The 57,671-nt window shown below is 41.1% G+C and carries 46 protein-coding genes, 5 tRNA genes and 1 pseudogene (2 of these 52 running past the window's edge); 19 read left to right on the forward strand and 33 right to left on the reverse strand.

The annotated features are described in order from the left end of the window. The 6 genes from IV50_RS06390 to yycF form a co-directional block, all read right to left on the reverse strand. A protein-coding gene (locus IV50_RS06390) for a S1C family serine protease (RefSeq protein WP_057746768.1) crosses the window boundary here: on the reverse strand, positions 1 to 342 show its beginning. It extends 846 nt beyond the left edge of the window; only the first 342 of its 1,188 coding nucleotides appear in the window; the start codon lies at positions 340 to 342; its stop codon lies beyond the left edge, outside the window. 56 nt (positions 343 to 398) lie between these two features. Continuing rightward, positions 399 to 1,199, reverse strand: a complete 801-nt coding sequence (locus tag IV50_RS06395) for an MBL fold metallo-hydrolase (protein WP_057746772.1) — start codon at positions 1,197 to 1,199, stop codon at positions 399 to 401. A 28-nt stretch (positions 1,200 to 1,227) separates the two neighbouring features. After that, a complete protein-coding gene (yycI, locus tag IV50_RS06400; RefSeq protein WP_057746775.1) occupies positions 1,228 to 2,076 on the reverse strand; it encodes a two-component system regulatory protein YycI in 849 nt (282 codons plus the stop codon). Next, a complete protein-coding gene (yycH, locus tag IV50_RS06405) occupies positions 2,073 to 3,407 on the reverse strand; it encodes a two-component system activity regulator YycH (protein WP_057746778.1) in 1,335 nt (444 codons plus the stop codon). The genes yycI and yycH overlap by 4 nt, the downstream gene beginning before the upstream one ends. Next, a complete protein-coding gene (walK, locus tag IV50_RS06410; RefSeq protein WP_057746781.1) occupies positions 3,400 to 5,277 on the reverse strand; it encodes a cell wall metabolism sensor histidine kinase WalK in 1,878 nt (625 codons plus the stop codon). The genes yycH and walK overlap by 8 nt, the downstream gene beginning before the upstream one ends. 82 nt (positions 5,278 to 5,359) lie before the next feature. Next, a complete protein-coding gene (gene yycF, locus IV50_RS06415; protein WP_057746785.1) occupies positions 5,360 to 6,070 on the reverse strand; it encodes a response regulator YycF in 711 nt (236 codons plus the stop codon). Positions 6,071 to 6,311: 241 nt separating this feature from the next. Here yycF and IV50_RS06420 point away from each other — a divergent pair. From IV50_RS06420 to IV50_RS06435, 4 genes are all read left to right on the forward strand, one after another. Continuing rightward, positions 6,312 to 6,384 (forward strand) — tRNA-Lys (locus tag IV50_RS06420). Between the two features lie 142 nt (positions 6,385 to 6,526). Continuing rightward, a tRNA-Lys gene (locus IV50_RS06425) sits at positions 6,527 to 6,599 on the forward strand. A 142-nt stretch (positions 6,600 to 6,741) separates the two neighbouring features. Continuing rightward, positions 6,742 to 6,814: transfer RNA gene (locus tag IV50_RS06430), tRNA-Lys, on the forward strand. 142 nt (positions 6,815 to 6,956) lie between these two features. Next, a tRNA-Lys gene (locus IV50_RS06435) sits at positions 6,957 to 7,029 on the forward strand. 108 nt (positions 7,030 to 7,137) lie between these two features. Here IV50_RS06435 and rpsR read toward each other — a convergent pair. The 6 genes from rpsR to purR form a co-directional block, all read right to left on the reverse strand. Continuing rightward, positions 7,138 to 7,383: a 30S ribosomal protein S18 gene (gene rpsR / locus IV50_RS06440; RefSeq protein ID WP_057746787.1), complete on the reverse strand. Its 246-nt coding sequence runs from the start codon at positions 7,381 to 7,383 to the stop codon at positions 7,138 to 7,140. A 49-nt stretch (positions 7,384 to 7,432) separates the two neighbouring features. After that, positions 7,433 to 8,005 carry a single-stranded DNA-binding protein gene (ssb, locus tag IV50_RS06445; RefSeq protein ID WP_057746790.1) on the reverse strand — a complete coding sequence of 191 codons (573 nt, stop codon included), beginning with the start codon at positions 8,003 to 8,005 and terminating at the stop codon, positions 7,433 to 7,435. Positions 8,006 to 8,073: 68 nt separating this feature from the next. Next, complete coding sequence (gene rpsF, locus IV50_RS06450) at positions 8,074 to 8,370, reverse strand: 30S ribosomal protein S6 (RefSeq protein WP_057746793.1); 297 nt, start codon at positions 8,368 to 8,370, stop codon at positions 8,074 to 8,076. 164 nt (positions 8,371 to 8,534) lie between these two features. After that, positions 8,535 to 9,521, reverse strand: coding sequence for a ribose-phosphate diphosphokinase (locus IV50_RS06455; protein ID WP_057746796.1), 987 nt, complete (start codon positions 9,519 to 9,521; stop codon positions 8,535 to 8,537). Between the two features lie 144 nt (positions 9,522 to 9,665). Further along, a complete protein-coding gene (glmU, locus tag IV50_RS06460; protein ID WP_057746799.1) occupies positions 9,666 to 11,054 on the reverse strand; it encodes a bifunctional UDP-N-acetylglucosamine diphosphorylase/glucosamine-1-phosphate N-acetyltransferase GlmU in 1,389 nt (462 codons plus the stop codon). 35 nt (positions 11,055 to 11,089) lie between these two features. After that, the gene (gene purR / locus IV50_RS06465) at positions 11,090 to 11,926 is read right to left on the reverse strand and encodes a pur operon repressor (protein WP_057746802.1); all 837 of its coding nucleotides are present in this window, start codon (positions 11,924 to 11,926) and stop codon (positions 11,090 to 11,092) included. Between the two features lie 211 nt (positions 11,927 to 12,137). On the opposite strand from purR, the gene glpK reads away from it, so the two are divergent. The 4 genes from glpK to rpiA all read left to right on the forward strand — a co-directional run bounded on the left by glpK (position 12,138) and on the right by rpiA (position 16,625). Next, positions 12,138 to 13,643, forward strand: a complete 1,506-nt coding sequence (gene glpK / locus IV50_RS06470) for a glycerol kinase GlpK (protein ID WP_057746805.1) — start codon at positions 12,138 to 12,140, stop codon at positions 13,641 to 13,643. A 165-nt stretch (positions 13,644 to 13,808) separates the two neighbouring features. After that, complete coding sequence (gene zwf, locus IV50_RS06475) at positions 13,809 to 15,275, forward strand: glucose-6-phosphate dehydrogenase (RefSeq protein ID WP_057746807.1); 1,467 nt, start codon at positions 13,809 to 13,811, stop codon at positions 15,273 to 15,275. A gap of 72 nt (positions 15,276 to 15,347) precedes the next feature. Then, positions 15,348 to 15,824: an 8-oxo-dGTP diphosphatase gene (locus tag IV50_RS06480; protein WP_057746810.1), complete on the forward strand. Its 477-nt coding sequence runs from the start codon at positions 15,348 to 15,350 to the stop codon at positions 15,822 to 15,824. 123 nt (positions 15,825 to 15,947) lie between these two features. Next, on the forward strand, positions 15,948 to 16,625 hold the full coding sequence (rpiA, locus tag IV50_RS06485; RefSeq protein WP_057746813.1) for a ribose-5-phosphate isomerase RpiA: 678 nt from the start codon (positions 15,948 to 15,950) through the stop codon (positions 16,623 to 16,625). Between the two features lie 74 nt (positions 16,626 to 16,699). Here rpiA and IV50_RS06490 read toward each other — a convergent pair. Both IV50_RS06490 and adhP read right to left on the reverse strand, forming a co-directional pair. After that, positions 16,700 to 17,611 (reverse strand): annotated as a pseudogene (locus IV50_RS06490) (GRP family sugar transporter). Positions 17,612 to 17,816: 205 nt separating this feature from the next. After that, positions 17,817 to 18,866, reverse strand: a complete 1,050-nt coding sequence (gene adhP, locus IV50_RS06495; RefSeq protein ID WP_057746816.1) for an alcohol dehydrogenase AdhP — start codon at positions 18,864 to 18,866, stop codon at positions 17,817 to 17,819. A gap of 166 nt (positions 18,867 to 19,032) precedes the next feature. Between adhP and IV50_RS06500 the strand changes: the two genes are divergently transcribed. Beyond that, positions 19,033 to 19,545, forward strand: coding sequence for a hypothetical protein (locus tag IV50_RS06500; protein ID WP_057746819.1), 513 nt, complete (start codon positions 19,033 to 19,035; stop codon positions 19,543 to 19,545). A 178-nt stretch (positions 19,546 to 19,723) separates the two neighbouring features. Further along, complete coding sequence (locus IV50_RS06505; protein ID WP_057746823.1) at positions 19,724 to 20,596, forward strand: hypothetical protein; 873 nt, start codon at positions 19,724 to 19,726, stop codon at positions 20,594 to 20,596. Between the two features lie 36 nt (positions 20,597 to 20,632). Here IV50_RS06505 and IV50_RS06510 read toward each other — a convergent pair whose 3' ends face one another. Genes IV50_RS06510 through IV50_RS06520 form a run of 3 tightly spaced genes read right to left on the reverse strand, consistent with a single transcriptional unit; the run spans position 20,633 to position 28,949 of the window. After that, positions 20,633 to 21,595, reverse strand: coding sequence for an NAD(P)-dependent oxidoreductase (locus IV50_RS06510; RefSeq protein WP_057746826.1), 963 nt, complete (start codon positions 21,593 to 21,595; stop codon positions 20,633 to 20,635). A gap of 20 nt (positions 21,596 to 21,615) precedes the next feature. Beyond that, a complete protein-coding gene (gene addA, locus IV50_RS06515) occupies positions 21,616 to 25,404 on the reverse strand; it encodes a helicase-exonuclease AddAB subunit AddA (protein ID WP_057746829.1) in 3,789 nt (1,262 codons plus the stop codon). After that, positions 25,404 to 28,949 (reverse strand): PD-(D/E)XK nuclease family protein, encoded by a 3,546-nt coding sequence (locus IV50_RS06520; RefSeq protein ID WP_057746832.1) that lies wholly within the window; start codon positions 28,947 to 28,949, stop codon positions 25,404 to 25,406. Before IV50_RS06520 ends, addA begins: the two co-directional genes overlap by 1 nt. A 247-nt stretch (positions 28,950 to 29,196) precedes the next feature. Between IV50_RS06520 and IV50_RS06525 the strand changes: the two genes are divergently transcribed. Further along, positions 29,197 to 30,054, forward strand: coding sequence for an agmatine deiminase family protein (locus IV50_RS06525; protein ID WP_057746835.1), 858 nt, complete (start codon positions 29,197 to 29,199; stop codon positions 30,052 to 30,054). 38 nt (positions 30,055 to 30,092) lie between these two features. On the opposite strand, the gene IV50_RS06530 is transcribed toward IV50_RS06525, so the two are convergent. The 5 genes from IV50_RS06530 to IV50_RS08000 all read right to left on the reverse strand — a co-directional run bounded on the left by IV50_RS06530 (position 30,093) and on the right by IV50_RS08000 (position 34,263). Then, a complete protein-coding gene (locus IV50_RS06530; protein WP_057746838.1) occupies positions 30,093 to 31,424 on the reverse strand; it encodes an APC family permease in 1,332 nt (443 codons plus the stop codon). Positions 31,425 to 31,664: 240 nt separating this feature from the next. Continuing rightward, positions 31,665 to 32,804 carry a trans-sulfuration enzyme family protein gene (locus tag IV50_RS06535; protein ID WP_057746840.1) on the reverse strand — a complete coding sequence of 380 codons (1,140 nt, stop codon included), beginning with the start codon at positions 32,802 to 32,804 and terminating at the stop codon, positions 31,665 to 31,667. A gap of 59 nt (positions 32,805 to 32,863) precedes the next feature. Beyond that, positions 32,864 to 33,241, reverse strand: a complete 378-nt coding sequence (locus tag IV50_RS06540; protein WP_057746842.1) for a PH domain-containing protein — start codon at positions 33,239 to 33,241, stop codon at positions 32,864 to 32,866. 93 nt (positions 33,242 to 33,334) lie between these two features. Further along, on the reverse strand, positions 33,335 to 33,991 hold the full coding sequence (locus tag IV50_RS06545; protein ID WP_236697705.1) for an alpha/beta hydrolase: 657 nt from the start codon (positions 33,989 to 33,991) through the stop codon (positions 33,335 to 33,337). Continuing rightward, a complete protein-coding gene (locus tag IV50_RS08000) occupies positions 33,970 to 34,263 on the reverse strand; it encodes an alpha/beta hydrolase family protein (RefSeq protein WP_236697706.1) in 294 nt (97 codons plus the stop codon). Before IV50_RS08000 ends, IV50_RS06545 begins: the two co-directional genes overlap by 22 nt. 144 nt (positions 34,264 to 34,407) lie before the next feature. On the opposite strand from IV50_RS08000, the gene IV50_RS06550 reads away from it, so the two are divergent. Next, positions 34,408 to 34,923: a TetR/AcrR family transcriptional regulator gene (locus tag IV50_RS06550; protein ID WP_057746845.1), complete on the forward strand. Its 516-nt coding sequence runs from the start codon at positions 34,408 to 34,410 to the stop codon at positions 34,921 to 34,923. 42 nt (positions 34,924 to 34,965) lie between these two features. Here IV50_RS06550 and arcA read toward each other — a convergent pair whose 3' ends face one another. From arcA to IV50_RS06565, 3 genes are all read right to left on the reverse strand, one after another. Continuing rightward, the gene (arcA, locus tag IV50_RS06555) at positions 34,966 to 36,207 is read right to left on the reverse strand and encodes an arginine deiminase (protein ID WP_057746848.1); all 1,242 of its coding nucleotides are present in this window, start codon (positions 36,205 to 36,207) and stop codon (positions 34,966 to 34,968) included. 310 nt (positions 36,208 to 36,517) lie between these two features. Continuing rightward, positions 36,518 to 38,839: a collagen binding domain-containing protein gene (locus tag IV50_RS06560; RefSeq protein ID WP_057746851.1), complete on the reverse strand. Its 2,322-nt coding sequence runs from the start codon at positions 38,837 to 38,839 to the stop codon at positions 36,518 to 36,520. Next, positions 38,824 to 39,399: an Ig-like domain-containing protein gene (locus IV50_RS06565; RefSeq protein ID WP_057746854.1), complete on the reverse strand. Its 576-nt coding sequence runs from the start codon at positions 39,397 to 39,399 to the stop codon at positions 38,824 to 38,826. Before IV50_RS06565 ends, IV50_RS06560 begins: the two co-directional genes overlap by 16 nt. A 193-nt stretch (positions 39,400 to 39,592) precedes the next feature. On the opposite strand from IV50_RS06565, the gene IV50_RS06570 reads away from it, so the two are divergent. Together IV50_RS06570 and IV50_RS06575 are read left to right on the forward strand one after the other, a co-directional pair. Next, complete coding sequence (locus tag IV50_RS06570) at positions 39,593 to 40,075, forward strand: dihydrofolate reductase family protein (RefSeq protein WP_057746857.1); 483 nt, start codon at positions 39,593 to 39,595, stop codon at positions 40,073 to 40,075. A gap of 55 nt (positions 40,076 to 40,130) precedes the next feature. Further along, complete coding sequence (locus IV50_RS06575; protein ID WP_057746858.1) at positions 40,131 to 40,451, forward strand: DUF7671 family protein; 321 nt, start codon at positions 40,131 to 40,133, stop codon at positions 40,449 to 40,451. Positions 40,452 to 40,546: 95 nt separating this feature from the next. Here IV50_RS06575 and IV50_RS07940 read toward each other — a convergent pair whose 3' ends face one another. From IV50_RS07940 to leuS, 5 genes are all read right to left on the reverse strand, one after another. Then, positions 40,547 to 40,684: a hypothetical protein gene (locus IV50_RS07940; RefSeq protein ID WP_169790321.1), complete on the reverse strand. Its 138-nt coding sequence runs from the start codon at positions 40,682 to 40,684 to the stop codon at positions 40,547 to 40,549. Between the two features lie 260 nt (positions 40,685 to 40,944). After that, entirely contained in the window at positions 40,945 to 43,311 is a 2,367-nt protein-coding gene (locus tag IV50_RS06580) for an oligosaccharide flippase family protein (RefSeq protein ID WP_057746860.1), read from the reverse strand. Between the two features lie 32 nt (positions 43,312 to 43,343). Next, a tRNA-Arg gene (locus IV50_RS06585) sits at positions 43,344 to 43,416 on the reverse strand. A gap of 102 nt (positions 43,417 to 43,518) precedes the next feature. Next, entirely contained in the window at positions 43,519 to 44,148 is a 630-nt protein-coding gene (locus tag IV50_RS06590; RefSeq protein WP_057746862.1) for an LURP-one-related family protein, read from the reverse strand. 81 nt (positions 44,149 to 44,229) lie between these two features. Next, a complete protein-coding gene (leuS, locus tag IV50_RS06595; protein WP_057746864.1) occupies positions 44,230 to 46,647 on the reverse strand; it encodes a leucine--tRNA ligase in 2,418 nt (805 codons plus the stop codon). A 174-nt stretch (positions 46,648 to 46,821) separates the two neighbouring features. Between leuS and IV50_RS06600 the strand changes: the two genes are divergently transcribed. From IV50_RS06600 to IV50_RS06610, 3 genes are all read left to right on the forward strand, one after another. Then, a complete protein-coding gene (locus IV50_RS06600; protein ID WP_057746866.1) occupies positions 46,822 to 47,334 on the forward strand; it encodes a hypothetical protein in 513 nt (170 codons plus the stop codon). A gap of 14 nt (positions 47,335 to 47,348) precedes the next feature. After that, the gene (gene arsC / locus IV50_RS06605) at positions 47,349 to 47,762 is read left to right on the forward strand and encodes an arsenate reductase (thioredoxin) (RefSeq protein WP_057746868.1); all 414 of its coding nucleotides are present in this window, start codon (positions 47,349 to 47,351) and stop codon (positions 47,760 to 47,762) included. A gap of 193 nt (positions 47,763 to 47,955) precedes the next feature. Beyond that, positions 47,956 to 48,927, forward strand: a complete 972-nt coding sequence (locus tag IV50_RS06610) for a hypothetical protein (RefSeq protein WP_057746870.1) — start codon at positions 47,956 to 47,958, stop codon at positions 48,925 to 48,927. 835 nt (positions 48,928 to 49,762) lie between these two features. On the opposite strand, the gene IV50_RS06620 is transcribed toward IV50_RS06610, so the two are convergent. Further along, positions 49,763 to 50,713, reverse strand: a complete 951-nt coding sequence (locus IV50_RS06620; RefSeq protein ID WP_057746873.1) for an HNH endonuclease — start codon at positions 50,711 to 50,713, stop codon at positions 49,763 to 49,765. Positions 50,714 to 50,717: 4 nt separating this feature from the next. Further along, entirely contained in the window at positions 50,718 to 52,334 is a 1,617-nt protein-coding gene (locus IV50_RS06625) for an AAA family ATPase (RefSeq protein ID WP_057746875.1), read from the reverse strand. Positions 52,335 to 52,487: 153 nt separating this feature from the next. Between IV50_RS06625 and IV50_RS06630 the strand changes: the two genes are divergently transcribed. Further along, on the forward strand, positions 52,488 to 55,142 hold the full coding sequence (locus tag IV50_RS06630) for an SEC10/PgrA surface exclusion domain-containing protein (protein ID WP_057746876.1): 2,655 nt from the start codon (positions 52,488 to 52,490) through the stop codon (positions 55,140 to 55,142). Between the two features lie 46 nt (positions 55,143 to 55,188). Here the strand turns inward: IV50_RS06630 and IV50_RS06635 are convergent, their stop codons facing one another. Beyond that, on the reverse strand, positions 55,189 to 56,391 hold the full coding sequence (locus IV50_RS06635; protein WP_057746878.1) for a hypothetical protein: 1,203 nt from the start codon (positions 56,389 to 56,391) through the stop codon (positions 55,189 to 55,191). 277 nt (positions 56,392 to 56,668) lie between these two features. Between IV50_RS06635 and IV50_RS06640 the strand changes: the two genes are divergently transcribed. Further along, a protein-coding gene (locus IV50_RS06640) for a CinA family nicotinamide mononucleotide deamidase-related protein (protein ID WP_057746880.1) crosses the window boundary here: on the forward strand, positions 56,669 to 57,671 show its 5' portion. The gene runs 221 nt beyond the window's last position; 1,003 of the gene's 1,224 nt are visible here — the first part of the coding sequence; its start codon is at positions 56,669 to 56,671; its stop codon lies off the right edge, out of view.

Consider the following 57,671-nt stretch of genomic DNA (forward strand, 5'->3'; position numbering starts at 1 on the left):
CTTCTTGTAAATAACCCCAGAACCTTCAGAGGCCGTCTTATCACTACTTTTACCACTATCATCATCAGCAACCCCAAATAGATCACTCACTGAACGTCCTTGGGATTGAATATTCAACACCGAAACAACAGCGCCAGACACTTTATTGAATGCTTTGGTGGCTGAGGCTTCTCCTTTTACTTTTGAATCCTCAACTTTCACATTACTCGTTTGCTGCACTTGTTGATTATTATTCGCAAAGAACGCAACGGTTCCAGCTGAAATCCCACCACCAACTAATCCAGCTACAAGCGCAGTAATTAGAACCTTCTTACTTCCAGTTGTATGTCGATTTTTAACCATGGTTTTCTCCTTCTCATCTTGATAGGCATATTATAGCAGGCTAACTTTGATAAAAATTAAATACTCTGTAACTTTGTTGCGGTTAGCGGATTAGTATCATGTAAGAAAAAATCATGATCCACACCCAAATCATGCGCTTGTAACACATCACTAACCGTTAAATGTGCCAACGCTTTCTCATTATTCTCAGGACTCAAGTGACCTAAATAGACATTTTTGGTTTTTTCACCAATCACATCAGCAATCGCTAACCCGCCATCTTCATTGGATAGGTGACCTTTATCACCTAAAATGCGTTGCTTCAATGGCCAAGCATAGCTTCCCATGCGCAACATATCATAGTCATGATTTGCCTCCATCAAAATCGTGTCAGCATTTGCTAGCATGCTACGACTACGGTCGTTCATATATCCCGTATCCGTTAACATGGCAAATGTTTTATTGTCATGATGAAAAGCATAAAATTGTGGATCCACTGCATCATGTGATACAGCAAAACTTTCAACGTCCAAATCTCCCATTAATTTAGTTTGATTGGGTTCAAAGACATGAATTTGATCCGGTTTGACTTTACCTATTTTACCAGCCATCGCAGTCCATGTTTGTTCATTTGCGTAAACATCCATACCGTATTTACGCGCCAAAACACCCACACCTGCAATATGATCTGAATGTTCGTGCGTCACAAAAATGGCATCAACATCCGCAAGCGAACGATTAATTTGTCCCATTAAATCAGCAATCTTTTTTCCTGATAAACCGGCGTCCACTAACACTTTGTGTTCCGGCGTCTCAATATAGGTGGTATTACCTGAACTACTTGAGGCGAGCATAGAAACTTTGAAATCACTTGCCATAATGCCTCTCTTTTCTATCTGTCATTTTTTAATGGATTAACGTTCCATTAATCGCATTAATTGAAATAATACTTGTATCGCCTGCATTATCCTTAATCACAATCGACCAAACTGGACTAAATATCGTATCGCCACGCACTACAGTCATTAAACGATAACTCAATCGGCAAGCCATAATCCGGCTATTATTTGGAATTGCATTATATTGATAAGCATTCACGACTGCGTCTTGTTCCGTGATCAATGTTGAAATGTCCCGCAATTTTTCAACATTTGAAATATGCGTTTGCGTGTAGTTCTTAACATTGAAATCACGGTCTAAATTCACTTGGATGCGTCCGCGTTGTGTTGAAAACAGCGGCGTACCACTCAGCGACTCCGCTTTTTGACTAAAAACGATTGTATAACCGTTCGACGACTTATTCTCACTCTCAGAACTAGTCGTTCGACCACCCGTTCCATATTGCGTCAAAAAGGCATCGTAGAGATAATCCTGACCACTCACAACTTGCTTGCTATCAGCCAGCATCTTTTGTGCATTATGAATAGCATCCTGCCGCGACTTACCCAAATTCATGGTTGTCTTAGGCGTCATAACTAAAGAATTTCCCGATTGATTAATATCACAACGCCCAGATAATTTCTTTCGCACAATTCCACTATTTTTATCGTCATCTCCAGATAAATAGGCGCCCGAAACGGGTCTGTTATTTAATTTACCGTATTCAATGCCATCCATCTTCATTTCCTGTTGTACACTACGATTCGAACCAGGATTTGTTAGTGGTTGGCTAACCTCAAACCATTGAAACAACAGTACTGCATCTAAAATCAAAAATGTATACAAAAATGCCCATAAAAGCTTTCTTAGGTTCATGATGGTTCACCTGCTTCCACCGTCGTTCCCTGCTTATTGATAGGTTCCCAATTCCCGTTAACCTTCATAAACCATTTTGGAACTAGTCGGACAAACTCAGAGTTCGAATCAACAACCCAATCATAGCCAACTCGGAGCTCCTCAATATCATCTGTTGGCACCCCGGTTGCTTTAGCTTGTTGCAACGCCACTGTTTCCTTTGGTAACGTGACATTGACATCATTATGCCGTGGCAGTGGCACTTGAATGGAATATTTTGAAAACTTAACTTGTGTTTGTTCATCACCCTTAAAATCAACTTCGATGCTACTTGAGCGATTAGCATTAAAAATAGGCAATCCATCTGAGTACAAGCGATAATTAATCTTTTGAGCGTTCTGACTTTGTTCAAAATAATACAGATTTTCCGGAACAGAAGTGCGTGTCGTCAACCAAGCATAACCACTTTTAAAGCGATTATTCATCGTATTAACCTTTTGTTTATCACTAAAGGCATTCAACGTGAGTTCTCCGGTTTTCTCATCCGAAATTAACTGATAGTCCGACCCTTCACTGTAAACTGTTTCTGATCCACGCTTCGTCACTTTCGGTGCAGAACCATTTTGACTAAATGCTTTTTTAGTGATATCGCTCACCTTATTTTCATCCAATAAGAAACTTCGTTCTTTCAAATTCACATCTGAATTCACTAACACTTGAAATTGCTTATTTTTCCAAAAAAGATTCACATTAATCTTGTTATTGCCCCAATTAACTTTAATCGGCTTCACGTCCGCTGCAATCTGAGACTCATAAATTTGATGCCGTTTATCATCAGCAAAAAGAATCTCACCTTTTGCGTTTAGTGGAATTAGGATTCGATTAATATGCGCTTTAGAAGTTAGTCCAGTCTTACTTTCAAAATCACGATCAACAATATCTCCAGTGACAACATCAGGATAAGCTAACATGACGTAATTTGGTTGCTTAAGCTTTTTAAGGTAGTCCTTTTCAGAGTAAACTTTGCGTCGCGCTTCATAGAGTGGCCACGCATAGACTTTTTCCGAAATTTCATTCGTTGAACCCCGGTAATTCACAATCAGCTTTTGATCATCTTTTGTATTTAAAATAACTTTATCAGTATCATACAAGGCTTGGATTGGCTTATTGCCAACTAGTGTTTTAGCACTATCTTGTTTGTCCTGAAGACTATCAACCCGGCCCGGATTACTAACGTTATACCATAAGCTTAATGACAATATAATACTAATAATAATCAGCGCCGTCACAACAAAGCCAAGTCCAAAGCGGTGAAAGAAAACTTTAAAACGTAACCATTCTTTTCTAATCATCCCACACATCCTCATCATCTAATTCGTATGGTTCATATGGAAGGGCAATGAAGAAGGTTGATCCTTGTCCTTCTACCGATTCAACCCAAATGCGGCCGTCAAAACGCTCCACAATTTCCTTAGAAATCGCAAGTCCCAAACCGGAACCACCTTGTGCTCTTGAACGCGCCTTATCCACACGGAAGAAACGATCAAAGACGTGGTTTACATCAGCGGCTGGAATTCCCAAACCTTGATCGGAAATACTCAAAACCACCTCTGTTTGCTTATCATCCAGACGCGCCGTAATGACACCACCATCTGGTGAATACTTAATCGCATTATTCATCAGATTATCAATGACTTGCGTAAACTTCGACGTATCTAGTTCTACCCAAATTTGACTCTGTGGAATTTCTCGGCGGATTGTATAGCGCTTTTTCGGTTCGTCATCATTGGCAATAATCATGTCGAAACGATCCAAAATATAATTGAACAATTCGGCAATATTAACATATTCGCTTTCAATCGCCATCGTGCCAGAATCCATGCGTGACAATTCCAATAGATCATTAATCATGCTAATCATGCGAGACGTTTCGTCCTGAATCACATTTAAGAAATTGCGTGCCAATTCTGGCTCGTCAATCGCGCCATCTTGCAAGGCATCAGCGTATGACTTAACAGAGGTTAATGGTGTTCGCAACTCATGCGAAACGTTTGACACGAACTGGCGACGCTCTGCATCGATACGATATTGTTCTGTAACGTCATGCAACACCACAACAATTCCCGAGACGAATCCGGATGAACGTTGAATCAAACTGAAGTATGCTTGCAAAAACAATTCGTGATCAGGCGTACTGAAATCCAAAAAGAGTTCTTGTGATCCTTCTAATAGGTCACGTAACGTCTGTTGGCCACTAATATGTAAAACATCTAAGATTGATTTACCAATCGTGCTGTCCCCATCAGTTAAATCCAAATCACGTACAGCTGTTGAATTAATCATATTAATGTTACCGCGTCGATCTGTCGCAATAACGCCATCCGTCATATACTCCAACACTGAATCTAAACGTCGCTTTTCAAAATCAATCGAATTCGTTGTCTCTTCAATTCGTAATGCTAGAATATTAACGTTTTCTGCCAATTGACCAATTTCATCATTAGACTGGACTCGAATTTCACCCGTATAATCACCTTGCGCAATCCGGAGCGTTCGATCATTAATTTCCGTAATCGGCTTAGCCAAACTTTGCGAAATGATAATCGACATGATTACCCCTAACAAAATCGCCAAAAAGGCCGCAGAAAAGAAAATCAGCGAAATATTATTCAAGCTTTTGTATGTTGGCTCCAAATTAGCCCGAACGACAACGACGCCGACAATATGGTTATCTGTTGACCGCGCGTTCACGAGTGGTCGAATCACGACTTGGTAACGTTTGCCATCACTTTCTTCAATTGGGCTTTTGTTAAACTTTGCACCTGAAAGCGCTGCTTTAACATTAGGATCGGTCGTTTTACGGTTAATACTATCTTGACCACTCACATCATTCGTTCCACGCACAATTCCATTTGCATCAACGACTGAAATTTCACTAATGGCTGGGTTGTTAATTGAATTGAGCACCTTATAAATTTCGGCATTAACATGATCGTAATCATCAGAACTAACCAATTGCTCTGTTAGTGTATCTGTTGCGTACGGCTTAAGCGTGATTTGGTTCTTAACTGAATCCAAACTTTCACGTTCAAGTTGCTTCACAAAAAACGCACCAACAACCTCCAGCGTCACCAATAAAGTCAGCGTAAAAACCAAAGCCACTTTAAAATGAATTGACGAAAAGGCACTCCGTAATTTATGTTTTTTTGTCGTCTCATACATCTGGCTTCCTTTTTCTAAATTCCAAAAAAATAGCAAGTACCCTGTATTTTACACAAAGCACCCGCTACACATTATCTACTCTTTATGATTGGGCTTCTTCAGCTTGCTTCAAATAGTAACCAACACTACGCCGCGTCATCAAGATTTGTGGATGACTTGGTGTCTCTTCAATCTTTTCACGAATTCGTCGAACCGTTACATCGACTGTACGTACATCACCAAAGTAATCATAACCCCAAACTGTCTGTAAGAGATCATCACGTGTCATAACTTGCCCAATATGCTTTGCCAAATGATAAAGTAGTTCGAATTCACGATGTGTTAATTCGATATCTTCTCCATCTTTAGAAACCATGTATGCATCCGGATGGATGACTAGCGGTCCAATTTTAATATCACTGCTGTCGCTTTCATCTACAGTCGTATTAGTTGGCGCTTGGCGACGCAGATTTGCTTTAACACGTGCCAAAAGCTCACGATTAGAAAAAGGCTTTGTGACATAATCATCAGCACCCATCTCAAGGCCTAATACCTTATCAATTTCTGAATCTTTGGCTGTCACCATGATGACTGGCGTCTGTGACTTCGTCCGAATTTGGCGTAGGACTTCAGTCCCTTCAACTTCAGGCAACATTTGGTCAAGCAAAACTAAATCTGGTTCTTCCTCGTCAAACTTATCCAATGCCTCTTGGCCATCCATGGCCGTTACGACATCGTACCCATCCTTAGTCAAATTGAACTTGATAATATCTGAGATTGGCTTTTCATCATCTACTACTAAAATTTTTGTCATTTTTAATTCCCCCCTGTAAGGTGGTTTCATTGTGTTCGTGAATCCTTTTATTCCTTGCACAAATTCACATATCACTTAAGTACTAGTTTAACAAATATCACACCATTTTGCCACTCTCGCAACACCATCGTTGCATTAGTTAATGCAAACATTCACAAAAATAAATTTCAAAAAAGGCTTGCATTCATTTTTATGAGATGGTATATTATTATCTGTTGTTGAGATAGCAACGAAACGTTTTGGACAAGTAGCTCAGTTGGTAGAGCAACGGACTCTTAATCCGTGGGTCAAGGGTTCGAGCCCCTTCTTGTCCACTACTAAACCTGACTTTCACGAGTCAGGTTTTTTTATAACTTTTTTTCAAGAAAGATAAAAACTTTTTTCAAAAAAAGCTTGCATGATCCATGAGTAGATGGTATATTTATATATGTTGTTGCGATGACAACGAAACGTTTTGGACAAGTAGCTCAGTTGGTAGAGCAACGGACTCTTAATCCGTGGGTCAAGGGTTCGAGCCCCTTCTTGTCCACTACTAAACCTGACTTTCACGAGTCAGGTTTTTTTATAACTTTTTTTCAAGAAAGATAAAAACTTTTTTCAAAAAAAGCTTGCATGATCCATGAGTAGATGGTATATTTATATATGTTGTTGCGATGACAACGAAACGTTTTGGACAAGTAGCTCAGTTGGTAGAGCAACGGACTCTTAATCCGTGGGTCAAGGGTTCGAGCCCCTTCTTGTCCACTACTAAACCTGACTTTCACGAGTCAGGTTTTTTTATAACTTTTTTTCAAGAAAGATAAAAACTTTTTTCAAAAAAAGCTTGCATGATCCATGAGTAGATGGTATATTTATATATGTTGTTGCGATGACAACGAAACGTTTTGGACAAGTAGCTCAGTTGGTAGAGCAACGGACTCTTAATCCGTGGGTCAAGGGTTCGAGCCCCTTCTTGTCCACTCCTGAACCTGACTTTTACGAGTCAGGTTTTTTTGTATCCTCATTTCTAATCCTTGCATAACAGCAACAAAAAAGCGAGCAACCGAAGTTGCTCGCTTTTTTATATCTTAGTCTTCTGCAACGAAAGGCAAAAGTCCCATGATACGTGCACGCTTGATAGCAGTAGTTACCTTGCGTTGGTTCTTAGCAGAAGTTCCAGTTACACGACGAGGCAAAATCTTACCACGTTCTGAAATGAAACGTTCCAATAATTCTGTGTTCTTGTAATCCACATATTCGATGTGGTTGGCTGCGATAAAGTCAACCTTACGACGGCGACGAGGTCCGCCACCACGACGTTGTTGTTGTGCCATGATTAAATTCCTCCTAAATAGACTTTGTCAAAAGACAAATTAAACTAACTTAGAATGGTAAGTCATCGTCAGAGATATCGACTTCTTGACCACCCGCAAACGGATCACTATTATTTGGTGTCGTTGCGTTATTTGTAGTATTCGAAGCATTAAACACCTGACCATCTGACGAGTTGCCAAATGGGCTTGGTGTTTGTGCAGTATTTTGTGCACCACCCTGGAAACCTTGATTAGCATTATTTTGCCCACCAAAATTACCATTGTTCGTTGCGCCAGCAGCGCTACGACGTTGTTCACTCTCAGCACGACTCTCCAACAATGAGAAGTTATCTACGACAACTTCCGTGACATAGACACGTTGTCCTTGTTGATTTTCGTAATTACGCGTTTGTAAACGACCTTCTACTGCAACTAATGAACCTTTTGAAGTAAAGTTCGAGAAGTTTTCAGCAGATTTACGCCAAATCACACAATTAATAAAATCAGTTTCGCGTTCACCACTGGCATTTGTAAACTGACGGTTAACCGCCAAAGTAAATGAGCCAACAGCTGTGCCAGATGTCGTATAACGTAATTCAACATCACGCGTAAGACGTCCCACTAAAACAACACGATTGATCATTGGAGAATCCCCTTCCTGATTTAAACTTAATCTAAGTTAGATGAAATTGTTAACTGAACTATGTTCAATTAACCAGCGATGTCATCGCGCTTAACGATCATGTGACGCAAGATATCTTGTGAGATCTTAGCCAAACGATCAAATTCGTTAAGTGCAGCTGAATCATCAGCTGTGAAGTTTACGATATGGTAAGTACCTTCACGGTAACCTTCAATTTCGTATGCGAAACGGCGTGATGACCAATCTTTTGATTCAATCACAGTTGCTCCGTTGTCAGACAAGATCTTGTCGAAACGTTCAACCAATGCCTTCTTTGCATCCGCATCCATGTCTGGACGGATGATGTACGTTAATTCGTATGCCATTATATTTTCCTCCTTATGGTCTATGGCTGGTATCTCCAGCAAGGAGTCTCGATGAAAATTCATCGTTACTCACAAAAACTAATTCTACACACTCTAACCCAATAGTGCAAGTTTTTTTATGTTACGAAACCATTAAAAAAGCCCGCACATGGCGGGCATTTTAATTATTTTTGTTCGCGGTGAAACCGTGTATCAAACAACGGAGAAACTGCCTTATTTTCATTGATTCGTGTAATTGCTTCACCAATCAAATCAGCAGTCGTCACTTGAACTAACTTATCAAACTTCTTTTCTTCAGGAAGGGCAATTGAATCCGTAACAATGACCTTTTTAAAGACAGAATTTTGTAGATTTTCAGGCGCATTACCAGAGAAGACAGCGTGGCTCGCCACAACGTAAACTTCTTCAGCCCCTTCATTAATCAACTTTTGCGCACCTTGTGAAATTGTACCACCAGTATCGATCATGTCATCAATCATGATCGCGCGCTTACCCTTGACGTTTCCAATGATGTTCATAATCTTAGCCACGTTGGCCTTTGGACGACGCTTATCAATAATCGCAATTGGTTCTTCAGAACCTAGCATTTCAGCTAACTTACGCGCACGTGTAACACCACCGTGATCGGGTGAAACAACAACAGTATTGTCATCCACAATGCCTTCAGTAAGTAGGTAGTCAGCCAACAAAGGCGCACCCATTAGGTGATCAACAGGAATGTCGAAGAATCCTTGAATTTGAGCAGCATGCAAATCCATAGCTAGAACACGTGTTGCGCCAGCCATCTCAAGCATATTAGCTACCAATTTCGCGGTAATTGGTTCGCGAGAACGGGCCTTACGGTCTTGACGGGCATACCCGTAATAAGGCATAACCACGTTGATTGACTTGGCACTAGCTCGGCGAAGCGCATCGATGGTGATTAGCAGTTCCATCAAGTTATCATTTACTGGTGCAGACGTTGATTGAATAATGTAGACATTATCCCCACGGACTGACTCTTCAATGTTCACTTGAATTTCATTATCACTAAAGCGCGCAAGATTAATCGCTGATAATTCAACACCAATCGAAGCCGCAATTTTTTCTGCTAAAGGGTGATTACTACTCAACGAAAAAATTTTTAAATGTGCATCCCCATAGGTCGCCATTCGAATCCTCCATTTTATATCTAAGTGATTTATTTGTGCTCACAATGTTACATTCAATTCTACCTTCTCAACCACTTTAATTCAACGGGTGTTATACGTGAGTCATCAAAATGAAATATTTTAATAACCCGATGCGTGAATCGGCTAATCTTGTTGACCGAACTTTTCGAACAAAGCCGTTCGCTTCCAAAAATCTGGTTTAACCGTTTGACGAGAACGCGCAATGCCCATGGCATGGTCTGGAATATCATCTGTAATTGTTGAACCAGCTGCAGTTAGCGCTTCTTTACCAATCGTTACTGGTGCAATAATCTTTGTGTTTGATCCAATAAAACTACGATCACCAATCGTTGTATGGTACTTATGTTTACCATCGTAATTCACAAAAATTGTTCCAGCGCCGATATTAACATCTTCACCAACTGTGGCATCACCAAGATATGAAAGGTGGCCCATCTTTGAACCCTTACCTAATTGTGCATTCTTAACTTCAACGAAGTTTCCAGCATGTGCCTTTTCGGCTAAGTCAGCCTTAGGACGCAAGTGTGCAAACGGACCAATTGTGGCCGCCTTACCGACGTGTGCTTCTTCCAAATGACTAGCGTCAATTTGGGCATCGTCTTCCACATCACTATCGCGAATTTGTGTTCCAGAAGTTAAATAGACCCGTGAACCAATCGTTGTTTTTCCCTTTAAAACAACATTAGGTTCAATCACTGTATCAGGACCAATTTTAACATCAACATCAATATAAGTTGTGGCTGGGTCAATCAACGTTACCCCAGCGCGCATATGCGCTTCATTTGTACGGTCACGCAAAACCTTGTTCGCCTTAGCTAACGCAACGCGATCATTAACACCCATTGATTCATCAAAATCATCCATAATGTAGGCCCCTACGGTGTATCCTTCATTACGTAAAATCTCAAGTGTATCAGGCAAATAATATTCACCCTGTGCGTTATCGTTTGTTACTTCATGTAGGCTCTTAAACAATAATTTATTATCAAAAACGTAAACACCGGTATTGATTTCATGAATTGCCGCTTCCTCAGGAGTTGCATCCTTTTGTTCCACAATCCGTACAACGTTTCCTTGTTCATCACGGACAATGCGTCCATACCCTGTTGGGTCAGGAGCTTGGGCTGTTAAAACAGTCACGGCATTTCCTGATTGTGCATGAAAATCAAATAAACGGTTTAATGTATCAACTGTAAAAAGAGGCGCATCCCCAGAGGCAATTAAAGTCATTCCTGATAAATCATCCAGTTCTGGCTCCGCCATTAAAATGGCATGCCCCGTACCAAGTTGTTCCTTTTGTTCCACAACCGCACTACGATCACCGATTGTTTGGCGCACCTGATCACCACCATGACCAACAATGGTCACGATTTTCTTCGGATTCAAAGCCTCTGATGCATCAAGCACCATTTCAACCATAGCCTTACCCCCAACTTGGTGTAAAACCTTTGGCATATCAGACTTCATGCGGGTTCCTTTTCCAGCAGCTAAAATTACAATATATCGATCCATTTTATAATCACCTCAATCTACGTTTTCACTATCGCTTATGCTTCATCTTTATTACTAAAAATCTGCTTTTGATAATTTCCTGGCGTCACACTAATCACACCATTCTCATTGTTTGTCTCAACGTGTACCAGTGATGTATAGTCCTCAATCACTCGATTTTCAACGCGTCCTTCTGCAACGACCGCCGCACCAACAACTTGTCCCTCGAATTCTTTAACCAACGAAGCCATCCCGCGGATGGTGCCACCGGCTTTCATGAAATCATCGACAATCAAAACTCGTGAGCCCATTGGCAATGAGCGACGTGACAATTCCATCTTTTCAAGACGTTGCGATTGTCCAGTCACATAATTCACTGACATCGTTGGTCCTTCGGTAACTTTGGTATCGTTTCGAACAATCACAAATGGGACATTCAATTCTTCAGCCACTGATTGGGCAACAGGAACACCCTTTGTCGCCGCCGTCATAACAGCATCAATCGGTTCCTTCAAATATTGTGTCGCAATCAAACGCCCGATGCGCTTCAAGAACCATGGTTGACCTAGCAAATCTGATAGGTAAACATAGCCTCCTGGTAGAACTCGGGTATCATCATCAATGGCATTAATTAATGAAGCAACAAAATCTTCTGCTTCGTTTTTCAACATATATGGGGTAAAGATAGCTCCACCCGCTGCGCCTGGAATGGTCTCCAATAGACCAATTCCGCGCTCTTGAAATGTACGTTTCAAAATACTAAGATCTTCAGAAATTGAAGACTTTGCACTTTCATATTCATCTGAAAAATGGGTTAGCGAAACCAAAGTGCGTGGTCGCTCTAGCAAATAATAGGTCATGTCGACCAATCGGTCACTGCGTCGTGTTTTCATATTTAAACCTCGAACGTTCGGTATTTATAGATTTTCATACAATTGTAACATATTAAGTTCACATAAATAAAATTTTACCGTCAAAATACCGAAATATCCTTGCAAATTCAACTCAATCGACCCGTTTTCCCCGTTTTGAATCAACCACCGAACTAAAATGTTATAATGGAGTTATCTATAACGAAAGAATATCTGGAATTGAGGACTGCATATGCCAATTAAACAAACGGAATATATTCTGGCATTAGACCAAGGAACCACTGGAACACGTGCGGTTATCTTTAACCACAATACTCGGCGCGTGCTAACCGCTGCCACAGCTTTAACACCTATAATCCCCCAGCCGGGTTGGCAAGAACAACGCCCCACCGACATTTGGGAAAGCGTTCAGTCAGTGATTGGTGACGCTTTAATCAACGCTGGGATTAATGCCAGTGATATCAAAGCAATTGGCATTGCCAGTCAACGAGAGACAACCATTGTTTGGAACCGTGAAACTGGCCAGCCAATTTATAATGCTATTTCTTGGGCTTCCCTCCAATCGGCTGAAATCGCCGAACAGCTAGTTGCTGATGGCTATGCCAAAACAATTCATGAAAAAACCGGACTACCAATTAACCCATACTTTTCTGCCACTAAAATTCGTTGGATTTTAGATCACGTTGATGGCGCCCAAGAACTAGCCGAAGCCGGTAAATTAGCTTTTGGAACCGTCGATAGTTGGCTAGTATGGCAACTCACCGATGGCCAAGCACATGTTACTGATGCCTCGAATGCTGCGCGAACAATGCTGTACAACATTCATACGCAAAGCTGGGACCCGAAACTTTTGGATATCTTCAATATTCCAGCCTCAATGTTGCCTGAAGTTCATGCAAGTAGTGAAGTCATTACTAAAACCAGCCCACTGCACTTCTTTGGTAATGCCGTGCCAATCGCCTGTTTAATCGGTGACCAAAACGCGGCGTTAATTGGACAATTAGGTATTCACCCTGGTGATATTAAAGCCTCGTATGGGGCTGGGGCTTTCCTATTACTCAATACTGGAGATCAACCTATCTCTACGGAGAATTTGACGACCACTATTGCTTATCAAGTTGGTGATCAAACCACTTACGCCTTAGATGGTGCCGTCTTCAATGCTGGTTCAGCTTTACAATGGCTACATACCAACCTAGATTTGATTGAAAATCAAGTCGACAGTTGGCACGCCGCCGATGCTTCAACTAATCATAACGAAATTTATATGGTCCCTGCTTTTAATGGTCTGGGGGCGCCGTATTGGAACCCTCAAGCACGCGGTTCCGTACTAGGATTGACGCGTAGTACCACTAAAAACGACTTTATTAAAGCAACGTTGCAGTCAATTGCATACCAAACTGCTGATATTATGAATCTGATGAATCAAGCCGCTGTCGTTAAACCGACTGAATTAAAGGCAGATGGCTCAGTTTCACGTAACCCTTACTTAATGCAATTCCAAGCGAATATCGCTAACATGCCCGTACAACGAGCCATGGATGAAGATACTACCGCCATGGGAGCAGCCTTTTTAGCTGGTATTGCGACTGGTTATTGGCATAACTTGGCTGATTTAGAAGAGCACGTCCTTCAAGGACGGCGCTTTGAACCAACCATCGATGATCAGACACGCACCCGCCTCTTAGATGGTTGGCATGCCGCGGTTAAGACAACTGAGATTTTCGCTGAGGATTAATTTGTAGGGTCTTTCACAATAACCCTTTTGATTTGTCACTTTTTTTCACAATTTATAGATAATTTGTGAAAAAAAGTTTATAATAAAGGTGTCGAATAGTTCTGTTTACTCAGAATTTATTTAGTTACAAAATCTAGTTATAGCTATTTAAAAAGGAGTATAGTCGTGCCAGAAGAAATTACTACATTGTTAACATTTTTTGGTGGAACCGGTGATCTTGCTAAGCGTAAGCTTTACCCTTCTACTTACAACCTTTTCAAAAAGGGATTTTTACAAGAGCATTTCGCAATTGTCGGGGCATCTCGTCAAGAAATGTCAAACGACGAATTCCGTCAAATGGTTTTAGCATCACTTGATGGTTTCATCGATGATCAAGCCAATGCTGAGGAATTTATCTCGCACTTCTATTACATCAAGCAAGACATTACTGATAAGGCCAGTTACGCCGAAATGTTGGACCTTGATAACGAACTTGATGCCAAGTATGGACTAAAGGGAAATCGTATTTTCTATATGTCTGTGGCACCACGTTTCTTTGGAACAATTGCTAAATATTTGAAGTCAGAAGGTTTGATTACTGAAAATGGTGAATACAACCGTTTGATGATTGAAAAGCCATTCGGTTCTTCATATAAGACTGCCGAAGAACTTCAAAAGGAACTGACTGAAGCCTTTGATGATGATCAAATCTACCGAATTGACCACTATCTTGGTAAGGAAATGGTACAAAACATTGCCCCACTTCGTTTTGGAAACCCATTGATTGATGCTGCTTGGAATAAGGACTACATCGAAAACGTTCAAGTAACATTGTCAGAAGTCCTTGGTGTTGAAGAACGTGCCGGATACTATGATACTGCCGGAGCTTTGCGTGACATGATTCAAAACCACACGATGCAAATCATTGGTTGGTTAGCCATGGAAAAGCCAACAGACTTTAGCGATAAGGCTGTCCGTGCCGCAAAGAACACAGCCTTCAATGCTTTGAAAATTTATTCAAACGATGAAGTTGCTGAAAACTTTGTACGTGGTCAATACGGTGAATCAGCTGATGGTTCACAACGCAAGTACTTGGATGAACCAGATGTTCCAGCAGGTTCACAAAACAATACTTTCGTTGCTGGTAAGTTGCAATTTGATACACCACGTTGGGAAGGCGTTCCTTTCTACATCCGTTCAGGAAAGCGTCTAGCTGCTAAGGCAACACGTGTAGATATCGTCTTCAAGAAGTCAGCCAATATCTTTGGTCAAGGTGGCGAAAAGCTTGTTAACCCTGTTCTTTCAATTTTGATTGACCCAGTTGGTCGCGTTGAATTGACAGTTAACGCTAAGAACGTCACTGATACATTCCAAACACGTCCAATCGAATTGGATTGGCAAGTTTCTGAAGCTGACAAGGCTGTTACTCCAGAACCATACGAACGTATGATTCACGATTGCATGGACGGAAACGGATCTAACTTTGCTGACTGGAATGGTGTGGCCGTTGCTTGGAAGTTCGTCGATGCCATCCAAGATGCATGGGACAAGACTCCTGCAACATTCCCTAACTACGTTTCTGGTTCAATGGGACCAAAGGAATCTGATGAGTTACTTGCTAAAGATGGTAACGAATGGGTTTTCAAGGGATAATTTAAAAACAAATAAAAACAATCCAACACGTTGGATTGTTTTTTTCTTACACCTTAACCAAGGAGGCCACCTATGACTGATCGCACTACCCCCACTGAACTCACGAATATGATTTTGATTGAAAATCCTGACACTCACCAAATTTTAGTCGAGAATCGGCACAATCCAAACTGGCCAGGCGTAACATTCCCTGGAGGTCATATCGACACTGGCGAAACCATTACTGCTTCAGTTATTCGTGAAGCGTATGAAGAAACAGGCCTTACGATTAGCCACCCAAAATTAGTTGGTATCAAAGAATGGCCATTGGACAACGGTGCACGTTATATTGTTTTCTTATATAAAACAACCGAATATACTGGTGATTTAACATCAAGCCGTGAGGGGGAAATTTTTTGGACAACACGTGAAAAATTAACCGATGGCACTTATCAATTACCGCATACCTTCGCCGAAATGTTACCTGTCTTTGACAATCCAGACATTAACGAACTCGCCCTAATCAAACCAACCGATGCTAATTCTGGTTGGGAAATCGAGTGGCAATAACTAGACGCAAACCATATCATTAATTTCTCACGAATTTACCTGTTTTAACTCGTTGCAAAAACAGTTATAATAGTTTTTGCTGAATACGCAACAAACAAAACTGCTCGGAGGAATTTTTGGATAATGGTCAATAAAAAGAAAGAAACTGCTGCAGTTGCCGCACTTGATTTCATTGAAGACAATATGATTGTTGGATTAGGTAGCGGAAGCACAGCTAGCCTTTTCATTGAAAAATTAGCCGAATACGCAAAGCAAGCGCAACTGACTTTAACGTGTGTTGCGACTTCTGAAAAATCCGCAGCATTGGCAACTAGCCTTGGTTTAAACGTCGTTGATTTAGACGATATTGACCAAATCGACGTCACAATTGATGGCGCTGATGAAGTCGATGCCCACCTTAATGGCATTAAAGGTGGCGGTGCCGCCTTACTTTATGAAAAAATCGTTGCACAAAGCTCAAAGCGTAATGTCTGGTTAGTAGATACCACCAAGGTTCGTGAACACTTGGGGCAAACAAAACTACCCATTGAGGTCATCCCCTTTGGAAGTACTCACATTTTTAATTATCTGAAGACGCACGGGCTTAATCCTGTTTTCCGCCGTAATGTGAACAAGACATTATTAGAAACTGACTCAGTTAACTACATTATTGATATCGACATTTCAGAAATCAAAGATTTGCATCAATTTGGTAGTGATTTAGAAGATTTCGCTGGCGTCGTTGAACACGGTCTGTTCCTTGATGTCTGTGACGCTCTCATTATCGGAGACGATGATTCCGTTGAAATCGTCCAAAAATAAAACGCCAATTGGCGTTTTTTTTGTACAAAAAAATCGTCTATTAGTGTCTTTACTACTAACAAACGATTTCAATTTTATTTTAAGAAAGCCGTCACAGCCGCCGCAAGTACAATAAGCAATAATCCGACCATCGTTGCTAACCATTCTTTACGTGTTTTATGGACATGCATCACGACAATTCCTGAAACAGTTGCACCAACAATTGACACTTGTGATAGCACAAAACTCGTTGCTAACCCTAACATAGCCGGTTGTGCTGAGACAAGGTATCCCAAAGCCCCCATCGCAAAAAAGAATCCTGAGATAAGTTGACGATACGTCACCACCTTATTGAAAATATTGTGTTTATTTTTCAATAAATCATATAGTCCTAAACCAGTTCCAAAAGCGGCCATCCCTTAAGCTTGTGGGAAGAACATATCCATACCACTAATGTCGTGTGTGTATTGGGGCAAAATACCATAGAGTGAATACCCCACTTGGGCAATCAATAAAATAACCATGGCTTTAATCAACAACTTCGAATTTCCCGCCGTTTTCTTTTCTTGATATGTCGTCAAATAGGCGCCAACCATAATGGCAACCACTGCAAACGTACCAAATATTTTAGCTTCGAAGCTAGCCCAATTACCTAGCATAGTAACGCCCCAAAGAACATTGGCAATAATTTGAAACGCCGTCGATATTGGCATAACTTTAGCTGATCCCAAAATGTGACCTTGGTCATCTTTCAACCCAAAGGCTGAGATTGTTACAACATTTCCAAAAGCCCACGCAGCCCCTGACACAACTGATAACCAAAAGTTTGCCCCTGTTGGCATTGGGTAATTTCCCACAAGCACAACAACAGTTGCAACAATCAATGTTCCCCAAGTTGCACCAAAAATAGCTTGAATTGGATTTCCACCAATTTTTGATACTAACGTCGGATATGCACTCCAGCCAATAATCGCCAGTGAGACGAAAAACAATCCTAAAATATTCATCACATTTCCCTAGTTTCTTCAATTTATTTTTCTATGCATGCAAAAAATATGTAGACAATCAGATTTTGTATATCTAATAGTTTAAACGATATCTCTAGGGATTGGCAAGCGCATTACACCAATTGGTAAAACGTTTTTACAACTTCCTGCCGCTTAGCAAAATAAAAAAGCCGACCGAAGTCAGCTTTTAATCAATAAACACTGGTTATAGTGAACGGAAATCAAAGACCATACGCCCTGTAATTTGGTTATTGTGCATTGATTCAATAACGTCATTCAAGTCACGCACATCGGCACGTTGAACGATAGGCTTAACCTTACCTTCAGCTCCGAATTGGAAGGCTTCAGCCAAATCAGTACGACCACCAACAAGTGACCCCTTAACTTCAATGCCATCCAAAACAGTCTTCACAACGTTTAATTCCATATTACCTTGTGGCAAGGCAACGGCAACCAACTTACCCATTGGACGCAATGAGGCAATTGATTGGTCAAAAGCCTGGGTGTTAACGGCAGTAACTTGCGCATTGTGAACACCACCAACTTTTTCTTGAATGATGGCAGGAACATCTTCAGTCTTACGGTTAATCAACAATTCAGCTCCTGAATCCTTGGCCGCTTGTAGCTTGTCAGGATTTCCATCAACAGCAACAACATGGGCTCCGAAAACATTGTGCGCATATTGGATGGCCAAGTTACCAAGACCACCAGCTCCAACAACTGAAACCCATTGTCCAGGCTTGGTTTCTCCAACCTTCAATGACTTATACATTGTTACACCGGCACAAGTGATTGATGACGCTTCCATTGGATCAAGTTCAGCAGGGACCTTAACGGCATACTTAGCATTGACCACAACTTGTTGCGCCATAGCACCGTCAACACTGAATCCAGCGTTACGAACCTTACGACAGAATGTTTCGTTACCCGTGTTACAGTACTCACAGTTTCCACAAGCATCGTAGAACCATGCAATAGAAACACGATCTCCAACCTTCAAATAGTCTGAAGCACCTTCACCAAGCTTTGAAACGATACCAACTCCTTCGTGCCCAATAACACGACGGAAGCCAGGACGTGGATTAATTTCATTAGGATTACCAAAGTCACCATTTGCAACGTGCAAATCTGTGTGACAAAGTCCACAATATTCAACATCAACTAAAGCTTCACCGAAACCAACTTCACGTGGCTCCCAATCATCTACTAAATCAACGAATCCATCTGGGTTTTGACGTACAACAGCAGCCTTCATAATCTTAAATCCTCCACAAAATTCATTTTATTGTTATCTTTTTCACAAGTTAATTGTATGTGATATTTAAAATTTTTGCAAGCGTTTTCTGGCTTCCTTTTACAATTTTCCCACGACCTTTTATACTTGATAAATAATACTAAAAACGATTGGAGCGCTATGTACGATGAAGACTATTTCAAAAATACTGCTTGGTAGTGTCGCCGTCGCAGGGATAGGTGCCGGAGTTGCCTACACGACTCAACCAGACCTCAAGAACCAAGTTAACACTCTCACCCCAGGTACGCATAAAGCTGGTAAAACAACGGTTGACGATACTAAAACAAATGAAAAACTCGCCACAACAGTAATTGGGCTTTATGGAGCTAACCACCTTGAGAACAATGCTCACTGGAAGCAAGTCCCTGTTGCTTTCAAGAGTAGTACTACCCTAATGAAAGAGCCGCGTACGAACACACTCACGGTTTATCGTATCTTGGTACCAAATACGAATCAAACCGATGCGCCATATTATGAACTTTCAGGATCAGACCATAATACCGTGACTTTTTACGACGGAACCTCAACGACTCCACTCGCCAAAGTCGATCTAGCCACAGTGGTGAAGTATGTGAATGCGCATTACTCTGATCAACAACAACAAGATTGCGCCACGCGCATCAAAATTCAATACAGTTAAATCTTTAATCATACGGACGCTTAGTACCAGCTCCATTTAACGGCATTCAATTAGGTTATCATTATACTAGCGTTTTCAAGATAAAGTACTCGCTCTAAATAATTGTTTAATATTGCATTTGTATGACAAAATTAGTGTTATACTGTTCAATAACCAATTCCCAATAGGAGCGCAAATCATGTACAAAAATATTAAGTTGTATTCCGTTACCCTCACAGCTGTATTAGGTATCAGCATCGCAACAGTTGCCCATGCGGATGACACACAACAAACAGCCACCCAGCCACAAACTGAACAGGTCGACAAAGCACCCGTTACAGATACAGCCAATGCAACTCAGGTTTCAACAGCATCAGCGGACAAAACTGAACAAGCATCAGCGCTAACTGATAAGGGTACTGGCACAGCAACGTCCAAACCAGCTACCTCTGAAACTACAACCACTGACACGACAGTATCTACGCCAATTACAACTAATAAAACAAACGGACTTGTCTCAGAACCAACTAAATCTGAAACACCAACCCAACCCTCAGCTACCTCAACTGTGACGCCTAAAATTGAGCGAAGCACGACGGATGGGCAATGGCATGGTAAAACCATTAAAATGCTAAATGGTACAACGTGGTATTTTACTAATGGACGTGTTTTAGATGACAACGGTATTGTCGTTGCTTATGTCGGGAAAGATGGTACTCTTATCACTGATAACGGTGAACCCTTTGCTGAATTAGAAGGACAATACATCATTGATGGTTCAGGTACTAAGATCGGGAAATTATTTGAAAGTACAGTGGCACCTCGTTTCGAACAAGAAACGCCAAAAGCAGCAAACAAGCAGGCTAGTGCAACAGGTTCAAATGCAACGACCTCAACGCAACCTGCACCTGAAAAAAACAGTGCAACAGTCGCACCTTCAGTTACAAATCGCGCTGCTACGTTGCCAGATACTAGCTATGAAAAAAATCAATCAATCGTCAACATTGCCATATTGGCACTTGTTGCACTTAGCGTTGGCTTAGCCCAACACTTAATTAAATATCGTCACTAAAAAAAGATGACTCACAAATGTGAGTCATCTTTTTTGTTACTTCATACCATTAACAACATTTGTAGGCTGACCAGCTAAGGCAGCGCGCACATTGCTGACAGCTTCCTCAAAAATCGCCGTTTGTGCTTCAACAGTACCAGTTCCGGCATGCGGGGTCATCACCACATTGTTAAAACCAGTTAAAGCCATTGGCACTTCAGGTTCATTTTCGAAGACATCTAACCCAGCCCCTGCAATTTCATGTTGCTTGAGGGCATCCGCTAAATCACTTGTATTGACTAAAGCACCTCGGGCGACATTGATCAAAAAGGCTGAATTTTTCATTTGTTTAAAGACATCCGCATTAATGATATGCGTCGTTTCAGTCGTCGCTGGTGCATGCAATGAAAGTACATCCGCTTGTTGCACAAGCTCTTCAAACGTAACGTACTTCACGTTCGCTGCAGTCTCGGCTTCAGGTGCTAGTTGGTGCCGGTTATGATAAATCACATTCATCCCCAGCATCTGACCAAATTGGGCCATCGTTTTACCAATCCGGCCCATTCCGAAAATACCAAGCGTCTTGCCTTGCACACTCGTTGCATGGTTGGCCGGGTTTGTCATCGGCGTCCATTCACCAGCATGCATTTTATCATCGAGAGGCATGATATTACGCGTCACGTCTAACATCAATGCTAGCGCCATCTCGGCCGTTGGCACACGTACGCTTTCAGGCGTATTAGCAACAACAATCCCTTTTTCACGCGTGTAGTTCAAATCAATGTGGTCAAAACCAACACTGCAAGTCGCAATGACTTTCAAATCTTTACCAGCATCCACCAATTCTTGATCAACTTGGTAACCAAAGAAGACGAGCGCTTCCTGCCCCGGTAACGCTGCTAATAATTCGGCACGCGTATACGGATGATCTTTGGGATACGTCACCTCAAAGTCTTGTGAGAGTGTTTCAACAACAGCTGGCGTAAGTTCTCCAGTGAATAATACTTTTGGTTTTGTCATGTTCCTACGACCTCCCAGTCTTACTTTAGTTCTATGGTTTCTTGGGCATCAAATGAGTAAAGATAGCGTTTTGGATATGGCAAGCCTTGCGCAACCAGCGCTTGTGCATAGACATTAATTTGTCCACTGTAGCGCGCCGTGAGTACCTGCGCCGCTGACTCATTCTGCTTAATATGGTCAGTTTTGTAATCGAAGAGCCAAACGTCATCGCCAACCTTGAAATAACCATCAATAATTCCGTGGACCAAGACCTTTTCATCACCTTGGTAGTCACGGTATAAATTACTTGCATTCAACAACAATGAGAAGGGAACTTCCCGTTCCAAACTATCAGCATGCGCCACCATTGTTTGACCCAAGATGTTTGCATTAAAGAAACTTTCAATCCTTTGCAGATCAACACGCTTTGCCACATCAGCTTCAATCGATTCGTTTGCTACCAATTGATTTAATAGCGTTTGCAAATCTGCTAGTGTTGGTGCCCCGTGCGTTAAATCAACGCGTTGCATCACCATGTGTGTCGCCGTTCCAATGGCCGCCGGCGCTACTCGTTTGGTTTGGTGTTGCATAAACTCTGGTTCAGCTAATGACTCATTCACAAAACGTAACCCGACTTCATTTTGCGCTGAAAGACGCTCATCTTCAAGTACCCGTCCAGCACTTAAATCCGGATCTTCAAACAAACGCTTCAACTCTGAAACAGACTGATAAGCTGTGGCCCGAGTGGCACCTTCATAAGGATAAGTAAAATCAAGCACTTGATGCCAGTCTGTAATTGGTGTTGCAGAGCTATCGCGATCGCTAGCTTGTTCATTTTGCGCCACTACTTGCTTTGGCATTGCTGCTTCGGCAGTTTTTAAAGTCGTTTGGTTCATCAATTCAACATCAAAACCAAAGTCATTTTTAGCAGGCAATGGACTCGTTTCGGGCATATCGAACTCGGCGCCAACTGCTGCATAAGCTTTTTGTAACTTCTGATTTGCTTCAGGGTGGCGTAACAACGCCATCCCGGCTAAGTCCATGTATGAACTGGCACGTTCACGAATCCAAGTTGGTAACATCCAACTCGTACCTAATGCACTCAACTGCCACGTTTTATCCATGGTATCCAAGGTACGATACGTTCCAACCAAATATAAGTTCTGTTCGGCACGGGTCAATGCAACGTACAAGACACGCAACTGTTCCGCAAAGGCACCGGCTTTACGCGTTTCCTTTACAAATTCGCGTTGGGGCGTAGGTAGCATTAGATTGTGGTCAGCATCGACATAGTTGACCCCAACACCCGCTTTGGCATCCGCTAAAATGGGTCCCTTTGATTCATTAATTGAAACCATTTGGTGCGTACTGTTTAACACGAAAACAATCGGGAACTCAAGCCCCTTCGAATGGTGAATCGTCATCAGGCGAATCGTATCATCACTAACATTCGCATCCGCCGAACTCAAATCACGATCTTGCGATTGAAGCTCCAGAACGTACTGAATAAATTGGTACAACCCAACGAATGATGAGCGTTGGTAACTTGCTGCGCGTTCATACAAGGCGTGCAAGTTGGCTTGACGTTGCGCTCCCGAAGGTAAACCACCCACATAATCTAACCAACCTGTCCGGTTATAAATTTGCCAAATCAGGTCAACGATTTGATTCTGAGTTGCCAAACGCTTAAAGTCAGCCAAATCATCCGCAAAACGTTGCAACACGCGTTGAACTTTTGCGCGTTGAGCAGCATCATTTCCGGGGTATGGCAGCTCATCGCCGGCATTCAACCAGGTGGTCACTGCTTGATAGAAGTCATCCTGTTGATTTTGTAATCGGATTAATGCGAGATCATTTTCATTTAAGCCATACAAAGGTGAACGTAACACAGCGGCCAAAGGAATATCTTGATGCGGATTATCAATCACGCGAAGTAAACTTAACATCACCGAAATTTCAGTCGTTTGAAAGAAATTCTCCGTTCCTTCAATCGTAACTGGCAAGTCCAAGGCCCCAAAGACATCTAACACATCTAGATTTTGATTCTTGGTTGGCACCAAAATGGTCATATCTGAATAAGTTGGGCGGCGGGTCTTTCCAGCCTTTCGGTCAAAAATAACGTAGTCTGGGTCTTGCATAATTTGGCGGATTTTCAAGGCCATCAAGTGGATCTGTCCAGTTGCACCGTCATAACTTTCATCATTTTCCGAACTATTCGGCACTTCTTCTTCATCCGAACCAGCTTCATCTTCCTGCAAATACACCAGTAAATTGGCTTGCTTGGCAATGGCTTCAGGATAATAGTCGGCTCCAGCTACCAGTTCAGCTTCACCACTATAATCAACATCTCCTAATGCTTCATCCATCACTTGCGCAAAGATGTAATTAATAAAGTTGGTGACATTCGGTTGAGAACGGAAGTTTTCTTGGAGCGTAATCACTTCACTATCCTCGCGCATTGGATACGCCGTCAACTTTGAACCAAATAAGGTTGGATCTGCCTGACGGAATTTATAAATCGACTGCTTAATATCCCCCACTTGGAAGGTATTTTCCGGTCCAGCAATTCGACTCAAAATCGCTTCTTGTAGTTGGTTCGTATCTTGGTATTCATCGACCATGACTTCACGGTAGTGTTGCTGTAATTCATGGGCGACAGCATCTTGTTGCACAATTTCCAAGGCAAAGTGTTCCAAATCATTGAAATCGAGCACCTTGCGTCGGAGCTTCTCTTTCAAAAACGCCTCTTGGAATTGTTGTGTAAATTTAACCAACGTTGCCAAAGTCGTTCCAGCTCCATCCATGGCGGTCTGAATTCCTTGCGAATCCAAGGTAAAGTAAGCATGCTTCCAAGAATCAATCGCCTTTTGGCGATCTTGACGTTCCTTACTAATAGGCGCCCAGGCTTCTTTAACCTGTGAATCAGACTTAAAGCGTGGTGCCTTGCCCTTTTCATTTTTACCAAAGGTTTCAAATTGTAAGTTCAGTACCAGTTGGCGAATTTGATCAAACGATGCATCTGAGTTTTGCAACATCGCTTGCACGTCTTCCAGTTTCGCTGCATCATTCATTAAATTATGCAACCGATTTTCAGCCGCTTCTTCATCATTCGTGTCAGGTGCATGATTAACGGCATCTTGAGCTAATGTCACCAAGCCCTCCAAGGTTTGGACCATGCGCGGCTGCACCATTTGTTGATAAAACAGTGTTTGTGCATAATCGGCATTTGAGACATACGCATCTGTTAAACTCTCAAGCCACTCCGTTGTATCTGGACGTGCCATGGCAAAATTAAACAGCGTAAAAACAGCTTGTTGTAAGTCACCATCGTCCTGTGCGTTCGTTTTGAATTGTTGTACGAAATGCGTAAATGGATGTCCAGTTGCCGTCTCATCAGCTTCATATGCGTCATCCAATAACGTTTGATACACTTCTTGCTTAATGAGCGTATTCTCAGCATCATCTACCAATCTAAACTGCGGATCTAAGTTGATGGTGTAGTGGTATTGCTCAATCAAGCGCATCGCAAAGGCATGTAACGTTGAGATGCTAGCCACGTTAATTAAACGCAATTGCTTGAGCAGGTGTTGCTTATCGTCAGCTTCTGGAATTGCTTGGCGAATGGCCGCTTCCAGCCGTTCTTTCATTTCCGCCGCAGCAGCGTTGGTGAAAGTTACGATTAAGAATTCATCAATGTTTTCGCCAGCCAGCAAACGCTGTAAGACCCGTTCAACCAAGACGCGGGTCTTCCCTGAACCTGCTGACGCAGAAACTAGGATATTTTTATCTTTATGGGTAATGGCTGCTTGTTGTGATTCTGTAAACTGCATTACTGGTTATCCTCCTCTGTCGAATCAGGTTCCGTCATTTTACGATGCATTGCTTCAAGGGCGCCGTTCCGGTCACTTGGTAGTTGTGAAATATCATGATACTTGTTACCGAGCATGGCATCAAAGAACATCACGGGTAGGTAATCACTATGTTGCAACCCAGTCGCTTGTTTATCACGGAATGGCTGTAAAGGAAATGATCCTTGTAAGATACGTTCCGCAATGTGTTGAATCATATAACGATTGTAATCAATCAACGTGTTTAATTCATCATCCGAATAAGTTTCATGTCCACTCTTTAGCGCATCCCCCGACTTCTTATATTCAAAGCCATACAACTTCGGATCACCTTCTGGTGTGTCCAAAGCTGATAATAGTGCGTCATCCTGGCGCAAGACCCCTGTGTACTGTCCCCCTTGCTGCGCCTTTTCATCAGCATAGGCCAAAAGGGATGGATAATCAGGCAATAGTGGCTCTTTGTCTAACTTTAGCAATGGCGTTTGCGCATTGAAATAAGTTGCTCCGCCCACTTCAATTGCTTCAGCATCTGATAAGGCTTCCCAATACGTCATGAGTTGTAGTTCTAATCCTGATAAGGCCTTGGTAAAGTTGAAATCACGCTTACTTGATTTGTAATCAACAATCATCAAATAGTCCTTATCACCGGTCCGAACACGATCAAAACGATCAATTTTTCCATGGACAGTTACAGAACCTCCGGCAACATCATACTTAACGGGCTTAAGGCCTTGTTTACCAAGTCCAAAGCCAACTTCAGTCCGTTGCGTTTGAATCTTTTGATTATCAGGCTGACCGCGACGCATTTGTTCTAAGTCAGCAATCACTTGCTGCGTCAATAGTTTCGTTAAGAACCGCATCCGTGCCGAACTGTTGAAGATATCAAAGGTAATGTCACCTGCACTCAATAACTGATCCGCGTAGACTTGCACCTTTTGTGCGATTTCCGCATTAGTCAATTGTCCCAAAACCTTATTTTCTTGAATCAAGGCATTGAACACACCTTCAAAGAGCGCGTGCATATACGTTCCCTTTTCGGCTGGCGTCAAATCCATCACTTCACGGTCACGTAAACGCAACCCGTATTGTAAGAAGAACTCATAAGGATTACGGGCATAACTTTGAAGACGTGACACTGATGCCTTCAAATCAGTACCAAACAAATCAGTAACGAGAGCTGGTTGAATAGGTTGTGGTTCATTCACATACTTCAAACTCTTCATCAAACGTTGCGTTGGTTCTGGTAGTAACTGTGAGACTTGATTTTGCAAAGCTTGCCAATTCAGAGTCAGACCTACCTTTTGGTTCAAGGCAAAACGATTGACCATCACCAAATGCGCCAACGTGCTAGCAGGTGATCCTACAAATTGGTCAAGCTCAGTCAATTCAGGCGTTGGTAATGCCAAGAAATGTTGCGCCTTTAAATCGAATTGTTGGGTTAGACGGTTAATGTATGTTGAAGCTTCCTGTTCTTTATCTCCATCACTTGTCGCATATAACCAAACGAGGCGACGTTGCGTACTCATCATCGCACTGTACATTAGAAATGGCTCTTGTGCCATTTGTTGTTCAGCTGTCCCCTTCATTTGAACACCATCTGGCAAATAACTGGCTAATATGTCACGATCTTGATCATTCAAAATTGCCTTCGTTTTCACTGTGCCTGGTAAGTTCGTATTCGTGGCACCAAAGACAATCGTTGTGTCATAGTGCTCGCCCTGAACAATCCCACTTTCTGAAACCCGAACTTGATCCATCGTCGCCGGAATACCAGAGTAGTTAGCATTATCAAATCCAGCTTGTAACGCATCTTTAAGTTCAGATAAGGTCATTGTTTCAGCATCAAAGACTGTCACAAAGTCATCTAACACACCAATAAAGGTCCGCCAGACTTGTTCTGGCTGTTGCGCTAAATTCAAATCACCCCGTGCAATGGCTTCATCACGCCAAGCTAACAATTGTTGATCCACACGTTGGTCGAGTAAAAATTGATATAACGCCGTTGCCAATTCACGTGCATTTTGCACCTGTTCAATTTGTTTCAAAAACGGTACGACCGTTTGACTCATTTGTTGGTGCACCAATTCAATTTGTGCATCTTTTGCTTCGACACGTTCACGAACAACATCGTCGTCCATATCTAACGTTTGACGATCAAATTGCCATGGCGTTTGGTCTTGCCAACGCCAACCGGCCATATTTTTCGCTAACGCATAATTTTCCGTAAGTGCTAATGCTTCACGATAATCCGTTAACGAAACTGCTTCAGGACGGAGTAACTCTGTCTTCAGCAAGGTCATCACTCGATTTAACGTCAATCCATTCGACAAATCTAGTAATTGATTTAAAAAGGCGACAAACGGATGCTCGCCCATTGATAAATCGGCATCCATAAAAAATGGAATCTCAAAACGGCTAAAGACTGCTGGAATAATATTTTGATAGGGTCCTAAATCACGTGCTAATAGCAGGTAATCCCGGTAACGGTGCTCACCACGGGCGACCTCTTGGCGAATTTGACGTGCCATTTGTTCCACTTCTTGATACGGCGTATTCGCCTGCCAAACTTGCAGTTCATCTGATTGAATTGTTCCAGCGCCATCGTGTGTTTGCACCCCTGTACGTTCATAACTTTGCCAAAAATCTTCCACAGCATGCATGGTTTGACTAATTGGTCGTTCATTTAGAACTGGTTTGGCCTGTGCCGGTATCTGTTTCTGCTGGGCATAATCTAACAAATGTTGCCCCAAATGTTTTGCTGGTTGGAACAAATCGGGTTGTCCGGCGTTCAATTTTAGATTATCAGCCGGTAGCCCCAAAGTGACTTGTTGCGCATTAGCGATTAAGGCTTCAACTACCCCACGTTCCGCTTGTGTCATTTGCGCATATCGATTAATAAAAAATTGATGGTGGCTTAAATCAGCTTTATCTGTATTCAAATAAACCTTCAAAGCTAACAATAAATCACTATTCAGATATTGACCTCGCTCTGCTAAAATCGCATCTAATTGGTCCCCAATTAGGGTCAAATCATGCAATTTATACACCAGCGTCTGGGCATTTTTTAAATTACCTTGAATGGCTTCTAAATCATGTTGTTGTAAACCAGATTGGCGGAGTTCAAGCAATTGATCCGTAAATTGACTAACAAAACCAGGTTTGTTCAACATTGATTGGTAAAGTTGCAACTGGTCCTGATTTTGGCGCAACAAGCGTTGTACCAACATGACCATGGCATCCTTCGAGACATTCGCTGCGTGATAAAGCGGATCATCATTCATGTAATACCAAGCCAAACGACTCAATGAAAATACTTGGACACGTGGCACTGAAACGGCGTTTCCTTCGTGTCCCATTAACTTGGCTAAACGTTCTAAGACATCAATTTCACTTTCAAATTTAATATGATTCGGCACCACATAAAAAAGTTGGGCCTGTGGATCATTTTCAAGAGTTGTTTGCATCTGTTCGAGCAGTTCAAGTTCATGGTCTTTGCTTGCTGGACCAACTAATATATCTAATGCCATTCTTTTCCCTCACTTAAAATTTATCTAACTCCATTCTATCAAAGATCGTGCTGGGACACTTAGCTTTAAGTTAAAATAATCAACCTTGTCAAGCATCAAAATTCGTGATGAGACCGGCTTATATTTTTTTATATAAATATATATATAACACCCATGGTATGGTATTGACTAGAGGACGTCAGACATGAAAAACATAAGCCTTATTTTAATAACCATTTATCTCATTCTAATTGGAGGAACTACTACTATGCACACAGCCATTCAAACGCCAGGAACCATCTACACCGGGTTACCTGATCAAAATGATTCATACTATCAACCCCAACAAGCAGCTCTGAAAAAATTGAGTCAGCAACTTGCACCAAAATCACATCAACGCCTTGTCTATGGTGATGTTTGGTTACGCGATATCGCGCCAATTGTCACCAACGCAAAGATGGTAAAATTCAAATATGAACCCGATTATCTGGATACAAAATTTAATGACATCATTAATACACGTTTTGCAAAGTGGCTTGAACATCAACATTTCGATTTGAGTTATTCTGACATTCGCTTAGATGGTGGTAATTTTGTTTACAATGATGCTGATACCGCGATTCTTACTGACCGTGTTTTATATGATAATCCTAGCTACTCACAAGAACGTCTCGTTAAAACGTTACAGGAAGAATTGGGACTCAAGCAAATTATCTTAATTGATGAAGAACCTGGGGATGTGATGGGGCATGCCGATGGGATGCTTTTTTTCATCAAGCCAAAGACTTTATTCGTTGGTGACTTTGAAGGTGTTGATCACGTCAAAAAACAGATTAAGCAGGCTGATCCAAGCATTAACTTTATTAATTTACCTTCCGCTTACACAGAAAAAGGTCAGTTTGACCGTGACATCCCCTCTGCCAAAGGCTTGTACACAAATATGCTAACGACCGAAACACAAATTCTGGTACCACAATATGCCTTACCTGAAGACGAAGCCGTTCTAAAGCAAGTACGTACGCACACCACCAAACAAGTGATTCCCGTTCCAGTAGATGACATCGCAACAATGGGCGGCTCAGTCCATTGTCTAACTTGGTATTTGCCACAACGGTTAAAACCATAAAAAAACGCTAACTCAGTCATTGAGTCAGCGCTTTTGATTTACTTTGCAATATGATTTTTGTGACGGTAGTAATAATAAACTGGCAATCCCAACCCAACCAACACAAGTGAAATTAACACGCCACTGAAGTCAGTTACAAATGTTGAGCCTAATACGAAGAACGCTCCACCAATTGCAACTAATGGTGTAATCGGATATAGCGGTGTCTTGAACAAAGTCTCTGCGTTACGACCACGGTCACGACGACGTAGAATAAAGATACCAAAGAATGCTGCGGTATAGAAAATCCAAATTGTGAAGATTGCAATATCTGATAGGCGATCCGCTGAATCAGTAAAGACAGCAATCGCAATTGTCATAGCTGCAACAGTTGCAATGGCATTAATTGGTTCTTGCGTATGCTTGTTCAGACGTGACAAGTACTTAGGGAACAAACCATCCTTTGCCATAGCGTAAGCCATACGAGGGAATGAAATCATTTTTCCATTCAAAGTTCCCCACATTGAAATGATAATCGTAACACTCAAGGCACGTCCACCAAAGTCACCAAAAGCCTTGGTAGCCATGGCAAAAGTTGTATTATTTTGTAAATGTACAATTTCAGTTGCTGGTAATGTGCGGTATGTTGCATATGTCACACCCACGTAGGCTAATACAATTGTCGTAATACCAAGAATAATGGCACGTGGCATATCACGGTGTGGGTTCTTCAACTCTCCGGCAATATTTCCCAAAAGAATCCAACCATCATAAGCAAACAAAGTCGCCAAAATTGCCATTCCAAGCCCACCGTGTGCACTTGAACTAACTTGTGCAACCGTTTGACCTAGTGCATCGACTTTACCAAAGAATAGTCCGTAAACGACCAATACAATGATTGGCAACATCTTAATTGAGGTTGTAATCACTTGGAAAGCTGAAGTAATTCGGTTTTCCAACATATTTAGTGCCATCACGAACAACACATATACAACGGTAATCCAACGTGCTGTTGAAATATCCCAACCCAAGAAGTTAGCTGTCAAATATGCTGCATAGCCACCGATTGAAGCAATTACGGCTGGTGCATACACAACCACTTGCATCCAACCAGTCAAAAATCCGGCAGTCGGTCCATATAAGTCCTCAATATAACTGAATAATCCACCCGTCTTTGGTAAACGATTGGCAACTTCGGCAATCGTCAAACCAGCGGCTAAGGTAATCACCCCACCCGCAATCCAGGCAACCAATCCCATCGTTGTGCTACCTGCTTGTTGTAGCACACCTGCTTGCTTAAAAAATACTCCTGATCCGATAACTGTCCCAATCACTAATGAAAGACCAGACAGCAATCCCATCGAACGTTTCAGTTCAACTTGCTTTTCCATTTTCCCAGCTCCCTTTTTGCAAAAAAAATCACCCAACCTCGCAGAGATTGGGTGAAAGTTACTTACACTTTTAGTGCCGCACTGAAGTGGCCCAATCATACGAAATGTTTGAGTGTAAAACATTATTATTATTATTTACAACAAATAATCGCATGATCATTGAGCTCCCTAAATTTTGGCGTTACGTAATATTAGCACAAGTTTATTTTAAAATGCAAATGGTTTTTAAAAATTGAGAAATTAAAGTGCATCCAATCCTTGGGCCAAATCATCTTTTAAATCAGCCAAGTTTTCAACACCAACTGAAACGCGGACTAATTCATCCTTGATACCATTTTCCAAACGAATCTCGCGTGGAATTGAGGCATGCGTCATCACCGCTGGCACTTCAATCAATGACTCAACGCCACCCAATGATTCCGCCAATTGGAATACGTTAAGATTTTCAACAAACTGCTTTGTATCTAACCCTTCTTGCAATTCAATAGACATCATCCCACCAAATCCACGCATTTGGCGCTTTGCGATTTCATAATCTGGTGTTCCTGGCAAACCAGGGTAATAAACCTTTTGAATTTTTTCATGATCATTCAACCATGTTGCTAAGGCCAAAGCATTTTCATTATGACGTTCAACACGAAGCGCCAATGTCTTCAATGACCGTTGTACCAAGAATGATTCTTGTGGTGACAAAACAGCGCCAACAGAAAGTTGAATCATCTTAATCTGATCAGCCAAAGTTTCATCCGATGTCACAACAAAACCTGAAACCGTATCAGAGTGACCACCTAAATATTTTGTTCCTGAAGCTAATACTACATCAGCGCCTAAATCAAGTGGTGTTTGATTGTATGGTGAGGCAAATGTATTATCAACAACGGCAATCGCATCGTGCGCGTGTGCCACACTAGCCGCTTGTTCAATGTCGGTCACGTGTAACAATGGATTTGATGGCGTTTCCAAATACACCATCTTGGTGTTGTCTTGCATAGCTGCTTCAATTGCAGCGCTATCAGCAGTATCAACCGCTGTATATGTGACACCTAGGTCAGCTAAAACTGAGTTAACGAGACGGAATGTACCACCATACACGTCATTTCCCATGACCAAATGATCGCCGGCATGCAAAACTGACATAACGGCATGGATAGCCGCCATTCCAGATGAAAAAGCAAAACCATACTTACCATTTTCCAAAGCGGCCATCACTGATTCGACCGCAAAACGGGTAGGATTTTCGCCACGCGTATACTCATATTCAGCATTACCACCAAGCTCTTGTTGGTGATAAGTTGAAGTTTGATAAATTGGAGGGACAACCGCCCCTGTTGCCGGATCCTCTTGGATTCCGCCATGGATAACCTTGGTTTCAAAATTCATCGTTATGCCTTCTTTCATTAACTTATTATTTGTAACTAACTATAACATACTGCCCCAGCTTACAAAACCTTTTCAGCTAATGTCTTTTGGACATGCGTCAGCGTCTCACCTGCTTTAAATTGCAAAATTTCTGAAGGTTCAACTTGACCTGAAATCCAGATTTTTAGTTCACCATCTAAGTCAAAGTGTCCCGCTGTTTCCGTGGCAAACTTTGAAATTGAACGGTAGCTGATTGATTTGTACGCAATCTTTTTGGCAGTCATCCCCTGCTTATCGACTAAGATGAGACGTTTATTCGTAAAGATCACCAAATCGCGCACTAATTTATAGGCATGTTCAATTTCTTCCTCTGGAATCAAAAGCGGGTCAATTTCGCTTTTAACCTCACGTGTGCTAATTTGTGTTGAATTGCCCATCATGCCACTAAGTAATCCCATTTATACATACCTCATTTCATTTTCTTTAAGCATACCAAGCTCAGCTCATTTAGAACATAAAAAAATCACTCAAAATTGAGTGATTTAATGTCATTATAGATTTTCATTGAAGAAAGTCGTTAACTTAGCCACCGCTGGCTCAACTGCTTTAGGTTGATCATACAAATCGTAGTGTGAAATACCTGGTAATACCGTTAATTCCTTGTTCTTAGAAGCAGCCTTATTATAAATTTCATATCCGAAACGATATGATCCGAAACTACCGGGCTTATCACCTACAATAATTTCCAAAGGTTGCGTTAATAATTTTTCAGCTAAATTAGCTGGGTCATAGTTCAACAAAAGTGCTAAACTCGTAAAGCGTAACTTATTTGGTGAAAATTCATCAGCACCACGCGATGTCTTATAGTAATCAACTGCCTCAACAATATCAAGATCATTAATCCCTGCCGCTTCACGTTCTTCTTGGCTGTTTGTAATCCACTGAGTCATCATTGGTTCTGCCCCAGTTGCTTCAGCTGTACGTTGCGCTGCGACTTGTTCCAAAGTTGCAATCAATTGATCATCTGGACCAAATGCTTCACGATATGCAGCTCCAGCAGATGCTCCAGCTGCTGTTCCAACAGCCTTAATACGCTTATCTGTTTTCGCAGCATTAATTGTGTAACCACCACCGGCACAGATTCCCATTGCACCGATACGGTCGTTATCTACGAATGGTAGGGTATCTAGGTAATCAATGGCGTACATGATATCATTAGTACGACTAGCTGGATCTTCGATGTAACGTGGCTCACCTTCGCTTTGACCTTGGTAGCTGCATCATATGCTAAAGTTAGAAAACCATTTTCAGCTAACTTCGTAGCATAAATACTTGAGGTTTGATTCATATCCGCACTCGTTGGGTGTGTTACCACAATTGCCGGGTGCGCAATTGACTTATCAAAATTTTCAGGGAAGAACAAACGTCCTGCTAAATTAAAGTGACGGGCCTTAAGTGTAATCTCTTCTGTGTTAATCATAATATTTATATTCTCGCTTTCTTTATTTCCTTTATCTATGTTTATTAGTATAGGAAGAAAGCATTGAGACTTACACAACACTTCACGTCAATCTGTTACTTAAGTAACACGAGCAATGGCATTGTTACCGAATGGAGGATTTTTATGGATAAACGTGGACGCAAAACACTTAAAAATATTGAGAATGCCTTTAATGCACTCCTTTTGGAGAAAACATTTGATGACATTACCGTAACTGATATCTGTCATGAGGCCGATATTTCACGAAAAACTTTCTATACTTATTATGATGATAAGTTTGAACTCATTGACCAATTAGCCAGCAGCTCCTTAAATGAACTGGATCAACTGAGTCACGGTGATCCTAACATGACGAATCAAGAGCGTATCTACACTTGGTTAACGTATATTCAAGCCCATCAACGCCTGTTTTATATTCTCTTTACCAATGAAAGTTCGTACTCTTTCCGCTTAAAATTCACGCAATACTTGTTAGAAAGTCTCAGCAAACATGGTGCCTTTCCAATTAATGATACCAACCTACAATTTTATGCACATGGCGCCCTTGGCGTTGTTGAAGGCTTTGTGAATGGGGCTATCAAAAGTGACATCTCAACCATCGCTTCAAACCTACAAACACTTATTCCAATCAAAGCCTAAAAAGACCCTACACACGTTCTAGTGCAGGGTCTTTTTTATTATTTAGTTTAATTCATCGCGCCACAACGGCTGAGACATGCAGCGAGCACCACCACGTCCACGTGACAGCTCACTTGATTTAATCTCATGGACAGTAATCCCATGCTCACGCATCAATTGAATCGAAATATAATTACGATCATAAGTCACCACTTCACCTGGCGCAATTGCCAAATTATTGGAACCATCGTTCCATTGTTCACGGGCTGCGTTAATTGGATCGCCATTCCCCGTTTCAATCAAATCCAAATCATCCAAGTTCAGCACTTCCAACAATGTCCGTTTCAAGTTATCACGGTGCTCCAAAACCACTTCTCCCTGATTATTGGCCCGCAATAAATTAATATTCATCTTACCAGCATCATCCATAATACCTGGGAAAACGGTGAACTGATCCGTGTTCACCATCGTAAACACCGTATCTAAATGCATCATGGCATGATTATGTGGAATTTCGACCGCCATAATTGTATCAATTTGGCTATCTGGGCTAGCAAATAAATGCTCAGCAAGCGTCTGAACGGCCTTACTTGATGTTCGTTGTGAAATACCAATAGCTAGCGTATGTTCATTTAGGACTAACTCATCCCCACCCTCAATGCGGTTATCCTGATTGCGATCTAACCAAATCGGCACACGTTGAGAAAATCGTGGATGATGTGCCATCACAAATTCTGTAATCAATGACTCCGGTTGACGTGCTGCATAAGTCATATGATTAATGGTCATTCCATTACCAGTTGAAGCTTGGGGATCGCGTGTAAAGTACGCATTAGGAAGTGGGTCCATTAAAAATGGATCTTCCGCCGCTGTACCAGCAACTTCATCCAGACTCGTATGCTTCAAATCCAAAGCATCCCGCCGAATTCCAGCATAAATGGTTTGGACCAGATCCTTAACCGAAAGCGTTTGAAGATATTTCTGCATTTCTTGTGCAACTGTTCCTGTCGTATAGTGGTGTTCCTCCAAATATCGTTTAATGAATGCTATACGCGTGTCAGCTGACTGCAAACACTCAGCTAACAATTGCTCAATGTAAACAACCTCTGCCCCGCGTTCCCGAAGCAAGTCGGCAAACGCGTCATGTTCGGCTTGTGCATTTTTCAAAAACGGAATGTCATCAAAAAGTAAGCGTTCCATCGTATCAGGCGTAATATTTTCAATTTCCGCCCCTGGCCGATGCAGTAAAACTTCACGTAAGGTACCGATTTCTGAATTAACCTGAATTGCAGGCTGCTTAATCATAGTACATTCTCCATTCTTCTAATTGAACGATCACGAGCCACTTTTTAATCTTAGTTACATCTACATTATATAAAGTAATGGTAGCGCATACAAATGACACTTAGTCATTCCAAATTTTACGTGCTATCGGCGTCTCATAAAAATACATCTGTTACGCACGAACATATGATTCAGCCATGAAAAAATTCATAAACATTCATAAATCGCACAAAGTATGTAGGTGATGTAACTTAACCTAACAATTTTAGGTTCCCTATCTCTAGGGAAATTGTACAAAAAAAGGCAGCCCTTTCAGACTACCTTTTTTAAGTTACTTCTTCGAATAATACACACCTAATCCACTGATGATGAACAACATCATACCTAACAAGGTAACTAACATATGATTAGCGTATCCTGTAGCAGGAAGCTTTGCATCATAAGTCTTATGCTTCATTGCATGATCAGGCACATTAAACTTCGGATCTTTTTCAAAGTTAACGCGAGCGGGCATTTCGTTCTCTAAATCACTTACTTCAGGTTGCGTTTTTTCAACTGTTTCCGGTGCGTCCTTTGGTTCTTCAATTACTGTTAGTTGAACTGCTTCTTCCAACTTTGGTGTCTCAAACTCTGTTACCGTTTCATCTTTGGGAACCGTTACTTCTGGAACACGGAGTTCCGGTTGTGTTACTTCCACTGTTTCCGGCGTGTCCTTTGGTTCTTCGATTACTGTTGGTTGAACTGGTTCTTCCAACTTTGGTGTCTCTAATTCAGAAACTGTTTTGTCTTCAGGAACCGTCATTTCTGGAATATGGAGTTCCGGTTGCGTTACTTCCACCGTTTCCGGCGTGCCTTTTGGTTCTTCTGTCACCTTTGGTTGAACTGCTTCTTCCAACTTTGGCGTTTCAAATTCAGAAACGGTTTCTTCTTCTGGCGTCGTTGTTTCTGGCGCATGCACTTCTGGTTGGGTCACTTCTGCTTTTTCAGTTGTCTGTGTTGGTTCTTCCTTCACCTTTGATTGAACTGGTTCTTCCAACTTTGGTGTGTTAAGTTCAGGAACAGTTTCTTCTTCTGGCGTCGTTGTTTCTGGCGCATGCACTTCTGGTTGGGTCACTTCTGCTTTTTCAGTTGTCTGTGTTGGTTCTTCGGTAATTGTTGGTTGAACAGGCTCTTCCAACTTTGGTGTCTCAAATTCCGTTACTGTTTCGTCTTCTGGCGTTGTTGATTCTGACGCGTGCACTTCCGGTTGCGTTACTTCTGCTTTTTCAGTTGTCTGTGTTGGTTCTTCCGTCACCTTTGATTGAACTGGTTCTTCCAACTTTGGTGTGTCAAGTTCAGGAACAGTTTCTTCTTCTGGCGTCGTTGATTCTGACGCATGCACTTCTGACTGTGTGACTTCCACCTTTTCAGTTGTCTGTGTCAGTTCTTCTGTCACCTTTAGTTGAACTGCTTCTTCCAACTTTGTTGTCTCAAATTCCGTTACTGTTTCGTCTTCTGGCGTCGTTGTTTCTGGCGCATGCACTTCTGGTTGGGTCACTTCTGCTTTTTCAGTTGTCTGTGTTAGTTCTTCCGTCACCTTTGATTGAACAGGCTCTTCCAAGTTTGGGGTATCAAATTCCGTTACTGTTTCGTCTTCTGGCGTCGTTGTTTCTGGCGCATGCACTTCTGGTTGGGTCACTTCTGCTTTTTCAGTTGTCTGTGTTAGTTCTTCCGTCACCTTTGATTGAACAGGCTCTTCCAACTTTGGTGTCTCAAATTCCGTTACTGTTTCTTCTTCTGGCGTTGTTGATTCTGATGCATGCACTTCTGGTTGTGTGACTTCCGCCTTTTCAGTTGTCTGTGTTGGTTCTTCCGTCACCGTTGGTTGAACTGCCTCTTCCAACTTTGGTGTTTCAAACTCTGCCACCATTTCATCTTCTGGCACTGTACTTTCTGACGCATGCACTTCTGGTTGGCTCACTGCCACCTTTTCAGTCACACGATTTGGTTCTTCCGTCACCGTTGGTTGAACTGCCTCTTCCAACTTTGGCGTTTCAAACTCTGCTACCGTTTCATCTTCTGGCATCGTTGATTCTGATGCATGCACTTCTGGTTGGTTCACTACCACCTTTTCAGTCACACGATTTGGCTCTTCACTGGTCGTTACTTGCACTGGTGTAATCGGAGTAAAATCAGGCAATGCGGTGGTCGTCTCATCATCTTGGTTTAAAGTATGTTCTTCTGCATGCTGAATTTCAAAACGATCGCCATCAGCTTCACCATTAACAAACAAATTTTGTACTGTCGCTACACCTTGATCACCTGACTTAGGTCCATAAACCGGCGCATATTTAATTTCATAATGATTCTTAAGTTCCTTCATGCGCAGTCCCAAATCGGTCATTTGCGTTGTATAGCTCACAGTGAATGAAGCAAACCGAGCTTTTGCGCGATTGAAAACCATGCTGAATGTCTGTCCAGCGCCCTTTGTTAATTGACCATATCCTTGAGAGATGAAGTCAGCTAATGCCAATTCACGTCGTCCAAGATAATCATCGATTAAAATTCGGAAACTATCCAAATTCAAAGTCTGACCTAAGCCAGATTTATCATCAATCACAATATCCTCACCTAAATCAGCTTTATTCAAATTCACATTCAGAAACCAGCGCACTTGATTAGCGGCACCAAGCTGGTCACCAACCTTATAGAAAACGGGAGCTGCCGTGCCCCCTGATTCCCAGATGTTTGTTCCCCACGGACTGTCATTTCAACCGGTGCTAATGTCGTTCCAAAATTCGTCACAATTGGTACATCTTCACGTTGACGCGTTCTTTTAGTTTCAATACCAAAATTAAAGCTGCCTCGTACACGTCGCATATCGGAAACCGTTTCATTAAAGGTCACCACTGTCCGATCGGCATAAATGGCTACTTCACCCAAATCCCCTAACTTAACTCGACGTGGAGCACCATCACGTTCACCCAAGCCTTTTAATTCTGCTGGCATTGCTAATGTAATCGTATCCCCCGGTTGGATGCGCTGATGCATTTTTGAACTAAATTGAACACTTACTGTCGTTTGTTGTCCTTGTGCTAATTGTGTGTTAGCAACTTTCATGTCATCAAGTACACCTGACTGCGATAATTCATGCGCACTAGCCTGGCCCCCAAACCACACTAGTCCACTCAAAACCACTAACAGGCAAATTATTCCCCGTCGTAAAATATTCATATTTTCCCCTCAATCCGCTTTCTCATTTCTACCCGTTAAAACCCTTTTTTATCGGTTCACATAATTTGCCATATTTTTCTAATAATGTCAATCATTATTTAATCGAATTCTTTTTTTCATATCTAATAGGCATAACCGTTATTTTTGCTTATAATGAATTTAATAATACAAATCAAAGAAAGCAGGTGTGCGCATGCCTCGCAAGGTCATATTTTATGGCGCCATCAGTTTGGATGGTTACCTCGCTGACACTCATGATAATTTAGATTGGCTTTTAAACACTGATACCGGTGACGCCACCAGTTATCCTGAATTCATTAGCACAGTTGATACGACGATTTCAGGTAAAAACACTTATCTGACGACATTAGATTTGTTAGATGGCGCAGCCTACTACCCTGACCAAACTAATTATGTTTTCTCACACACCCTTACAACGGATGATGAAAATATTCATATTATTGCTGATGAACAGCCCACAACTTTAGTCGAAAAACTTAAGCAACAAGCGGGTGAGAACATATGGATTATTGGTGGTGGGGCAATCCTGTCTGCTTTAATTTCGGAACATCTGCTTGATGAAATACGAATTCAAGTTGCTCCGATCTTACTTGGGACAGGAAAACGTTTATTTGAAACCTTTCCAGTCACACAGCTCGAATTGACTAGTACGTAACGCTTTGGTGAACTGGTTGAATTGAACTACACTATTAAATCTTAAAGGAGGCAACATGGCAGATAAATATCCGACAATCGAATTAGTTGGCGTTGTACTTGAGCAAACCAACAGCGGGCAATACGTGCCTAAAGAAGCAACATTATCGATCGCAGACTTCCACAGCTGGCGCATCGGGAAACACACTAAAGGCAAGCTCGCCCAACCTGGTCAAATTTTCTTAACAGAGAACAACCAACTTGTCGGGCTCGTTGCAACGAAGCCCTTAGCTTTCAAAAACCGTCATGAGATTACGCCCATGGGTCGCTTTCTCAAAGAAAAATTAGATCCAACTTTGACGGAACAACTTATTCAACAATGGCAAGCCTTGGTATAACACCTAGGCTTTTTTTGCACAAAAAAAGCACCTAGCATAAATGCTAGATACTTGATGTGACAATGTATAACTACATCATCTGAATTTAAATCAAATTACTTTGATTCCAATTCGGCTGTACCCTTGGCCCATTGTTGAATGTTAACCACTTCAGCATTACGGCGAACTTTCTTCGCGTCCTTACCTACTGGTCGACGGCTGGCCCATGAGTTATATGGTGACTTAACTGCCATAGTTCATTTCCTCCGTTTAATGTTATCGATAACTGTATTATTGTATCTAATTTAACCTAGAAGGTCAAATATTTTTCAATACGGCTGATGTTTTAACCTATCAAAACTGTATATTCAACCATTTCTGTGGATAACTTATAACTTTTCACACAACATATCCACCAAATACAATGAGTTTTCCACAAAAATATCGAATTATCCACAAGTTTTCCACAAAAAAACGCCGAAAAGATTTTTCGACGTTTTTTATTTTTTTATGTTTAGAATGGCAATTTATCAGCTAAACGCTTAACCCGTGGGCCTAATACCTCTTCACCAATACTAGTTTTAAGCGCGGCAATCCCATAGATAGCAGCACCCAAACCACCAGCAATAATAACAATGAACAATTGTGATAATTTACCACTTGGCATCACAGCACTTAGTCCACTTGAAACAAGTGAAGCAACAACATACATAATCAAACTCCAGAATAGGATTGTGATTAATGAGTAGTTAAAGCGACGCCAATCAATGTTAAATTCACGCGTAAGGCGACGAATTGCAAAGACTAGACCAACCGCAAAGGCCAATAGCGTAGAGACAAGAGGTCCCATACCATCAAAGAGCATAATCGCAGGAAATTGAAGCACTAATTTTACCACTAAGATCACTACTAACATTTTAACAGTGTAACGGAGTTGGCTCAATCCCTGATAGATGGCCAAGACAACCATATATAGCCCTAAAACAATCGCTGTGAAACTAGCATATTGTAGTACTAAAGTTCCATTGTGTGCGTCGTTGGCTGTATAGAACAACAAATATAATGGACGCGCAATTGCAGCCATACCCAATGCAGCTGGAATCAAAATGAATGACAAAAGTTTGAAAGCATATTGAATTTGATGGCTAATATTTTCACGCGAACCAATCTCACGCGCACGCGCAAGCATTGGTAACGTCGTTTCAGCCATTCCAACCGCCAAAGAGACGACTAACATAACCAATTTATTCGAATTAACCGCAAATTGTGCGAACATATTTGTAATAGCTAAGTTTGAAAAATCAGTAAAGCGTTTCATGATATTGCCAAAAGTATATTGATCAATCAATTGCAAAATTGCAATGGCTGACCCAGCCAGAATAACTGGAATTGATTGACGCACCATTTTACCAATCAAACTCATCGTATCAATTGGTTCAGCTGGAACTTGGTTAGCAGCTTCTTCAGCAAAGAAGCGACGCTTGCGAATCATGGCAATAATCAACACCACAATTCCAGCTAAGGCACCCCAGAAAGCAGCGAATGTTGATTGTACAGTCGCATCAACCCAATTACCATGATGACCAATCATAATCCAATAAGTCATCCCCAACATGTACGCAACTCGGATAACTTGTTCAACAAATTGTGATAAGGCTGAGGGGCCCATAAATTCGAATCCCTGCATATAACCACGCATCATTGCCAAGGCTGGAATAATCAACACAGCTGGCGCTAGTGATCGAATTACTCGAGCAACATGCGGATCACCTTGTCCAAGTGGGGTAGCAAAGATGAAAATGGCCCCACCAGCAATAATCCCCATGATACCACCCAATAACAGTGATTGCTTGAAGACTTGCTGCACACGTGCAAAATGTTTCTGAGAAGCATACTCAGCAACTAGACGTGCTAAAACATTTGGTAATCCAGCAGTGGCAACCATTAAGGCCAAACTGTAAATTTGATATCCTTGTCCATACACCGCATTTGCTTGGTTAGCGTAGGTATAACCCAGCATTGCCATCCATGGAATAACATATAAGGCCCCCAACAGACGCGATGCTAAGCTGCCCGCTGTCATCCAAAATGAACCGCGCAGCATGCGCGAAGATGTATCTGCATCTTCTTCAGCTTCGGTAACTGCGCCTTCAGGTTGTAGTAGCTCAACCCCTTCTGGCAACTTCTCTTCTGCTTCAGTTTGCTCGGTCTCTTTTTCTGAAACAACATCTGATTCAGTATTCTGAACCGGCACAACTGTTGTGGCCCCTAGACCACCCGCTTGGTCAACGAAATTTGCTCCCGCATAATACGTAGGCGGTTCTGGTTCCGTAAATTGCGGCTCAATAAATGCATCTTCGTCATCATTTAAAGGTTCCGGCTTAATTTCCTCAAACGTTTCAATTTCGGCAGCAACTACATCTGATTCCTCTGTCGTTTCCGGAGAAACTTCGACCGTTTCAGACGCTGCCTTACTCAGTGTCACATCATCTTTCGGTGCCACTTCCGGTGTTTCATCGACTACTTCTGAATCACCTTGAAACGGATCACCCATTTCGTGAATCTCAAATCCATCATGATCATTTATAATTTCTGTATCATCTTTAACCTCAATTTTTTGAGGCGGGTCAGCTTCTGTCACGGTATTCTCGGGTACTACCCCATCCATTGGCAACGTTGATTCATTATTTTCGTCTTCTTTTGCCTCAGGCACTTTAGCATCTTCTGTCATAATATCCTCTGGCGTGTTGTCAGACTGATTATCACGTTCCGCAAAAATCTCATCCACTGTCTTTTCACCACTCATGAGTGCTTGTAACTCATCCATAGTAAGGTGACCGCGAAATGGATCATCGTTCTGTTCATTTTTATCGTCAGCCATACGTCATACCGTCTCCTTTCAACTGTCCTAAATGACGCTACACAGACTCGAACTGTGATCTAAGACTTAGGAGGTCCTTGTTCTATCCTGTTGAACTATAGCGTCATAATTGTGATTTGTAGAATTGGCTAATCTAACCCACACTACAATCAACAATTATACTAAATTTTTCACAAAATGTAGACCGCTTTACGCATAATCATCCATTTATTTTTTCTTGTCCGCGTGGCTAACCGCTTGATGGACCAATGTTACGATAATCGCTTGTTCAGCTGGCACCTTTGAGTTGTGCAAATGCTTCAAATAAACTGTGTCGCGTACCACGTGTACTGAGTTACGTCCTTGCCACACAACTTGACCACCCGACTTAATATCGTAGGTATGATGTAAAATATTTTTCCAATTATTTTGCGTCGATTTCCCAATTTGTTTGCCATTTGAATCATATAGACGGTAATTTTTGGTAAAAAATTGCCAAAACGGTGCTTTCATTTTTCCAGCAAACTGGTGGTTTTTGTCGTAAAAGCTACCTTGACGCACTAAACTAAAACTCCAACGACGTCGTTGTTGACGCTCCGAATAGATGACCTTACCTGAATTATCATGGATGGAAATCGTATCACCAAACGGATGAAAAAAATCACCTGTCACATACCCAACTTTTTCGCCATCTAATTTAATATCATAATTCTTATGCTTAAATGATAAGTTTTCACGCAGCTCAATCGTTTGATTCGGACGATTAAGGTCCGCTGTTAAATCAGCTGATGCTGGCTTAGGCATGAGAAAAAGCGACAGCCCCAAACTGATAAGCACCATAAACTTTTTAATGGGCATTCCAGTTCTCCTATCGGTATAAAAAAACTATAATTTTATCGACACATGTCAGATAAAATTATAGTCTTTTCTATTTAATGATTAAACAACAATGTTAACCAAACGACCTGGTACCGCAATTACCTTCTTAGGTTCTGCGCCATCAAGACGGCTTTGAATGGTTTCATCGGCCAAAGCTAACTCAGTCATCTTGTCGCGATCTGCATCGGCAGGAATCATGATGTTTGCACGGACTTTACCATTAATTTGTACCGCAATCTTAATCTCATCTTCCACAAGTGCTGACTCATCGTATGTTGGCCAAGCACTGTATGTCATAGTCGTATCAGGATGTAGGTATGACCATAGTTCTTCAGTCATGTGAGGCGCCACTGGGTTCAATAATTGTACAAATCCAGCCATGTAATCAGCAGGAATCCCATCAACCTTATAAGCTTCATTAATAAAGATCATCATTTGTGAGATAGCCGTGTTGAAGCGGAGGTTTGCGTAATCATCTGTAACCTTCTTAACCGTTTCATTGTAGATCTTGTCTAGCTTGTGGTCATTGTGCGTGGTAATGTGGTCGCGCAGGTTGTTCTCATCATCGATGAACAAACGCCAAACACGATCTAACCAACGACGTGAACCTGACAAACCATCTTCAGACCATGCAATTGACTGGTCCAAAGGTCCCATAAACATTTCGTACAAACGTAATGTATCGGCACCATATTCTTCAACCACATCATCAGGGTTCACAACGTTTCCCTTTGATTTAGACATCTTCTCGTGGTTTTCACCCAAAATCATCCCTTGGTTAGCTAATTCTTGGAAAGGTTCCTTGGTATCAACAACACCCAAATCATACAAAACCTTGTGCCAGAATCGAGCATAGAGTAGGTGGAGCACAGCGTGTTCGGCTCCCCCAATGTACAAGTCAACATTATGCCAGTAATGTACTGCATCTTCTGAAATAATTTCCTTGTCATTGTGTGGATCCATATAACGTAAGTAGTACCATGATGAACCTGCCCATTGTGGCATTGTGTTCGTTTCACGCTTTCCCTTACGTCCATTTTCATCAACCACGTTCACCCAGTCATCAATGTTAACCAATGGAGATTCACCAGTACCTGAAGGCATAATGTTATCAACTTCGGGCAAACGAAGTGGTAATTCATCCTCAGGAACTAGGCTGGTTTCACCATCTTCCCAGTGAATAACTGGAATTGGCTCACCCCAGTAACGTTGACGTGAGAAAATCCAATCACGTAAACGATAGTTTACACGCTTTTCACCAACACCTTCGTCGGTTAACCAAGCAATTGCCTTATCGATTGCTTCATCCTTATCCAAGCCATCTAAGAAGCCAGAGTTGATGTGGACACCATCGCCTGTGTAAGCTTCCGTTTCATCGGCAGTTCCACCTTCGATAACGGGTACGATTGGTAGATCATACTTCTTGGCAAAATCAAAATCACGTTGATCGTGTGCCGGAACAGCCATAACCGCCCCAGTTCCATAAGAAGCCAAAACATAATCACCAATCCAGATTGGGATTTGTTGTCCATTAACTGGGTTTGTTGCATATGCCCCAGTGAAAATTCCTGACTTATCCTTGTTCAAATCAGTACGTTCCAAATCAGACTTCGTTGCTAAGTCTGCCTTAAAGGCAGCAACAGCATCTTTTTGCTCTGGAGAAACGATTTGATCAACAAGTTCATGTTCTGGTGCAAGCACAAGGTAAGTTGCTCCAAACAATGTATCAGCACGGGTCGTGAAAACTTCGACCTTTTCATCGTGATCAGTCACTTGGAAGTTAACAGCTGCTCCAATTGAGCGGCCAATCCAATTACGTTGTTGTTCCTTGATGGCTTCAGGCCAATCCAAGTCGTCTAAATCATCGAGCAAACGATCAGCGTATGCTGTAATTTTCAATGCCCATTGACGCATTGGCACACGATAAACGGGATATCCACCACGTTCAGTCTTACCATCGATGATTTCTTCGTTGGCAACAACCGTTCCACCATTATAGTCAGGTGCCCAGTTAACCATGATTTCATCTTCGTAGGCCAAGCCCATCTTATAAAGTTGTTCAAAAATCCATTGTGTCCACTTGTAATACTTAGGATCAGTAGTGTTCACTTCGCGTGACCAATCATATGAAAGCCCCAATGACTTCATTTGACGACGGAAGTTCTTCACATTCTTTTGTGTCACCGTCTTTGGATCTTCACCCGTCTTGATTGCATACTCTTCAGTAGGCAAACCAAAGGCATCAAAGCCCATTGGGTGTAAGACGTTGAAACCTTGCATCCGCTTCATACGTGACACAATATCTGTTGCTGTGTATCCTTCTGGATGTCCAACGTGCAGACCTTGTCCAGATGGGAATGGGAACATATCTAACGCATAATACTTCTCTTTGTCGTGACTTGAAGAAGTCTTAAATGTTTGATTTTCATCCCAATAATGTTGCCATTTTTTCTCTATTTGTTTGTGATCATATGCCATGTTTGCTAACCTCACTTTAATGTTTTAACTTTATCAAAAAAGCCCCGCCATTTCAACGACTGTAGCTGATTTGTCACAAATGTATCGTTTCATAAACAACTTTATTTTTTTCATATTTTGGAAGTATGCTAAAATGACTTTAGATGCTTATCAAATAACTAGGAGGCTGCAATTATGCGTGCCATTCAAAATCTTGCTCAACTAACGCTCGATGAATTTTTAAATGTCGGTGATACTGCGATTGACGGAACAATTAAGCGTGGTGATGTTACCCGCTTTTTAGCTAGCCGCGTGGGAGACACTGGTAAAGTGCTCGCGTTTTCAGATAATAAGAAAGAAATCGATGACGTCGCCACGTCCCTTTTCTTAAGTGGTCTACATGACCGTGTTGATATCATTAGTCAGGACTTCACAGCCATCCTCGCGCACCTTGATCCAACCCATCCAATCGGTGCGGCCATGTTCCAAGTTGATGCTGAAACTGACCAAACTGCATTACTCAATACAATTAAGCCATTATTGATGGGCTTGAAAGATCATGGCATGCTTTTAATCTTAACGAATGATGCTACTGACATTACTGAACTTGAAAGTTATGCTAAAGCACTCCCCGCCAACGCTTATGGTGTACAAAAGCTTAGTGATTTACTATCAAATGAAACGGCGTTGCTGATTCAACGCCTTTAATAAGGGAGAATCTTATGCAAATTTATTTTTTATGCACCGGCAACTCATGCCGTAGTCAAATGGCCGAGGGCTTTGCCCATGCTGATGCGCCAAAGGATTGGATTATTAAAAGTGCCGGTGTTGAACAACACGGTCTAAACCCCAAGGCAGTCCGTGTGATGCAAGAAAGTGGTATTGATATTTCAGCGCAAACTTCTGATTTAATCGATAATGACTTTTTGAATAGTAGTGATTACGTGATTACATTATGTGGGGATGCCAATGACAAATGCCCAATGACACCACCAACAGTTAATCGCATTCACTGGGATTTAGCTGACCCCGCTCAAGCAACTGGCACTGATGATGAGATTTTAAATGTTTTTCGTGAAACGCGCGACACCATACAAGGTCTCGTAAAAAATTTCATTGAAACACATGCAAATTAATTTTTTTACCCAGCTATAAATACCAAATTTTAAAGTCCCTAGCCAAAGTTAAAGCGTTTAACTTTGGCTAGGGACTTTATTATATTTTTTAATTTTAATTATATGAAAATAGATTGATTTCACATATTAAACTTGGTATTCTTAACTGGTTGTGATTTATCACACATAACTATATTTTTACTGGGAGATATCCATGAAGAAAATTATTATAGCAGTAATGGGAGCTGTTGTTGTCATTGGAGCTGGACTTGGTGTTTATACTCAACGGGAACAAACTCCGAAAAAGACGGATACCAAACAACACACACGTAAGCATACCAAAAAGTCCACGTATGCAAGTGTTAAAAAATCCGAAACACCTTCAGCAAAAAGCTCATCAGAACCAGAAGTTACTTTAGACGATAAGCATAAATTTTTAGCTTTAATTGAAACCCCTGGTGCCAATAAGTTAAGTATTGATGCTCATCAATTGCAAGCTGGCTCATATAAATCTACTGGTGTGGGCGGAGACAATTTGGGTCCCCAAACCGTCTCAAGTCTGACGCTAACTTCTACAGATGCGAATCAACTGGTCAACTACTTAGATGATCCAAACACCAAAGCATACCAAGTGACGCCAGGGTCAGGCGGATCCAACGTTTATGTCCTAACAACACCGCATGATGCAACCTTATTTTGTGCGCAAAATGTGTCGACTAAACAACAAATCACTGATTATGGGATTCATTTAACCAATGCAGCTATCACACAAACACTAAATCAAAATACGTCACTCACCAAAGCCATCACAGATAAAGTTTTTGCAGACGCAGATAACGATGCTACACCAGCAACAACTGCTACTTCGGAACAAACAGCTAGTAAAAAGACAACTTCTACAACAGTGTCACATAAATTAACAGACGCTGAGGCTTTAACACTTCTAAAAAAATCATCTATTCCAGAAACTGAAACTCGTACAGCCCAGGTATCACAAACGAGTCCTGATGGGAGTCTGCTGTTAGTTTCATATCCAGGAGCCAAGGGTGAAAACCATTTCGTTTTACGCCCAATCAATGACGATCAAGTGAAAATCGATGCCACATATGGGACTGCCCAAGGTGGGTTCACACCGTTTGAAGACCAATCTCAATACGGGCCCAGCTCAGTGACAGTATCACGCTAAAAAAGTCTCAGTGAACTGAACCAAAAAATTGATGTTTGTTTTAATGCATTCGTTATTGTAATAGTCTACGTAATTCGTGAGTCGTTTTGTGCTATTTCCCTAAGCTACTCAATGCCAATGTGATATAACAATATCAATCGTCTGGATTTTTAGAATCAACTTACTTGATCCGTTCAATCCTTAGCTTATAATAGCCATGCTTGCAACGTGACTTATCATCGTAATAACTACTGCAAGCCGTCTTATCTCAGATATATATATCAATAGTTTCTGTGTCTCTTTTAGTTCTTACCTTAGTTCAGAACCGACTAAAGTATTTTGCACATTTTAAATAATCTCCATCTCCAATCTGCGATGCAACTTCACCTTTCAAACGTAAGTTTTCTTCTTGAAGTTGCGTCATTTTATCATCCTTTACTTTGGGAAGGAGTTGTTAGTTTCGTTTTCTTGGTTTTAAACGAACCTTCTCTTATATATATCCCAGACCTGCTGGAAGAGCGACTATGTATTCCAAACTTTCTAGATTTCACAGAGCTCAAAATATCTTTAATCCCATAACCCCCTAATCTTTCAATATTGAAGTCCAAATTTAAAAACGCTATAATATTTCGAATATTAAATTTCTTATAGATTTGTACCGTAGGGACAACTAACAAATACATTTGGATACCTTTATTTTGCATCTTTTTAAAAACATAGAAAACCCCATTAGTTAGATTTCTCCAACTAGTGGGGTTCATTTAACACGTAATAGTACACGTTATGGCTTTTTAACAACGCTATACTAAATTTTAATATCTACTTAGCTAATCGATTCAATATATATCAGTAACACTCAGATTATTTTGTTCCACAATTGTTTTGAACCTTTTAAATCACAATAAAGCTCTATACAAATTAATTTGTAATTTAAAAATCTATTAAAGGTTTGCTTATAGGAGTATTCCAAAAGTTGTTGTGCAAATTCTTCTTGTATATCTTTTAAGTTGTCATTTTTTTTACAATCTCTTAATTCTTCTATAATATTATTCAAATAAGAATTCCCTTGCTCCTCGAATTTTTGGAATGATTTTAAATGCGCCAATTGTTTATTAAAATCATCAACAACATCGTATTCAGTAGATGGTCTGACGTTGGTATTATTAATACTAAAAGTTGTAAAAAATCTAGTTATGTTACCATCGCTTTCGGTATTAATTTGGCAATTCCATAAATTTTTATTTTTAATTTGATCCATAAAATCTATGTTATTTTCCCATAAATTTTCAATCTTGATTGGCTTATAATTAGGATAAACAAAACCAACTTCTTTGGGGTTTTTTCTCTTATTACAACTATTACAGCAGGGCACTAAATTTAAAGGTAAAATTGAAAGTTCTGGATTTGTAACTTTTTCATAAAAATGATCTATTTCGCTAACTTCATTACAAAAACAATACTCACAAATTTTTTTAACAAATTTTTCACCTGGCTCATTGAGTGTCTCATCTCGAAAAGTTGATTGTCTCAATAAGTGGTGGCCGTATGCGCTCTTAATGAAAAATTTTTTCAATTCTTCATAATTTTCAAATTCTGTTGGCACATTTCCTTCATCATAACAGTTGTCATATGTTGGCGAATATTTTTTTAACGTCTCATATAGTTTAGTTGCAAATTCAGTTTGTTCTTCCAATATTGAATTAAATTTGTCCTTCGTATTCTGATTCCCATTTTTAATAATTTGATTAATGTATTTAGTAGAGTCGGTACGCGCTTTGTCTAATTCGATAGTTATTTCAACCATCATTAAATCACCTCACTCTGCTGCTTTTTTTGCGAGCAAGTACACTCATAGCTAAGCTGTATGCATCTGTTCCAAGTTGATTATCAAAAATACTGACAATCTGCTCAATATCATTTACATCCTGGTTATATATTGTATCATTCAAAATCTTTGAATAACCTGACCTAATTACCTCTAATCCAAATACATCCTGTGTCAATGTCTCAACATTTGCTCCAAAAGTATGAACTGTAGGTCCTGAAATCCTAATATTCTTTCGGTTTCTGTCTATAATAGATGTAGCTTCAGTCGCGCATTCTTGCAGTATCACAGGAGAGTGAGTAGCAATAATTGCGACAGCGTTTTTATGTTTCAGTACCTCAATTATAGCTTGAATATACGATGATACCAACGGTGGGTGTAAACTTAACTCAGGTTCATCTATTAAAATTAAAGAATTTGCATTTATATTGTTTATCAACTCAAATAATGATAATAATACCGTTCGATGTCCGGAACTCAATCTTTTGTAATTTTCTTTTAACCTACTTTCATTATTTTCCTTAAACCATTCTGTAACGTGTAACTCTGAAAATATAGGATCACTTTCTAATTTTTCAATACACGCTATGACAAGATTCTTTCGATCAATTTCAGTTTTAACTTTTACAAAATTTTCCATAAAACTTTTTGTAATGTAATTCTCAATCACTTCTGCAATTGGAACGGTTTTTGTTTCTTTTGTTTCTTTTGACTCGTCCCTTTTAACTTCAACTATCATATCAACTGACTCAGGTATTCCTACAAATTTATATGGCTTCCCAGTAATAGTCGGAATGTCCATTTTTGGTAACGTTGTATCAAATAGTGAGTAAGACATTGCCATAACAGATACAATATTATCAGCTCCCCGGATATCTTCAATAACCTTCGTTTCTGCTTCTTCATTATTATATGTTTCCGCGTCACAAAGAAAATCAATTATATTTTTAAATAAATTTGATTTTCCAACCCCATTACGTCCAATTAGTGTATGTACATATGTTTGGGGTGAACTTTCTTTTTTGACTTGGATGTGCATCGTTCGCTCACTCTCTGGAATTGTAAGCTCACCATCTTCACTTTTATCTTTAACTATAATTTTGAAATCCGCCAAATCTAGTGGATTATTTCCATTATTGATGGCATTTCTAAACTCATTTTCAATTGTTCCAGCTGCAATTTCTCGCATCAATGATTGTTTTAGCACGCTTTCATTCTTTATATCGTTTTTGATTGATGTATCCTCAACAATATCCCTAAGTGCACTTAGTACACCTGCAGCTTCTCCCTCGGATTCTAATTTTTTTACATTTTTGTAAAATTTTACATCCATTCCAAGCGAAAAGAAATCAGCGTTTAACTTTTCAAATTTTTTAGGTAAGTCAGCTCTAACCCCTTCCTCATAATAGTCAGGTTGTTTCATATTTTTCATAGCTATTTTTGTACTACCTATATATTGCCGCTCTCCCTCTGAAGATACGAAATTCACTGCATATATCGTTCTATAGCCAAAATCATTCCATCCATTAAGTATTAATTCAATAAATGGTTGCTTTGTACGCTCTGCTTGTTCTATTTCATTCCTATCGATTATAAAATACATATTTGTCTCCATTTTTATATACATTTCTAAAAAATCATATCACACTCTATCATTTTATTGAATATCTTTTGCATTCATTTTATAATTTAAAGGTATGTGGGAATAGCAATATTATGGGAAGAAAACTAAACCAGGTTTACTAGGAGATTTTTTATGAAGAAGAATGTATCAATTGCAGTCGCAGCTACTGCTGTCGCTACACTTGCTGGTGCTGAAAATGCACACGCCGATCAAGTTACAGATGCACCGTCAAACAATGTGGTTGTAACACCTTCAAACGAAGTGGCCAACCAAGAGACATTGAATCAAGCAAAAGAGGCTCAAAAACAGGCTGAACAAAACAAAGCTGATGCTGATCTACAAGTCAAGTCAGCTGAACAAGATGTTAAAAGTTCACAAGATGTCACTAAGCAAGCCCAAGATCAGCTATCAAAAAATAATGTTGACGCTAAGCAAAAGCAAGCTGAATTAGACGCTGCTAAGCAGGCCGAACAAAATGCCAAAGACGCAATTAACAATCAGGCTGATAACTTAGCACAAGCCCAAAAGGACGCTGCTAAGCAGGATGACGTCGTTGCGCAAAAGCAAACCCAAACAGATGCTGCACAAAAGCAAGCTGACGAAACAAAGACCGCTAACAAACAAACGCAAACTGAAAAGCAAGCTAATGACGCGAAAGCTGATGCTGCACAAAAGAAGCAAAATCAAGCGCAAACCGAATTGGACAACGTTAAAAAAGCACCTTCTATTGATGCTGCGCAAAAGCAAGTCACTCAAAACCAAAAGCAAGTCGATGACGCCACTAAGATTGCTCAACAAAAAGATGCCGCTAACAAGTCCGCTCAACAAGACTTGGCAGATAAGAAAGCGAAGCAGACTGATCTATTAGCTAAACAAAAAGATGCTAAGGCTAAGTTAGACAAAACACCAAAGCAACTAGTTGAAAAGAACCCTAATAAGGTAACCCGTGCTACGCCAACCGATAAAGCTGGTGATGCAAAGAATGCTCAATTAATCGGATCAGATGCCGAATTGCCATTGACCCTAAAAGAACCAAAGGAACTTGCGACAGGTGTTGAAAAGCGCTCTGGTGATTATGCAAATTGGTACTTTGTGGATAAGAACCGCGATAAGTCAGCTAAGTTGCAAGTGAAGAATGGCCGCATTGACATTAACCAACAACGTGAATTAGCACAATACTCACTCACGTTGATTAATGCTTATCGTAAACAAAACGGTTTGCCACCACTCATCATGACGGAAAAAACTTGGCAAGCAATCATGGATGCGCAATTGACATTGCGTGACAGTGATGACAAATATGTTGACCAACACAGCCGCACAAAAGCAAACCCAACCGACCTATTCCGTTCTGGAACTGCCCAAAACATTGGTTTTGGAAATGCCCAAACCATGTTAGAAGCTAAGGTTGAGATTGCCAATTATTTAACGGCCATGGCCTATAAGGATCTTGATTCAGCCAATGGTCACCACGATGCCCTTTTGATGCCAGTTGAAAAGGGCCACATCATTGTTGTCGTACCAATGGTTGACTACGTTGGTTCTAAGGGAGCCCACGGTCAATGGAACTACGTTACTGATTTCATTGATTATGCTGATATGGATTTGACTGGAGACCCTGTTACGCCAGAAGAAGCCGCTAAGTCAGTAGGTATGGATCAAATGATTCCTGAAGTTGTAGACACAAACGACGACAACGATACCATCACGCGTGATAATCCAGCCTATGCACAAGCTCAAGCAGAATACGATCAACTTACGACTGAATTAAATGCTGCAAATACAGCTGTCACTGAAGCACAAGCTACTTCAACAAAGACACAAACCGAAGCTACGCAAGCCAATGCTGATTTAGCGCAAGCTCAAGCACAGCTTGATGAATCTAAGGCTGCTCTACAAAGCGCCATCGATGCCGACAACTTAACATCTGCACAAATCAAAGCACTTCAAGAAAAACTCGCTGCTGCTACTGCTGAAAACCAGCAAGCTCAAGCTGATAAAGCCGCTTCAGATGCTCGCGCTGCTAAAACTGAAGCTAATGACGTTGCCGCGCAAAACGAACTAGCACAAAGCCGAAGCGAATTGGCTGAAGCTAAAGCTAAGCAAAGCACCCTGCACGCACGCGTGGCTGAATTATCTTCTACCAAAGAACTCAACGACCGTCTAGTGCAAGCTAAAGCTGCTATCGCTGAAGCGGAAAAGGCTCAAATTCATGCCACAGCTGCTGTAGAACAAGCACAAGCGAACTTAACGCAAGCTCAATCTGCGCTTAAGGCAGCCCAAACCAAGTTAGCTGAAGCTAAGCACAATCAAGCTGCCGCTAAGGATGCTTTGGACGCAACTAAGCAAGCTGTTAAAGATGCTCAAGCCAAGGTTGATCAAGACCGTTTGAACAAGGATGGTGGTCTTGAAATTACTTCACCTGATGAAGATAAGGCAAACCCACAAGTACCTAATGAAAGCCGTCCTGATGCAAAACAGGATGGTCAGGTTGAGTTGCCTTCCGAGGATACAGATAACATCTCTACTGATGACACACACGTTGAATCAGAAACACCAAATACCACTGAAAAACATATCGGGGTCCAAACACCAACTGATGTTACAACACCCAAAACTAGTGGTAAGGATATAACATCTAAAAAGGTGACAACACCTTCAACACAAATGACGAAGTCAGAAAAGCAATTACCTAATACTGGAAGTTCTCAAACTGGTCTCTTAACTATTTTGGGAAGCTTGCTGTTTGCAAGTGTTTCTGGACTTTGGTTCCGTAAACGCCAATAAGTAAACATAAAAAAACTGCTGATGTTAAACATCAGCAGTTTTTATTTTACTTTGGCATTGTATTTTGTGTAATTGGTAGGTATGGGAAGTCACCTGGAATTGTAACCATGACATTCGCAACAGCATTCACATCCTGTTGTCCCAACATATCACCTGCTTGCAACAACTCAGCTTTAGTTGCTGTAACAGCTTGACCCCAATATGAATTACCCTTGTACATTTGTGATGTTGCTTGGGCAGTATCAGAAACAGGGCGATTAATCGTTACCGTACCATCATGGTTGTCTGTCACACGAATTGAGTGCATTGCCCAACCACCAGCACCTTCACCCTTGTCATAAATAATGACTTGGTCGCGAGAAGGTGCGTATACATCATAACTAGAACGTGCGTTTGCAACACCAAGTCCAACCTTCGCCATCAACACATACTTTTCGTTTTGTGGTAAACGGTCGAAGTTCGAAGTACTAACCTCATTCTGAGATCCTGATTCGTTTGTATTTGGAATAGCATTTTGTTGGATTGGCAAATATGGGAAGTCAGTTGCTTGAATATTAAAGGCATTCTCTAACATATTGCGCGTACTTGAATCCATTTGGTTGAAACGAGCTACCATGCTACTCTCAGAAACGTTTTGAATCGTCTTCCAGTAGCTATTTTGGCTAGTCATTTGTGAATTTGAAGATCCTGATGATTCAGCTCCCGCAATTGTGTAAGTACCATTATGGTTGTTCGTGAAACGTACGGCATGATCAGGCCAACCCCCGACACCCTCTCCAATATCGTAAATAACGAATTGATCAGCAGTCGGCATATAAACATTGAATTGCGTACCAGTAGGCTTATATGCAAAACATGAATCAGCCAACATTGCTAGTTGTTGATTCTGCGTAAGTTGATCAAAACTTGTTACCTTGTTTGTACTTGGTGTTGTTGCATCCGTTTGAGTTTGAGTTTGTGTTGTCGCAGGTTGAGCTGCCTTAACACTACTTGATGCTACCTTTGTTTCACTAGCGTTCTTGGGCGTTGCATCAGTCTTAGAATGTGCTTTTTTAGTAGCATTACTCTTTGCAGATGTAGTCGTCGTCTTTGATCCGTTGTGCTTGTCTTTGTCAGCCTGCTTATGACTAACTAAACTTGAGCTAGTTGCATTCATCTTACCAAAATGCGCTGAGGCACTCGTTGCACCAATAACTCCGGCACCTAAGAGACCTGAAACAGCTAATATTGTTAACACTTTCTTCGACATATCGCTTCTCCCATTTGTTTTTATATTTCGTTTACATTTACTATGTTACAGTTACGTGTCTAATATTGCAACAAAAAGATTTCACCTATACTTTTTCTTAACATTTAATTAGATTAAATCTCATTTTAACCAGTTCAAATACCTTCAATGTCGTTAACAAGAGAAAACAATACATTTTTAATTCTATTCTTGGTCAAGTTTACGGTACGTAAAATTTCGGGTATGATTACGACAATCGTCCAAATTAAATCTACAAGAACAACGAGGCAATGACATTATGGATGCAGAAATCATCTCAGTTGGTACTGAACTGCTACTTGGTCAAATCACTGATACAAATCGTCCTTATATCGCTAAACATCTCAGCGGTCTAGGATTAGCTAGTTACCATCAATCAATTGTTGGGGATAACTACCAACGTATGTATGACGAGATGGCTCAAGCCAATAGTCGCTCAGATCTTGTCATCTTAATTGGTGGGTTGGGTCCTACCGAAGATGACCTCACAAAACAGGTGGCAGCCGATGTCCTCGGTAAGAGCTTAGTGGACAATGATCAGGCAATGGCTAAGGTTGAAAATTGGCACCGAGATACTGGCGTCACCATGGTGCCATCTAATCGTCTACAGGCGCAATATATCGAAGGCGGACAACCTATTAAAAATGACGTTGGTTTTGCCATTGGTTCTTACTATCAGAACGAAAATGGTGCTGACTTCTTACTCTTGCCTGGACCTCCATGGGAGCTCGAACCAATGTTCGATAAGTATGTTCTACCATTGCTCCAATCGGTTTACTCACCTGAACAAGTGATGTCATCATTAGTCCTACGTTATTACGGCATTGGGGAATCACGTTTAGAAACGGAGTTACGTCCGCTCATTGATACGCAAACCAACCCAACAATTGCGACTTACGCTAAAAAACACGAAGTAACCGTTCGTCTAACGGCACAAGCCGCTACTAAACAAGACGCCGATGCTTTAAATGAAGCATTAGCAGAACAAGTAAACGCCATCGTTGGTGATTATCTCTATGGTTACGGGGATGCTAACTCATTAGCAGCGATGACAAATCATGCACTCACGGAGCACAATCTCACAGTGAGTGTGGCAGATGCATATACTAACGGGGCAATTGCTGATCAGCTCGACCCTGCTCAATTACGTCAAGACTTGGACCTTGCTGCTACAATTATGGGTGAACAGGTACCAAACGCTGAAGCTGCCGCAGATTTAGCTGAAACATTACAAGTGGCTGCCGGTGGTGACATCGTTTTAA

The organism is Weissella viridescens (genome assembly GCF_001437355.1).
Classification (GTDB): Bacteria; Bacillota; Bacilli; order Lactobacillales; family Lactobacillaceae; genus Weissella; species Weissella viridescens.

Bases quoted from the DNA above. Each gene is read 5' to 3' on its own strand.
- IV50_RS06395 (WP_057746772.1), bottom strand. From the start codon at position 1,199: ATGGCAAGTGATTTCAAAGTTTCTATGCTCGCCTCAAGTAGTTCAGGT.
- yycI (WP_057746775.1), bottom strand. From the start codon at position 2,076: ATGAACCTAAGAAAGCTTTTATGGGCATTTTTGTATACATTTTTGATT.
- yycH (WP_057746778.1), bottom strand. From the start codon at position 3,407: ATGATTAGAAAAGAATGGTTACGTTTTAAAGTTTTCTTTCACCGCTTT.
- walK (WP_057746781.1), bottom strand. From the start codon at position 5,277: ATGTATGAGACGACAAAAAAACATAAATTACGGAGTGCCTTTTCGTCA.
- yycF (WP_057746785.1), bottom strand. From the start codon at position 6,070: ATGACAAAAATTTTAGTAGTAGATGATGAAAAGCCAATCTCAGATATT.
- rpsR (WP_057746787.1), bottom strand. From the start codon at position 7,383: ATGGCACAACAACAACGTCGTGGTGGCGGACCTCGTCGCCGTCGTAAG.
- ssb (WP_057746790.1), bottom strand. From the start codon at position 8,005: ATGATCAATCGTGTTGTTTTAGTGGGACGTCTTACGCGTGATGTTGAA.
- rpsF (WP_057746793.1), bottom strand. From the start codon at position 8,370: ATGGCATACGAATTAACGTACATCATCCGTCCAGACATGGATGCGGAT.
- IV50_RS06455 (WP_057746796.1), bottom strand. From the start codon at position 9,521: ATGGCGACCTATGGGGATGCACATTTAAAAATTTTTTCGTTGAGTAGT.
- glmU (WP_057746799.1), bottom strand. From the start codon at position 11,054: ATGGATCGATATATTGTAATTTTAGCTGCTGGAAAAGGAACCCGCATG.
- purR (WP_057746802.1), bottom strand. From the start codon at position 11,926: ATGAAAACACGACGCAGTGACCGATTGGTCGACATGACCTATTATTTG.
- glpK (WP_057746805.1), top strand. From the start codon at position 12,138: ATGCCAATTAAACAAACGGAATATATTCTGGCATTAGACCAAGGAACC.
- IV50_RS06480 (WP_057746810.1), top strand. From the start codon at position 15,348: ATGACTGATCGCACTACCCCCACTGAACTCACGAATATGATTTTGATT.
- rpiA (WP_057746813.1), top strand. From the start codon at position 15,948: ATGGTCAATAAAAAGAAAGAAACTGCTGCAGTTGCCGCACTTGATTTC.
- adhP (WP_057746816.1), bottom strand. From the start codon at position 18,866: ATGAAGGCTGCTGTTGTACGTCAAAACCCAGATGGATTCGTTGATTTA.
- IV50_RS06500 (WP_057746819.1), top strand. From the start codon at position 19,033: ATGAAGACTATTTCAAAAATACTGCTTGGTAGTGTCGCCGTCGCAGGG.
- IV50_RS06505 (WP_057746823.1), top strand. From the start codon at position 19,724: ATGTACAAAAATATTAAGTTGTATTCCGTTACCCTCACAGCTGTATTA.
- IV50_RS06510 (WP_057746826.1), bottom strand. From the start codon at position 21,595: ATGACAAAACCAAAAGTATTATTCACTGGAGAACTTACGCCAGCTGTT.
- addA (WP_057746829.1), bottom strand. From the start codon at position 25,404: ATGCAGTTTACAGAATCACAACAAGCAGCCATTACCCATAAAGATAAA.
- IV50_RS06520 (WP_057746832.1), bottom strand. From the start codon at position 28,949: ATGGCATTAGATATATTAGTTGGTCCAGCAAGCAAAGACCATGAACTT.
- IV50_RS06525 (WP_057746835.1), top strand. From the start codon at position 29,197: ATGCACACAGCCATTCAAACGCCAGGAACCATCTACACCGGGTTACCT.
- IV50_RS06530 (WP_057746838.1), bottom strand. From the start codon at position 31,424: ATGGAAAAGCAAGTTGAACTGAAACGTTCGATGGGATTGCTGTCTGGT.
- IV50_RS06535 (WP_057746840.1), bottom strand. From the start codon at position 32,804: ATGAATTTTGAAACCAAGGTTATCCATGGCGGAATCCAAGAGGATCCG.
- IV50_RS06540 (WP_057746842.1), bottom strand. From the start codon at position 33,241: ATGGGATTACTTAGTGGCATGATGGGCAATTCAACACAAATTAGCACA.
- IV50_RS06545 (WP_236697705.1), bottom strand. From the start codon at position 33,991: ATGTACGCCATTGATTACCTAGATACCCTACCATTCGTAGATAACGAC.
- IV50_RS08000 (WP_236697706.1), bottom strand. From the start codon at position 34,263: ATGATTAACACAGAAGAGATTACACTTAAGGCCCGTCACTTTAATTTA.
- IV50_RS06550 (WP_057746845.1), top strand. From the start codon at position 34,408: ATGGATAAACGTGGACGCAAAACACTTAAAAATATTGAGAATGCCTTT.
- arcA (WP_057746848.1), bottom strand. From the start codon at position 36,207: ATGATTAAGCAGCCTGCAATTCAGGTTAATTCAGAAATCGGTACCTTA.
- IV50_RS06565 (WP_057746854.1), bottom strand. From the start codon at position 39,399: ATGAATATTTTACGACGGGGAATAATTTGCCTGTTAGTGGTTTTGAGT.
- IV50_RS06570 (WP_057746857.1), top strand. From the start codon at position 39,593: ATGCCTCGCAAGGTCATATTTTATGGCGCCATCAGTTTGGATGGTTAC.
- IV50_RS06575 (WP_057746858.1), top strand. From the start codon at position 40,131: ATGGCAGATAAATATCCGACAATCGAATTAGTTGGCGTTGTACTTGAG.
- IV50_RS07940 (WP_169790321.1), bottom strand. From the start codon at position 40,684: ATGGCAGTTAAGTCACCATATAACTCATGGGCCAGCCGTCGACCAGTA.
- IV50_RS06580 (WP_057746860.1), bottom strand. From the start codon at position 43,311: ATGGCTGACGATAAAAATGAACAGAACGATGATCCATTTCGCGGTCAC.
- IV50_RS06590 (WP_057746862.1), bottom strand. From the start codon at position 44,148: ATGCCCATTAAAAAGTTTATGGTGCTTATCAGTTTGGGGCTGTCGCTT.
- leuS (WP_057746864.1), bottom strand. From the start codon at position 46,647: ATGGCATATGATCACAAACAAATAGAGAAAAAATGGCAACATTATTGG.
- IV50_RS06600 (WP_057746866.1), top strand. From the start codon at position 46,822: ATGCGTGCCATTCAAAATCTTGCTCAACTAACGCTCGATGAATTTTTA.
- arsC (WP_057746868.1), top strand. From the start codon at position 47,349: ATGCAAATTTATTTTTTATGCACCGGCAACTCATGCCGTAGTCAAATG.
- IV50_RS06610 (WP_057746870.1), top strand. From the start codon at position 47,956: ATGAAGAAAATTATTATAGCAGTAATGGGAGCTGTTGTTGTCATTGGA.
- IV50_RS06620 (WP_057746873.1), bottom strand. From the start codon at position 50,713: ATGATGGTTGAAATAACTATCGAATTAGACAAAGCGCGTACCGACTCT.
- IV50_RS06625 (WP_057746875.1), bottom strand. From the start codon at position 52,334: ATGTATTTTATAATCGATAGGAATGAAATAGAACAAGCAGAGCGTACA.
- IV50_RS06630 (WP_057746876.1), top strand. From the start codon at position 52,488: ATGAAGAAGAATGTATCAATTGCAGTCGCAGCTACTGCTGTCGCTACA.
- IV50_RS06635 (WP_057746878.1), bottom strand. From the start codon at position 56,391: ATGTCGAAGAAAGTGTTAACAATATTAGCTGTTTCAGGTCTCTTAGGT.